Genomic DNA, 57,671 nt, shown 5'->3' on the forward strand with positions numbered 1-57,671 from the left:
CCGTACGCATACACGCGCTCGACCCAGCCCTTGAGGATGGCCGGCATGGAAAACCACCACAGCGGAAACTGCAGGATCACAGCGTCGGCCCAACGCAACCTGGCTTGCTCGGCCGCAATGTCCGGGGCCTGGAAGCCGTTTTCAAACGCGTACTTCGAATCGAGCGACGGATCAAAGCGCGGACCGACCGGCGCAACGGTACTGTCGCTGGCATCGAGCACGGCCTTCCATTGCATGGCGTACAGATCGGAGACCTGTACCGTGTGCCCGGCGGCCTCGAGACGGTGAACGGCAAAGTCCTTCAGCGCGCCGTTGAGCGACCTCGGTTCAGGATGCGCATAGACGATCAGAACATTCATGGTGGGAACTCCTCGATGAGAGGGCCACAGAATGCGCGCCGCGCAGGTATATTGGAAATGAATTGTCAGTATTCCAGGTATCACCATGAATAATCTCAGGCGACTGGACCTCAACCTGCTGGTGACGCTCGACGTGCTGCTGACCGAGCTCAACGTCACCCGGGCGGCGCAGCGGCTCAACTTCTCGCAGCCGTCGGTGAGCGTGCACCTGGCCAAGCTGCGCGAGATCCTGGGCGATCCGCTGCTGCTGCCCGGCCCGCGCGGCATGCGGCCCACCGCGCGTGCCGTGGCGCTGCGCGAACCGTTGCGGCAAGCCCTCGAAGCGCTGGAACAGGCGGTGGCCCCGGCCAGCCCGTTCGACCCGGCGCAGGCGAGCAACACCTGGCGCGTGGCCGCCACCGACTACGGCGAATCGACCATCGTCCTGCCTGCGCTCAACGCCCTGCGCGCGAGCGCACCCGGCACGCGGCTGGCCGTCCTGGAGCTGGTGCCGCCACGCATCGAAAAGCAGGCCGAGCAAGGCGACATCGACCTCGCCTTCCACACCACGGACGGCGCTCCACCGGGCTTGCGCCGGCGCGCGCTCTTTACCGAACGCTACGTGCTTGTGGGCCGCGCCGGGCACCCCCGCCTGAAGCGGCGACCGACGCTGGCGCAGTTCTGCGCGCTGGACCACGTGATCGTGTCGCCCGACGGCGGCGGGTTCTCCGGCGTCACCGATGACGTGCTCCAGGCCGCCGGCGCCGCGCGGCGCGTCGTCCTGTCGGTGCCGCACTTCCTGTTCGTGATGACGGCGGTTGCCGGCAGCGACCTCGTCGCCATGCTGCCGGAGCGGCTGGGGCGCGGGGCGAGCGCCTTGCAGGTGGTTGAACCTCCCGTGGAGGTGCCCGGGTATGAGATGTCGATGCTATGGCACGAACGCGTGCACCGCGACCCGGCGCATCAGTGGCTGCGCGACGCGATTGCTGGCGCGATGTAGCGACGCGTCACGACCTGATCGTCAGCAGCAAGGCTCGGCCGCAGCCGTGCCCGCGTCGGTTTCCGGCAACGTTCCGGCCTCACACGACGATGCCGGCACATTCTCCGTTTGCCGGGCACGCGCACCGTCGGTAGAGTCTTCGTCCAATGGGCCACGGCCCAGAGACGGTTCGGCAAAACCGGAGCGATCCGGCGACGCAAAACTACAGGGACTCCCAACGGGGGGAGTCAGCCAGCTGCCCGTTGGTGGAAACAACGGCGGGCCAATTGCAGCACGCACGCGCGGCGTGCTCACGAGGCAAACCATGAAAACGACACACTGGAAGGAACCCGCTGCCGCAGTGCAGGCGGGCCGCAAGCAGGACCGCACGCCCGGCCGGGGAAGCAGGCTCGCACGCAGGGTGTGCGCCGCGTTCGCGCTGATGGGCGGCGCACTGGCGGCTGCGCCGCATGCCAACGCCGAAGGGCTGCTCGTCCCGGCCTACATCTACCCATCGGGCCGCGGTGCAACGCAATGGAACACGCTCGCCGCCAACGCGAGCGCCGTCCCGACCACCGTGATCCTCAACCCCGACAGCGGCCCGGGCACCACGCAGGACCCGAACTACGTCGCGGCCGTCGCCAAGGTGCGTGCGGCGGGCGGCAAGGTCATCGGCTATGTCTACACCTCGTATGGGCAGCGGCCGCTGTCGGACGTGGTGCAGGACATCAATGCCTATCAGGCGCTGTACCAGGTGGACGGCTTCTTCATCGACGAGATGACGGCCGACGGCACGACCGCCAACGTGCAGTTCTATCAGTCGGTCTACAACTACATCAAGGGCCTGTCGGCCAACTACACGGTCACGGGCAACCCGGGCACCAACGTGCCCGAAATCTACGCCAGCCTGCCGGTGGCCGACCAGATCGTCGTCTTTGAAGACAACGCCAGGCACTACGCCAGCTATGCCCCGCAAGCGTGGCAGGCCAGCTACCCGACGAGCCGGTTCGCACACATCGTGTACGCGGCGTCGGCCACGCAGATGCAGAACTTCGTCCAGCACGCATCGAGCAAGGGCGCCGGCAGCGTGTACATCACCTCGAAAACGCTGCCGAATCCGTACGGCGCGCTGCCCAGCTACTGGAGCCAGGAGGTGGCCGCCGTGGCCGCCGCCAAGTAAGGCGCGGACGATGGACACGCCGGGCGCTGACGAGGCGCGCCCGGCACATGCTTTATATTGGGCCACACGCCAATCCATTCCCGCGCTGCCCGCCAGCGTCGAGGCAACAACAAGGAGAACATCGTGGCCCTCTCTTCCAACAAGCTGCCGCTGTGGACCATCGCCGCCCCGCCCATCGCGTGGGTGGTGCTGGTCGCCGGCACGTTGACCGCCGCCCCCGGCTGGCTGATCGCGCTGATGGCGCTTGCACTGGCCGGCGCCGTCTTCGCCGCCGTGCACCATGCCGAGGTGGTCGCGCACAAGGTCGGTGAGCCGTTCGGCACGTTGGTCCTGGCCATTGCGGTGACGGTGATCGAGGTGGCGCTGATCGTCTCCGTCATGCTGTCTTCCGGGCCGGAAAAGGCAGGGCTGGCGCGCGACACCGTCTTTGCCGCCGTCATGATCATCTGCAACGGCATCGTGGGCCTGTGTCTGTTCGTGGGCGGCCTGCGCCACCGCGAACAGGCCTTCCAGGCGCCGGGCGCCAATGCCGCGCTCGCCGTGCTGGCCGCGCTCGTCACGCTGACGATGGTGCTGCCCAATTACACAAGTTCCACGCCGGGCCCGGTGCTCACGCCCTCGCAGCTCGGCTTTGCCGGCGTCACGTCGCTGGTGCTGTATGGCTGCTTCGTGATCGTGCAGACCATCCGCCACCGCGACTACTTCCTGGCCGAAGGCTCCAACGAAGACGTGCACGCGCCGCCACCGCCGGCCCGCGTGGCCATGCTGAGCGGGGTGCTGCTGATGGTGTCGCTGGTGGCCGTCGTGGGGCTTGCGAAGGTACTGTCGCCGTCGGTGGAGGCCGCGCTCGTGAACGCCGGTGCGCCGCCGGCCGCGGTCGGTATCGTCATCGCCGCACTGGTGCTGCTGCCCGAAGGGTTGGCCGCCCTGCGCGCCGCCAACGCAGACCGCATCCAGACCAGCCTGAACCTGGCGTTGGGTTCGGCGCTGGCAAGCATCGGGCTGACCATTCCCACGGTCGCCGCGGTGTTCATCTGGATTGGCCGTCCGCTCGAACTGGGCCTGGGCCCCAAGGAAATGGTCCTGCTGTTCCTCACGCTCATCGTGTCGTCGCTCACCCTCGGCAAGGGACGCACGACGATCCTGCAAGGCGTGGTGCACCTGGCGATCTTCGCGGCGTACCTGTTTCTTTCGATCGTGCCCTGAGGCGCGGGCCCGCAGCCAGCATGTCGGGGTGCCCAGCGGCACCCCTTTTTGTTTGGCACGCTTTACGCTTTACTCGTGGGGCTCCATCCCCTGCAGCAAGGTGGGAATCAGCTCGCACACCGTCGGGTGGATGTGCATGGCGCGGCTGATGGTCTTGTACGGCGCCTTCGCGGCCATCACGTCGAGAATCGAATGCACGGCCTCGTCGCCGCCCACGCCGAGGATGCATGCACCGAGGATCTCGTGCGTCTGCGCATCGGCCACCACGCGCATGAAGCCCCGGCTCTCTCCCTTCTCCACGGCGCGGCCCACACGCGTCATCGGGCGGTTGCCAACCAGCAGCCTGCGCCCCGACTTCCTCGCCTCGGCGAGCGACATGCCCACGCGCGCCAGCGGCGGGTCGATGTACATGGCGTACGCCTGGATGCGGTCTGAGACCTTGCGCGGGTCGCTGTCGAGCAGGTTGGCCGCCACGATCTCGTAGTCGTTGTACGACGTGTGCGTGAACGCGCCGCGTCCGTTGCAATCGCCCATGGCCCAGATGCCCGGCACATTCGTGCGCAACTGCTCATCGACGCGGATGTTGCCGCGGTCGTCGATTTCCACGCCGGCCTTGTCCAGGCCAAGGTCATCGGTATTGGGCACGCGCCCGACCGCCATCAGCAGATGCGAGCCCGACACTTCACGCCCGCCGCCTGCGCAATCCAGCCCGACCACGACGCCGGCGCCGTTGCGCCGCACGCTCAGGCAGTTGGCGTTCACCCGCACGTCGATGCCCTCGCCCGCCAGAATCTCGTGCACGGCCTCGGAGACGTCTTCATCTTCGCGCGCGATGAGGCGCGGGCCTTTCTCGACGATCGTCACGCGCGAGCCGAAGCGGCGAAACATCTGGCCGAACTCCAGCCCGACGTAGCTTCCGCCGATCACGATCAGGTGCTCGGGCAGGAAGTCGACGTCCATCATGGTCGAGTTGGTGAGATAGGGCACCTGGTCGAGCCCCGGCATCGGCGGCACCAGCGCACGACCGCCAACGTTGATGAAGATGCGCTGGGCTTCCAGCAGCTCGCCGCCCACGCGCACCGTCTTCGGGCTTTCAAAGCGGGCGTGGCCCTGGAACACGGTGCCGTGCTCGAGGCCGCGCACCCATTGCTCGACGTTGCGGTTGGAGCGCCCGGCGATGTCGTCCTTGCGGGCCTTCACGCGCTGCATGTCCACCCTGACGTGGCCGTCGATGGCCACACCGTAGTCGGCCGCGCGCCGCGCCATGTGCGCCACGTACGCGCTGGCGACCATGGCCTTGGTGGGAATGCATCCGGTATTGACGCAGGTGCCGCCAAAGCGGCCGCGCTCGATGATGGCAACCTTCATGCCGGCCGCGGACAGCCGCGCGGCCAGCGGTGGGCCCGCCTGGCCCGTGCCGATGATGATGGCGTCAAAGCGTTGCGTCATGGCGCTCTCCTTCGTAGCGTGCCGGGGCGGCCGTCCCGATAGGATAGGTCGGCCACGCGGCTACGGTGGGTCCGACAGCCCGCCGGGCAGTCGGCGCCGCCCGTCGTCCGAAGGAGAGCAAGAAAGCGACCGGGGCGCCTCACGCTCACGCGCTGGCGCCCCGGCGTCACATCAGATCAATGACGGTGACGGTGCTTGCCGTGGCGGTGGCGGCCGTGGTCGTCGTGGTCGTGATACGAATTGCGCTGAACGTTGCCGCCCAGCGCCGCGCCGGCACCGCCGCCCAGGCCCGCGCCGACGATGCCGCCCGCGCGGCCACCCATGGCGTTGCCCGCGGCAGCACCCACGCCGCCCCCAAGTGCGCCGCCCACGATGGCGCCCTTGCGCTCCCGGCCATTGGCCGTCAGCGCGCCGCCGGCGCCGCCGCCGATGGCACCGCCGATGACGGAGCCGGTCTGGCCGCCGAGGGCGCCGCCCACTGCGGCACCACCGGCACCGCCGAGCGCCCCGCCGAGGGCGTTCGTCAGATCATCTGCGGCTGCAGGCAAGGCCGTCAGGCCGGCAAGCGCGGCCACTGCCAGGGCGGGTGCAATCTTCTTCAACATGAGGTTCTCCTGATTCGTCTATGCGGATGCGGTAGGCGCTGGCGCGCCCCGACCCGGGCTCGATGGGTTCGCGGCGCAGCATACAAGGCACACCCCCGCCGGGGTTAAACAGGCCGGTCAATCTCGTAACAGAATGTTGCAAACACGGCGTCGCGCTATCCTCGCGTCGTGGCCGCCCACAAGTGCTGACACGGCCGGCAAAGCTGCCTGCCCAAGCGCCCGCAGCGTGCGCGCACTGCGGCGAGGAGGCGCAACGTCCAGCGGGTGAGGATCGCGCTTCTAAGCCATTCAAAAGACAACCGGAACAGGAGACCCCATGCCCGCCTACATCGCCCTGCTGCGCGCCGTCAACGTGGGCGGCACCGGCAAGCTGCCCATGGCCGAACTGCGTGCGATGTGCGAATCGATCGGCCTGACCCACGTGCGCACCTACATTGCCAGCGGCAACGTGGTCTTTCAGAGCCCCCTGTCGGCGGCCTCAGTCAAAGCCAAGCTCGAGCGCTGCCTGGAGGACTACGCCGGCAAACCCGTAGGGGTGGTGGTGCGCACGGGGGACGAACTCGCCGCGGTACTGGAAGCCAATCCGTTCAAGACGACCGCGCCAAGCCGGACGGTCGCCATCTTTCTCGATGCGCCGCCGCCTGCCGACGCGCTCAACGCCGCCACCGGCCGCCAGGCAGAAGAGATGGCGCTCGGCACGCGCGAGATCTACGTGCACTACGGCAGTGGCATGGCCGATTCCAAGCTCAAGATCCCGGCCGCCAAGGCCGGCACGGCACGCAACATGAACACCATCGCCACGCTGGTGAAATGGGCGACGGAATAGCCATGCAGGCGGCCGCGCCGCGCGCCGTCACTGCGCGGCGGCCTTGTGCTGCGCCATATGGTGGAAATACGCGAGCAGATCGTTGAGCTGCGCGTTGGACAGCGTCTTCTCGTCGATGGCAGACATGCGTGCATTGGGCCACCAGCGCAGCGATTGCGGATCGCGGATGAGGTGGCGCAGCTTCTCGTCGCCGAGGTATTCGACGGGGCTGTACGGCACGTTCAGATCCGGCCCGAGCGTCGCATCGCCGGCGCGGTTGAGCGTGTGGCACGAAAAGCAGACACGCTGGAACGTGGCAAAGCCCCGCATGACGGGGCCATCGGCGGGCTGCCCGGCGGCGGGGCGGATGGCCGCGAAGCGCTCGCCCGGCAATGCGGCAATGTCGATGCGCACGATGCTGTAGGTCCACAGGCTTTCATTGACGAGCGAGGACTTGGCCGGCGGCGCCGTCCAGATCAGCCGGAACGGGCCGATGCCCTGGCCCTTGAGCGTGGGCCACGGCGCGTTGGGGTCTTCCACGGCCAGCCATGCGCGCGGGCCGTCGGCGCGGTCGGCCAGCAGCAGGCGCGTCGGCAGGTGCGAGACATAACCGTCGCTGGCGGCCGTGGTGGCGCTGGCGTCGGGGCTGATCGACTGCCCGCGGAACAGCTCGGTCACGGGCAGCGCCTTGAAGGTCAGGCGGCGCTTGAGGTTCTGGTCTTCCACGGTGACATCGCGCAGGTGCGGATCGTGCAGCAGCGCGTCGCGCGACAACGTACGCGATTGCCCGCCTACATTGAGCGTGAGCGCGGCGCCATCGTCGGCGTGTGCCGTGCCGCCAAGCATGGCGCAGGCGCCGAGCACCCATCCCGCCATCGTCATCAGCCAGTGCTTCATGGAGTCTCCTTGAGAGCGTTGCGACGCAAGTGTAGGCAAGCTCACGCCGTTTGGCATGGCCCTCATCGGTATTGCTGTTCAAGCACGCGCTGCCTCACGGTCTGCAGGGCAGCCTCCAGCCGCTGCGGGGCGACCGAGCCCAGCGCCAGCCGCAACGCATGCGGCACCGGCTTGGACGTCGCAAACGGCTCGGCGGTAGAGACCGAAATGCCGTCTTCCTGCAGGCACGCCGCCACGCGATCGGCGCGCACTTCGGGCGGCAGGGCAAGCCAGACGAAATACGACACCGGATGCGCAACCAGCGTCAGCCCCGCCAGCGCCTTGCGGGCCAGCGCCTGGCGCGCGGCGGCGTCCCGGCGCTTGTCGGCCTCGAGGCGGGCGACCGTGCCGTCTTGGAGCCAGGCGCACGCGAGGTTCGTCACGATGGCCGGCGTATTCCACGTCGTGGCCCGGATGGCCCGCTCGAGCGACGGCACCCACGCGGCCGGCGCCGCCATCCACCCCAAACGCAGCCCCGTGGCCACGCTCTTCGACAGGCCGGACACGTACACCGTCGATTCGGGCGCCAGCGCGGCCAGCGGCGCGGGCGCGTCGCCGGCAAGGAATGCGTAGGCGGCATCTTCAATCGCAATCAACCCATGCCGGCGCACGCTGGCCGCGAGGCGGCGGCGCCAGCCCAGGCCGCTCACCCAGCCGAGCGGGTTGTGCAGCGTGGGCATGACGTAGACGGCCCGCACGCGGCGACGCGCGCATAGCCGCTCCAGCGCATCGAGGTCGAGCCCCTGCTCGGCCGCAGGAAGCGGCGCGAGCTCCAGATGCAGCATCTGCGCAAGGACCTTGAAGCCGGGATACGTCAGCGCATCGACGGCGACCACGTCGCCGGGTTTGAGCAGACCCATGGCCGCGACCGCCAGGCCGTGCTGCGCGCCGTCCACGATCAGCACCTGCTCGGCCGCCACGGCGAGGCCGCGCCCGGCCAGATGCCGCGCCACGCAGGCGCGCTCATGCGCGCGTCCGCCGTGCGGCGCGTAGCGCAGCAGCGCCTCCAGATCGCCGCTGGCCGCCAGGTCGCGCAATGCGCGGCTCAGCAGCCGGGCCTGCCCGGGTACCGACGGGTAGTTGAAGTTCAGGTCGACCACGCCGGCGGCCACGGCCTGCTGGTCGATGCCCAGACCGCGCGGCAGCGTGCTCTCGCGCACGAAGGTGCCCCGTCCGACTTCGCCGCTCACCAGCCCCATCGCTTCGAGCTCGGCATACACGCGCGTGGCCGTGACCAGCGCCACGCCATGCCGCTGGGCAAGTTGCCGGTGCGTGGGCAGGCGCGTGCCCGGCGGCAGGCGGCCGCTGCGGATCTGCTCGGCGAGCCGTTCCACCAGCGGCTGATAACGGGCTTGGGTCATGGCAGTGTACTCAGGACAATTTTTTGATTGTATTGCCGGCAGCCCCTAGCATGCTCAAACGCCCAACCCTGCGCTGCTTCGCCATGCACATCGCCATCCTGACTTTCGACGGGTTCAACGAACTCGATTCGCTCATCGCCCTGGGCGTGCTCAACCGCATCCGGAAGCCGGGCTGGCACGTGAGCCTGTGCTGCCCGCAGGCGGAAGTCACGTCGATGAACGGCGTGACCGTGCGCGCGCAGTCGATGCTCGAAGAGGCGCGCACCGCCGACGCCGTGCTGGTGGGCAGCGGCGTCCGCACGCGCGAGGTGGTGGCCGATGCGGCGTTGATGGCGCGTCTGGGGCTCGATCCCGCCCGCCAGCTGATCGGCGCGCAGTGCTCGGGCACGTTGGTGCTCGCCAGGCTCGGCCTGCTGGGCAGCGTGCCGGCCTGCACCGACCTGACCACCAAGCCGTGGGTGCAGGAAGCCGGCGTGGAGGTGCTCAACCAGGCGTTCTACGCCCGCGGCAACGTTGCCACGGCGGGCGGGTGTTTGGCGTCGCCGTATCTGGCCGCGTGGGTGATCGCTCGCACGGAAGGCATGGAGGCGGCCGCCGCCGCGCTGCACTATGTCGCGCCGGTCGGCGAGAAAGAGGCGTATGTCGACAACGCCATGCGCCACCTCGGACCCCACCTGCCTGGCTGATGCCCGGCGCGGCACGACGGCGATAGACTGACCAGCCCTTCACCCTCGCAGGGCCTGCTCAGGAGTCACATCTTGAACACGCTGACGACATTGAAGACGCTGGCGCTGCCCATCGCGCTGGCGGTGCTGGCCCACAGCACCGGCGCCCTGGCGGCGGAAAGCCTGGCCAACGGCATCAAGCGCCGCGCGCCGCAAGGCATCACCACGCGGATGTACGCCTGCGTCGACAAGGCGGGCGAGAACGCCGACGCCATCGGTGCCTGCCTGTCTGCCGAGAAGGCGGCGCAGGACGAACGCCTGGCCACGGTCTACAAGGCGCTGCTCGGCAAGCTCGATGGCAGCGCCAGGGACGCGCTCGTGAACTCGCAACAGGCGTGGCAGGACTTCCATGCCAAGAGCGCCGCCCTGGAGACGAGGCTCTATGGCAAGAGCCCGTTGAACGACCTGCAGCGTCTCGAGAACGAGATCTTCCGCCTGAGCGAACGCGCGAATGCGCTGGACAAATACCTGGCCGCAAAGGGCCAATGACGCTGCGGGCCGTGCTCAGGCGGCGTGCATCGCCGAGAGCCAGTTGCGCAGGATCGCCACGCTATAGCGCGAATCGACCTGTGCGATGAACTGCGCAAAGTCCACGCTCGCCGTGTCGTCCGCGCGGTCGGAAATCGTGCGGATGGCCGCAAACGGCACGCCCCACTCGTGGCAGACCTGGGCGACGGCGGCGCCTTCCATCTCCACGGCCAGCGCGTCGGGCAACGCATGGCGCAGCACGGCGCTTTCGGCCGACGTGCAGACGAAGCGATCGCCGCTGACGATGAGGCCGGAGTGCACCTGCGGCGCCGCAATGCCAAAGGCCTGCATCACCGCGGGCCCCAGCAGCGCATGCGGATCTGCGAGCGCCGCGCATGCGCTTTGCCGCAGGGCATCGGCCAGCGCCGCGTCGGCGGCAAAGCGGGCCACGCCCATCAGCGGAATTTCCCAGCGCGGGAACAGCGGCGAGGCATCGACGTCGTGCTGCAGCAGCTCGGACGACACCACCACATCGCCCACCGCCACCCCCGGTGCCAGGGCCCCGGCCACACCGGCAAACACCACCGCCCGCACCCCGAAATGCGTGATCAGCACCGCCGCCGTGGTGGCCGCCGCCACCTTGCCGACGCGTGAGAGCACCACCACCACGGGCTGCCCCTCAAACGCACCCGTCCAGAAGTCCCGATTGCCGATGCGCACGCGCTGCGCGTCGGACAACAGCGTCAACAGCTCGCTGATCTCCTCGTGCAGGGCGGCGACGATGCCGATGGGGCCATTGGCGTGAGGCTGGGCGGAAGGCACGTTCATGCGGTGGCAGGGCCGGCGTGCGGCGATGGCGTCGAAAACCCGCCATTGTCGCCGCAATCGGCCGGCACCCGCATTGACATTGCCTGCGCCGCCTTCTGCACGGCCGCGTAGCGATCGGCGCGCAGGCGATTCAGGCGCTCCGTCACGGCGTGCAGGACCGGGGCGGCGGCATGTTCGGGGCGGCCGCAGTCGAACGGCGGTGCGGGGGCGTACTCGATGCCGAGCTGCACGGCCTGGGCGTGGTCGGTGCCGGCAATGTCGGCCATGACGGTGAGCGCCATGTCGATGCCCGCCGTCACCCCGCCGCCGGTGATGAGGTTGCCGTCGCGCACGACGCGGGCTTCGTCGACGGTCGCTTCAAACGTGGGCAGCAGGTCGCGCCAGGCCCAGTGGCATGCCGCGCGCTTGCCGCGCAGCAGCCCCGCCGCACCCAGCACGAGCGAGCCCGTGCACACCGAGGTGACATAGCGGGCGCCATCGGCCAGGCGGCGCACCTGCCGCACGAACTCAGCGTCGCCCATGGCTTCGATGACGCCGAAGCCGCCCGGCACGCAGATGAGATCGGCATGTCCGATGTCGGCCAGCCGCTGCACGTTCGAGATCGTGAGGCCGCCGTCGGCATGGATCTCTCCGCCGCGTGCCGAGGCGACGATGCATTGCGCGCCGGGCAGACGCCAGAACACTTCGTGCGGGCCGGTGAAGTCCAGCTGCGTCACGCGGTCGTACAGTGCAAAGACAACGATGAACGGGGATGCGGTCATGGTCCGGTTCTCCGGGGTTTCGGGTGGTTGACGCCTCGTAGCATCGCGCTCTATCGTGTTGGCAGCAATGTCGTGTATCCCACTTTTTCTGCCATGACCCATCGTATTGCCGTGCTGGTCTTTCCCGACTTCCAGGTGCTCGACGCCGCGGGGCCCGTGGCCGCATTCGAGGTCGCAAGCCGCTATCGGGACGACCACTACGCGGTGCGCACGGTGGCCGCCCAGCCGGGCCTGGTGCGCAGTTCTTCCGGCGCAAGCTGGGCGGCCGAGCCGCTGCCCCCGGCCAGCCAGGTCGATACGCTGCTCGTGGCCGGCGGCGACGGCGTGGATGCCGCCATGGCCGATGCACGCACGCGCCGCTTCGTGCAGCGCTGCGCGGCCCGCGGTGCGCGTGTGGCCAGCGTGTGCTCGGGCAGCCTGCTGCTGGCGGCCACCGGCTTGCTGGACGGCCGGCGCGCCACCACGCACTGGGGCCGCAGCACGCAGTTCGCACGTGAGTTTCCGCAGGTGCATCTCGAGGCCGACCACATCTACGTCAACGACGGCCGCTTCTGGACGAGCGCCGGCATCAGCGCAGGCATCGACCTGGCCCTCGCCCTCATCGCCGAAGACCTGGGCGAGCGGCTGGCGCGGGCCGTGGCGCGGCAGCTCGTGGTGTATTACCGGCGGCCCGGCGGGCAATCGCAGTTCTCCGCGCTCAACGAGATGGACTCGGCGCGCGGCCGCTTCAAGCCGCTGCTCGACCATGTCCGCCGCAACCTGGCCGATGCCCACCGCGTCGACGACCTGGCCGGCCGCGCCTGCATGAGCCCGCGCCATTTCGCCCGCGCATTCCAGGCCGAGACCGGCCTCACGCCCGCCAAGGCGGTGGAAAAACTGCGCGTGGAAGCGGCCCGGGCGGCACTCGAGAGCGGCGCGGCCTCGATGCAGCGCGTTGCCACGGAGTGCGGTTTTGGCGATACCGAGCGCATGCGGCGCAGTTTCCAGCGTCTGCTGGGCATGCCGCCGTCAGCATTGCGGGCCCGGTAACACGGCCCAAACCCGCGCCGTTGTGCGATTGGCCTGTCGCAGGCCTGAACCTTGCGTCTGCGCATGCGCGCCGCCCGACCGAGGCGGCAGACATCGAAGAGGAGACGCACATGCCAATCCGCGAATTGCTGACCATCGTGGGGGTCTCGCTGGCCGTCATCACGGCATATTCGCTCGCCCGCGACCTGACGGATGATCCGGTGGGTGCCATCACGCCGCATGACAGCATCGTCCAGACCTATGCGCGCATGAACGGGCCGCACGAGTAAGCGGATGGCGCGCAAACGCCGCCGCAACGCCACGCTGATCGACTGGCCGCCACGGCTGGTGGAAGACATCGCCCGACGCCGGGCGGTGCTCTTCTTCGGCTCGGGCATTTCGGCCAACGCGCGTTCGGCCGACGGTTCGCGGCGCCCGCCCACGTGGGCCGAACTGCTGTGCGAGGCCGCCAACACCATCGCGGCGGATAGCCCGCAACTGGCCGAGGAAGTGCGCGCGTTCGTCGGGCGCGGCGACGTGCTCACCGCCGCCGAGATCGTGCGCCGCACGCTCGGCCAGCGGCGGCTGACCACCCTGCTGCGCCGCCAGCTCGTTGCGCCGGACTTTGCGCCCGCGCCCGTGCACGAAGCGTTGCTGGCGCTGGACTTCCGCATCACGCTCACGCCCAACTTCGATACGCTGTATGAAACGCTGGCCACGGCGCGCGGCATGCCGCCCGTGGCCGTGTGCGACTACAGCGACCCGACCGTCGCCGCGCGCGTGCGCGAAGACCGCAACCTCATCATCAAGACGCATGGCTCGATGACGCAGCCGGCCTCGCTGATCTTCTCGCGCTGCGATTACGTCCGTGCACGGGCACGCTACCGCGCCTTCTACGACCTGGTGGAGGCGCTGCTGCGTACGCATACCTTCCTGTTTGTGGGCTGCGGCATCGACGATTCCGACATGCGCGCGCTGCTCGAGACATACGGCGCCGAGCACCCCGAGGCGGAACGCCACTACTTCGTCGCGGCGGCCGACACGTTCTCCGACCTGACGGCCAGCGTGCTGGAAGACGCGCTGAACCTGCACGTGCTGCGCTATCAGGCACCCGCGGCCGACCACGCCGCGCTGTTGAACGCGCTGCAGGCGCTGGGCGCCGCCGTGGAGGCTGCGCGTGCCGCCATGCGGCCCGGCCGGCGGCGCGCGCCATGACGATCCGCATCGGCATCTCGGGGTGGCGCTATGCCGGCTGGCGCGGCGTGTTCTATCCGGAAGACCTGGCGCAGCGGCGCGAGCTCGAATACGCCTCGCGGCAGTTCAGCACCATCGAGATCAACGGATCGCACTACTCGCTGCAATCCATCGGCAGCTGGCGCGCCTGGTACGACACCGTGCCCGACGACTTCGTCTTTGCCGTCAAGGGCCCGCGCTACCTCACGCACATGCTGCGCTTTCGCGACGAGACGGCGGTGCCGGCCATCGCCAACTTCTTTGCCTCCGGCGTGCTGGCGCTTCGACACAAGCTCGGGCCGTTCCTGTGGCAGTTTCCGCCCAACTATCGCTTTGATTCGCAGCGGTTCGAGCGCTTTCTGTCGCTGCTGCCGCACGACACCGCCGCGGCGCGCGCCCTGGCCCGGCAGCACGATGCGCGCGTCAAGGCGCCCTGGTTTGCCGCACGCGGGCAACAAGCGCTGCGCCATGCCGTGGAAGTCCGCCATGCAAGCTTCTGCACGCCCGAGTTCGTCGCGCTGCTGCGCCGGCACGGTGCTGCGTTGGTGGTCTCGCACGCCATCGCGGAGTGGCCATATCTCGAAGATGTGACGAGCGATTTCGTCTACCTGCGCCTGCACGGCGCCGATGCGCTGTACACCGGCGCCTATTCCGATGCGGCGCTCGACCGCTGGGCCGAACGCATCGACCTGTGGGCGAGCGGACGCGAACCGGCCGATGCACAACGCGCAGGCAGTGCGGCGCGGCCGCGGCGCGCGGGCCGGGACGTGTACTGCTATTTCGATAACGACGTGAAAGTGCAGGCGCCCGCGGATGCGCGGCGGTTGCGGGAGCGCCTGGCCCTGGCAACGTGAGGCGGACGCTGCCCTACCGCCCGTGGCGTTATCCGAGCCGCACGGCTGCGACCAGGCCGCCGCCCTCGCGGTTGGACAGCTTGAGCACACCGCCCGCCGCCTCCGCCAATTGCTGCGCAATCGCCAACCCGAGCCCCGTACCGCCAGACTCCCGGCTGCGTGAATTCTCCAGCCGCACGAACGGCTGCAGCCCCGCACCCAGCTTGTCTTCGGGGATGCCCGGCCCGCGGTCGCCGACCTCCATCACCCGGCCTCGCCGTCGCGGCGCACGCAACACTCGCAAGCCGCAGCGACCGGCATGACACGCGACGAGCGCGCCCGCCCTCACGACTTCCAACGGGCGGGCCGCTTCTGGAGGAAGGCGTCGATGCCCTCGGCGGCGTCTTCTTCCATCATGTTGCGGGCCATGACGTCACCGGCGTACGCATAGGCGTCGGCCAGCGGCATCTGGCGCTGGCGGTAGAACATCGCCTTGCCGTAGCGGATGGCCGCCGGGCTCTTCGAGACGATCTCCGCCACCTTGCGGGCCACGGCATCGTCCAGCTCCGCATCGGGCACAGCCTCGTTGACGAGGCCCCAGTCCGCCGCCGTGGCGGCATCAATGAAGCGACCCGTCACCAGCATGTCGAACGCGCGCTTGGGCAGCACGTTGCGCGACAGCGCCACCGCAGGCGTCGAGCAGAACAGCCCCACGTTGATGCCCGACACCGCAAACCGCGCCGCCTCGGAAGCGATGGCCAGGTCGCAGCTGCCGACCAGCTGGCACCCCGCCGCCGTCGCAATGCCATGCACGCGCGCAATGACGGGCACCGGCAGGGCCTGGATCGCCTGCATCACCACGCTGCAGCGGGCAAACAGCGCCTGGTAGTACGCCAGTTCAGGCGTGCCGCGCATCTCGCGCAGGTCATGGCCCGCGCAGAAGGCCCTGCCCTCGCCGCCGAGTACCACGCAGCGCACGCGGGCATCGGCGGCAATGTCGGCAAGCGCCTCATGCAGCGCATCGAGCATCGCCTCGGACAGGGCATTGAACTGCTGCGGCCGGTTCAGCCGCAGCGTGACGACGCCGTCGCGGTCGTCGCGCAGGACGGGCGGCTCGGTGGTGGTGGCAGCGGCGGAGGCGGTGGGGTGGCGTTCCATGTGCGGTCCTTGTGGCGATGACCTGCGGGAAGAGCAGTCTATCGCCACCACGGGCGCCCCGCACTTGGGCATTGCCCGTGGCCGCCATGAAAGGTTCGCTCACTTCGCGTTGACATCGGCGGCGCGGGTGACTATCACCGGTTCTATAAGACATCGGCAGCGGCGCCGTGCCGCGCCGCACAAACCGGACGGGTGACACGGTCACCGCAAAAAGGGGGTCCATCTTGGTATCGGAAACGGTACACATGCCGCGCGGCCTGCTGCTGAGCCTGTCGCCCGGGCGGCGCACGTACTGGATGGCCCAGGCCGTGGCGCTGCTGTCGCTGGTCGTGCTGGTGTCGGCCTTGCCGTTCGCCAAGGTGCAGCTGCCGCGGCTTCCGCTGTTCGTGCCGATTTACGAATCGGCGCTCATCCTCAATGACCTCATCACCGCTGCGCTGCTGTTCGGCCAGTTCGCCATCACGCGATCGCGCGCCATGCTGGCACTCGCCTGCGGCTACCTGTTCACGGCCGCCACGGCGGTGGGGCATCTGCTGTCGTTCCCGGGCCTGTTTTCCGCGAGCGGCCTGCTCGGCGCAGGGCCGCAAAGCACGGCGTGGATCTACATGTTCTGGCATGCCGGCTTCCCGCTGTTCGTCATGGCGTATGCGGTGCTCAAAACGCGCGAAGAGCGCGAACCCGACCGCTTTGCCGGCCATGTCCTGACGCGCAGAACGGCGCTCGGCACCGTCGCTGCCGTGCTGGGCGCATCGGCCGCCTGCGTGGCGCTTGCCACCGCCGGCGAGCCAGTGCTGCCCGCCATCATGGCCGCCAACCGCTACACCCCCACCATGGCCATCGTGTCGGGCGCCACCTGGTGCTGCTGCATGCTGGCGCTGGCCGTGCTCTGGCGCAGCCGCCCGCACCTCACGCTCGACGTCTGGCTGATGGTGGTGCTGTGCGTGTGGATCTGCGACGTGGCGCTCAGCACCGTCTTCAACGGCGGGCGGTATGACCTGGGCTTCTACGCCGGCCGCGTGTTCGGCCTGATGGGTGCGAGCTTCGTGCTCTTGCTGCTGCTGATTGAGAACACCGTGTTGTATTCCCGCCTGACGGCTGCCCGGACGGAACTGAAGCGGCTGGCGGCGGATGATCGGCAAGACGGGCGCGGCTGAGGCGCTGTTCAGGGCGCCGGCCCAGCGTCCTGCCGGAGGCGCATCAGCTTCTTCGCCCAAGCGGGCACGCAACTGGCACGACGCCGCGACGGCGCACCAGAGAGCTACCCCTCCCTCGGGCGTCTTGTCCGCGCGACAACCCTTCTCTTAGTATCGAGCGCCGCATGCTTTCCGAGCATGCGCCGCACCCAGGGGGGATGCGGATGCCCCAACTGAACGGGATTCAGCGCGGGCAAATGCGCAGACAACACATCCGACAAAACACATGCAGAAAAAGATCGAAAGGACCGCGTTGGCGCTCGGCTTAAGCGCCATGGTGGCTGCTTGCGGAGGTGGCGATGGCGCCGTCAGCAGCGGCGATTTGCATGTCGCCTATGGATGCAGCATGCCGGGCGGCACGATCCCCATGACTTTCACTGACTACAGCGCCAAGGCCACGGTGCAGGGCCTCAACGGCAACACCCCGCATTTCTCGATCGTTTCTGGCCAATTGCCGGCGGGCCTGACACTCAACGGCGATACGGGGGACATCAGCGGCACCGTCACGGCATCTGCCGGCATGTACAACGTGACGATCCGCCTGACGGTCTCTGGCTACTCGGGCTCTCTGGACACGACCTGCCCCATCCAAGTCGCCAACTACACGCTCCGGTACTTCGGCGACAACTACACCAGCGTCGGAAAGTCCTCGACCCTTGCACCGTCGCGGCCATCCACCAGCAAGCCGTTCGGCGAGGCGTACACCATCAGCAACGCCGCAGCCCTGCCGCCGGGCATGTCGTTCGACAGCGCCACGGGAAGAATCACCGGCACGCCCACGACCGCCGGGAACTATGGGTACACCACGGTCACGCAGTACATCACGTTCCAGGGCGTGGTCTACACCTTTTCGGACCCGTATGTCGGGGTCAACGTATCGATGTAACAGCTCGCTGTGCCGCAATCGGACGGCACAACGTCTCATCCCTGCCATCACTCCCGTCTTCCCGGCCCGGCGCGTCGCCGGCAGGTGGCACCAACGCAGCGTCACCACAACGGCCTCAACCAACGAACGGTTGCATAGATGCTTATGCAGACCGTTTGCCTATGGATAGAAAAAACGCGTCGTTCATTCGGCTGCTGCGCCACGGTATCGTTTGATCACCGTCTTTCGCTCTTCGCATCTGCGCAACAGCGAAAGTGCCATCGCATTTCGGGAGCCGAGTCGTGTCCACCCCCCTGAAGATCGTTGCCGTCAATGGCAGCACACAACAGCCGTCGCGCACATTCGCGCTGGTACGCGCGCTGATCGCCGAGCTCGAGGCACGGCTTCACGTCGACGCGCACATCGTCAACCTCGTCGACATTGCGCGCCCGCTGGGCTCCGCGCTCTGGCGCACGGAACTGCCGCCGGAAATCGAAGCCGAGCTGCAGGCCGTGGAAGGTGCGGACCTGCTGATTGCGGCGTCGCCGGTGTATCGCGGGGCGTATCCGGGGCACTTCAAGCACGTGTTCGACCTGGTGGGCCAGGAGGCACTCGTCGACAAGCCCGTGCTGCTCGCCGCCACCGGCGGCAGCGACCGCCATGCGCTCGTGCTCGAACATCACCTGCGGCCGCTGTTCAGTTTCCTGCAGGCACTGACGCTGCCGATCGGCGTGTATGCGGCCACCGCAGACTTTGACGGCTACGCCGTGCGCAGCCCCGCGCTGCAAGACCGCATCCGGCTCGCGGCAGACCGCGCTGCATCGCACTTTGCCGCGCACCGCCGCGTGACCCTGAAAGCCGCCTAGCGGCGCATCGCATCGCCTTGGCAACGGGTGCGGGCCGATTCCGCCTGCGCCCATCCGGACGGCAGCCGGCATCCCGGCGTGCCGGCGGGCCGATGCGTTTCCGGCGCGTGCGGCGCGCACGCCGCGCGCCCCGCCCACCTTGCTGACTTGCCATGACCAACCTATCTGACGTGCAAGCCTTGCGCCCGCCGACCCACGTGCCGGCACGCGAGCCCGCACTGCCCGACCCCACCAAGGTGCGCCGCCTGCGCGACGCCGCCGAGGCCATCGATGCAGCCCATGCGCTCGCCGGCGAATTCCGCCAGGGCGCTTCCGCCCGCGACCGGGAGCGCCGGCTGCCCTGGGACGAACTGGACCGCTGGTCAGCCAGCGGCCTGGGCGGCATCACGGTGCCGAAGGCCTACGGCGGCGCCGAGGTCTCGTACGCGACGCTGGCCGAGGTGTTCGCCATTCTGAGCGCGGCCGATGCGTCGCTGGGCCAGATCCCGCAGAACCACTTCGGCCTGCTGGGCGTGCTGCGTGAAGCCGGCTCGGAGGACCAGAAGCGTCGTTTTTACGCCGAAGTCCTGGCCGGGCAGCGCCTCGGCAACGCCGGCCCCGAGCGGCGTTCCGCTGCCAGCCGCACCATCCTCGAGGGCACCACGCGCCTGCGCCGCACGCCGCAAGGGCTGCGGCTGAGCGGCACGCGGTATTATTCGACCGGCGCGTTGTTTGCGCACCGCGTGCCCACGCGCGCGCTCGACGACGAAGGCCGCGCCGTGCAGGTGTGGGTGCCGCGCAATGCCGCCGGCCTGACGGTGGTGGACGACTGGTCTTCGTTCGGCCAGCGGACCACCGCCAGCGGCACCGTCATCTTCGACAACGTGGCCGTCTCCGAAGACGACGTGCTGCCCATCTGGAAACTCGCCGCGCGGCCCAGCCTGTACGGTCCGAATTCGCAGCTGATCCAGGCCGCCATCGACCTTGGCATTGCACAGGCCGCGTTTGACGACACGCTGGCGTTCGTGCGCGAACATGCGCGGCCATGGACAGACGCCAAGGTCGAACGCGCCGCCGACGACCCGTACATCATTGCCGACGTCGGCCGTCTGGCCATCGACATCGAAGCCGCGCGCGCCGTCCTGCAGGAAGCCGCGCAAACGCTCGATGCCATCGCCGCGCAGCCCATCACCGATGCCGGCAGCGCCCGCGCCTCCGTTGCCGTGGCCGAAGCCAAGGTGCTGACCACCGAGGTGGCGCTGCAGGCCAGCGAAAAGCTGTTCGAACTCGCGGGCTCCTCCGCCACGCGCGCCCGGCACAACCTCGACCGCCACTGGCGCAACGCACGCACCCACACGCTGCACGACCCCGTGCGCTGGAAGCTGCACCTGATCGGCAACTACCAGCTCAACCAGGCCTTCCCGCCCCGGCACTCCTGGAACTGACATGTCACTGCTTTTCACCCCGCCACCCGAGGACGGCCGCGTGCCGCCGGCCCCTGCCCCGCAGCAAACCCCGCACGTAGTGCGCGACGATGCCGAGGCCATCGAGATCGCCCACCGGCTCGCGGCCGTTTTCGCACCCGACGCCGCGTTGCGCGACCGCGAGCGCCGCCTGCCATGGGCCGAACTGGAAGCGTTCAGCGCCAGCGGCCTGTGGGGCATCACCGTGCCGCGCGAGTACGGCGGCGCCGGCGTGTCCAACACCACGCTGGCCGAGGTGATCGCCATCATCGCCGCGGCCGACGGCTCGCTGGGGCAGATTCCGCAGAACCACTTCTACGCGCTGGAAGTGCTGCGCGTGGGCGGCACCGCGGCGCAGAAGGCGTTCTTCTATGCGCGGGCGCTGGCCGGTGAGCGCTTCGGCAATGCGCTGGCCGAGATCGGCCACAAGGATTTCCGCCGGCGCACGCGCCTCACCCAGGACGGCGACGGCTTTCGCATCGACGGCAAGAAGTTCTACTGCACCGGCGCGCTGTATGCGCACTGGATCCCCACCCTGGTGGTGGCCGAGGATGCGGGCCGGGAGGTCACGTGGCTGGCCTTCGTGCCACGAGCGGCCGCCGGCGTGACCGTGACCGACGACTGGGACGGCTTCGGCCAGCGCGTCACCGGCAGCGGTTCGGTCAGCTTCGACAACGTGCGGGTGGAGGCGGAATGGGTCGTCCCCTTCCTCGCCTCGTTCGAGCGGCCGACGACCATCGGGCCGGTCGCGCAGCTCATGCACGCGGCCATCGACCTCGGTATCGGGCGCGGTGCGCTGGCCGCGACGCTGCCGTTCCTGCGCGACCATGCGCGGCCCTGGATCGACGCCCGCGTGGAGCGCGCCACCGACGACCCGCTGACGCTGCATCACCTCGGCGAAGTGCACGTGCGCCTGCGGGCCGCCGAGGCCCTCGTGCGCCGCGCCGGCCGCATCACCGATGCCGCGCAGCAGGCGCCCGATGAACGCACGGTGGCCGAGGCGTCGGTCGCGGTGGCGGCCGCCCGGGCGCTGACCACCACGGCATCGCTGCTGGCGGGCACGCGCCTGTTCGAACTCGGCGGCACGTCGGCCACGCTTGACCACCGCGGGCTGGACCGCTTCTGGCGCAACGCGCGCACGCACACGCTGCACGACCCCGTGCGATGGAAGTACCACGCGGTCGGCAACTTCCACCTCAACCACACGCTGCCGCCGCGGCACGGAGCAATCTGATGGCGGGCAAGCGCATCCTGCTCAACGCGTTCAACATGAACTGCGTCGGGCACATCAACCACGGCCTGTGGACGCACCCGCGCGACCGCTCGGCCGACTACAACACGCTGGAATACTGGACCGACCAGGCCCGCACGCTCGAACGCGGCCTGTTCGACGGGCTGTTCATCGCCGACATCGTGGGCGTGTATGACGTCTATCGCGGCAATGTCGATGTCACGCTGCAGGAATCGATCCAGTTGCCGGTCAACGATCCGCTGCTGCTGGTATCGGCCATGGCGGCCGTGACGCAGCATCTGGGCTTTGGCGTCACTGTCAACCTGACGTACGAGCCGCCTTACCTGCTTGCCCGGCGTTTCTCGACGCTGGACCACCTCACGCGCGGGCGCATCGGCTGGAACATCGTCACCGGCTACCTGGACAGCGCAGCCCGCGCCATGGGCCTCGACAAACAGTTTGCCCACGACGAACGCTACGACCGCGCCGACGAATACCTCGAGGTGCTCTACAAGCTCTGGGAAGGCAGCTGGGAAGACGACGCCGTGCGGCGGGACAAGGCCGCCCGCGTGTTTGCCGATCCGGCCAGGGTGCGCAAGGTCCAGCACAGCGGCCGCTACTACAAGGTGGACGGCTATCACCTCGCTGAGCCGTCGCCGCAGCGCACGCCGGTGCTGTTCCAGGCAGGCAGCTCTGGCCGCGGGCAGCGGTTTGCCGCGCGCCATGCCGAGTGCGTGTTCATCTCACCGCCGAACAAGGAAGCCGCGCGCCAGACCGTGGCCGCGCTGCGCGAGCAGCTCTTGGCGGCCGGCCGGCGCCCCGACGACATCAAGGTCTTCATGGGCGCCGCCGTGGTCACCGGACGCACCGAGGCCGAAGCCCATGCCAAGCATGCGGACTACCGCGCCTACGCCAGCCGTGAAGCCGGCCTTGCGCACTTTGCCGCCAGCACCGGTGTCGATTTCTCGCGCCACGGCCTGGACGACCCCATCGACTACGGCGGCGGCAACGCCATCGAATCGGCCACCACCACCGCCGCCCGGCATGGCTGGACGCGCCGCAAGCTGCTCGAGCTGTTCGAGCTCGGCGGACGCTACCCCGCCATCGTCGGCGACCCGGGGCAGGTGGCCGACACGCTCATCGAATGGATCGACGAGACGGGCATCGACGGCTTCAACCTGAGCCGCACCGTGGTGCCCGAGAGTTATGAGGATTTCGTCGACCTCGTGGTGCCGGTGCTGCAGGAGCGGGGCCGCTACAAGACCGCGTATGGCGAAGGAACGCTGCGCCACAAGCTCTTTGCCGAAGGAGACCGCCTGCCCGCACGCCACGCCGCCGCCGGATTCCGCCACCTCTGACCGCCTTCTTCCGACACATCCCAACCGACCATGAAGCTCTCGCGCCTGCTCCCTACCCTGTTTGCCGCCCTCGTTCCGGTGCTGATGTCTGCCGCGCATGCCGCGCCGCTGCGCATCGGGGTCACGCCCGGGGCGCTTGCCGATTCCGTTGAAGTGGCCGCCGCCGAGGCGCGCAAGCAGGGGCTCGATGTGAAGGTCGTCGAACTGACCGACTGGACCACGCCCAACGTCGCACTCGCCTCCGGCGATCTCGATCTCAATTACTTCCAGCACCAGGCCTTCCTGGACAACGCCATCAAGGAACGCGGCTATGCGTTCAAGAGCGTGGGCATTGGCGTGCTCGGCAACATCGGCCTGTATTCGAGCAAGATCAAGCGCCTGTCCGACCTGAAGGACGGGGCGCGCGTGGCCGTCGCCAACGACCCCGTCAATCAGGGCCGCGGGCTGCTGTTGCTGCAGAAGGCCGGCCTCATCAAGCTGCGCGACGGCGTCGGGGCGCGCGGCACGCTCAACGACGTGATCGCCAACCCGAAGAAGCTGAAGTTCGTCGAGATCGAAGGGCCGCAGCTCGTGCGCGCGCTGGACGACGTGGATCTCGCCCAGGGCTATCCCGCGCACTTCGTCAACGCCGGCAAGCCGGACGTGGCGAGCGCCGGCCTGCTGTATTCCGGCATCGACGACGAGTACTTCGCCATCCGCTTCGTCGCGCGCAACGACAACGCCAACGACCCGCGCATTGCGCGCTTCATCAAGCTGTACCAGGACTCGCCCGCGGTACGCCAGCAGGTGCGCACGTCCTACGCCAACGACGACAAGCTCTTCACCCTGCCCTGGGTCAAACGGTGATGCCATGACCACGCTCGCTTCCAACCCCGCACACGCCTGGCCGGGCGCCCCGGCCGACCCCGCGGCGCACGCGCGGCACGCCGACGCAGCCATCGCTGCGCCGGGTGCCGGCACGATCCGCTTTCGCAACGTCGGCAAAACGTACCGCGCAGCCGCCGGTGACGTGCATGCGCTGCAAGGCATCGACCTCGACATTCCGGCCGGGGGCATCTTCGGCATCATCGGCCGCAGCGGCGCCGGCAAGTCGAGCCTGCTGCGCACCATCAACGGGCTGGAGAAGCCGACCAGCGGCCAGGTGCTGGTCGACGGCGTGGACGTCGGGACGCTCGGCACCGCCGCGCTGGTGGCGCTGCGCCGGCGCATCGGCATGATCTTCCAGCACTTCAACCTGCTCTCGGCCAAGACCGTGTGGGAAAACGTCGCGCTGCCGCTGAGGGTGGCGGGCGTGCCGCCAGCGGAAATCGCCGAGCGCGTGGACACCCTGCTGACGCTCGTGGGGCTGGAGGGCAAGCAGCATGTGTATCCGGGGCGCCTGTCGGGCGGGCAGAAGCAGCGTGTGGGCATCGCCCGTGCGCTCGTGCATCGGCCGGAGATCCTGCTGTGCGACGAGGCGACCTCCGCGCTCGATCCGGAAACCACCGACGCCATCCTTGCCCTGCTGCGCGACATCAACCGGCGCCTGGGCCTGACCATCGTGCTCATCACGCACGAGATGGGCGTGATCCGCGATATCTGCGACAACGTGCTGGTGCTCGAAGCGGGCCGCATTGCCGAGCAGGGCCCCGTGTGGCGCGTGTTCGGCGATCCGCAGCACGACGCCACGCGCGCCCTGCTCGCACCGCTGCGCGGCGGCCTGCCCGAAGACGTGGCCTTGCGCCTGGAGCCCGCGCCGCCTGCCCGCGCGCCGTTCGAGCAGCTGATCGAACTCGCCTACACCGGCGTGGCGCCCGTGCCGGACCTCGCGCACATCGCCCAGGCGCTGCGCCATCCCACCCGCCTGCTGCGGGCGGATCTCGACCGCATCCAGGGCCGCACGCAGGGGCGCCTGCTCGTCGCCGCAGCGGGCAGCACGCTGTCGCACGACGCGCTCGTCGCGTTGCAGCTGTCCCAACACACCCGGAGCCTTGGCTATGTCGCCGCTCACGATTGACCGCATCTGGCAGGGCCTGCTCGACACGTTGACGATGGTGTCGGCGTCTGCACTGATCGCCGTGCTGGCGGGCATCCCGCTGGCGCTGATCCTGGTACTCACGGCGCCGGGCAGCGCGCTGGAATCACCGCGCGTGCACCGCGTGCTGGGTGCCGTCATCAACGGCTTCCGGGCCACGCCGTTCATCATCCTGCTCGTCGCGCTGCTGCCGTTCACGCGGCTCGTGGTCGGCGCCACCATCGGCGTGTGGGCAGCGGTGGTGCCGCTGTCGATCAGCGCCACGCCGTTCTTCGCGCGCATTGCCGAGATCAGCCTGCGCGAGGTGGACCGCGGGCTGGTGGAAGCCGCGCAGGCCATGGGCTGCACGCGCCGCCACATCGTCTGGCACGTGCTGCTGCCCGAGGCGCTGCCCGGCATCATCGGCGGCTTCACGCTGACCATCGTCTCGCTGATCGGGGCGTCGGCCATGGCGGGTGCCGTGGGCGCCGGCGGCCTGGGCGACATCGCCATCCGCTACGGCTACCAGCGGTTCGACACGACCGTCATGGCGGTGGTCATCGTGCTGCTCATCGGGCTGGTCAGCCTCGTGCAGTGGGTCGGCGACCGGTCGGTGCGGCGGCTGAAGGCCCGATGACGGCAACGCGGCTCAGGGCACGATCACGACCGGCTCGTCAGGGTGGATCAGCCCGACATTGCGATGCGCGAACTGCGGGTTGAGCTGCAGCAGCTGCGCCAGGGCGGCCTCGACCTGCTGCTCGTGCGACATCGCCTGGCGCTGCGCATCGGAGACGTGTGCCTCGTGCAGCAGCGGCGTGCGATACCGGTCTGCAATGCCGTTGAGTGTGTCACCCGGCTGCACCACGTATTCGGAATGCGTGGGCTGCGGGGTGGCCGATGTGCCGGGCGGCTGGCTGGTTGAGGGCGCACTCGCGCTGGCCGATGGCGAAGGCGAGCTGGACGGCGAGACGGTTGGCGACGGCGACACCGAAGGCGATGCCGATGCACTCGGTGTTGCGCTCGGTGCCGCGCCAGGCGACTGCGTGACAGCCGGTGTGCCGGGCGGACGCTTGTTCTTGTCGTCCTGCATGAACAGCGGCTTGATCAGGTTGAATGCATACGCCGAGAGCGGCAGCAGCGCGATGGCGATCTTGTGCTTGCTCACAAACTCCGACGCGTTCGGGAAGTGCGAGCTGAAGCGCGAGAGGCCGAGCGCGCCCGACGACAGCAGCATCGGCACGCCCTTGAGGTAGTCGCCACCCATCATCTGCGCGGCGCCGAGCAGCATGCCGCCGGTGGCGGCCAGCGTGTCCGCCGAGATATCGAGCCCGCGCACCGTGCGGCTGCGCTGCTCAATGTCGATGTTGCGGCCGCGCCCGAGCAGCACGCCGGTGGTATACGCGATCGACGCCACCGTGCCGCCCGTGGGCAGCACGTACCAGATGGCCGAATCGTGGGCCAGTGTCCAGGCCTTGGTGGCCATGGCGTGTGCATACGAGGCCAGCCCCGCGCTGTAACCGCCGATGGCGAGCTGCCGGCCCCAATAGCCGAGCTTGGTGCGCGGGTGGCCCAGGTGCACCTGCTGCAGCCCGGTGCCGCTGAAGATGGCCTGGATCTGTTTGACCAGGTCGGCCGACACGGCCTGGGTAGCCTCGGTGGCCTGCGTGCGCGTGATTTCGCGATTGCCCAGGCGCTGGTAGATGTTGTGCACGCTCCAGTTGGCTTCGGCCACGAAGGTGCGCAGCCGCGTTTCGATGTCGGCCAAGTCGGCCGGCACGGTCTTCTCCGACGTGTGGTCCGGCAGTGCCTTGACGAGCCGGTCGACCATCGTCTGCGTGGCTTCGCTGAAGACGCGCGGATCGGCCCGCTCGATGGTCGCCATCGTCGCCTGATGCAGCACCTGCGCCGAGCGTCCGACCCGCAGCAGCAGCATGGAGGGGTTGCTGGCCAGCGAAACCGTGTTGGCCCCGGTGCCCGGGATGCCGATCAGCACCGCACCGGCGCCCCCTGCCAAGGAGGCACCCACGGTCATCACTTCGCGCGCACGCGTGCCGAGCTTGGGCTTGGCGCCTTCCACGCCCAGCGCATTGAGTTCCGCGGATGCCTGTTCCGGCTTGAGCAGCACCTTGCGCGCGGTCTGCGTGGTCTGGACACGCCCCGCGCTCTGCGGCTCGCCGGACGCGTCCACCGACAGGGCCTTCTCGTTTTCCACCATCTGCCTCCAGGTGGGCAGCGGTGTGGCCGGGTCGCGGGCCGATGCCGGCAGCGCCTTGGCGCCCGCGGGGCGCGCAGCCACGCCCATCTCGTCCGTCCATTGCTTGGCAAACTGACTGGCGAGTTCCTCCTTCGGACTCAGGCGCCCCTTGGCGTCCCACAGCGGTTTGGCAAAGGCGATCTCGGTGGCGCGGGCACGATTGACGAGTGCGGTCGTGTTGCCGTTGAAGACGCGGTCGATGATCGCGTTGACCTGGCTGTCCGAGAGGTTGTACTTCTGCCTGCCAAGCCGCGCGATCTCGGCCAGCAGCACCTGGTTCTGCGCGTCGTACTGGCTCTTGGACGGGCGTTCGAACACACGCGTGAGGGCATCGTCGCCATGCAGCCGGCCCTGGGTGGGCGCGCCGTCCTGCTCGAAGCGCAGCACCATGTCGGCGACGGCGGTGTTCAGCCGTTCGTTGGCGATGGCATCAGCACCATTGGTGGCGTACGACACGCCCATGTGCACCCAGGGCAGCGTGGGCCGCTCCAGCACCTGTTCGACGAGCTTGGCATTGCCGCCGCCTGGCACCGGCTCGAGCACCGTATCCCAGCCGTGGAAGCTGACCATCACGTGGGGCGCCGGCGCATCGGCATGGGTGGCGCCCCACTTCTCCAGCATCGAGAACAGCCGCACGTGGTTGTCGTACGCGTCATTGGTGCGTGCGGTGAAGTGGTTGTTGGTGCCGATCAGCGGCCGCGACGGCGCGAACTCCAGCCGGATGACCACGCCGGTCTGCGACGACAGGTCGAGCCATTTGTCGAGATGCGACTGATGCAGATCGTCGAGGAACAGCTTCTTCTGGTCGGCGCCGCTGCCGGACTTGATCTGCGCGTTGGCATGGTCGATCGTCGCGTTGTTCACGTCGATCTGCTTGGCGGCCTGCACAAAGCTCGGGTCCTGGCGCTTGCCCACGGCAGCGCGCAGCGAATACGGGTCCACCACGAGCGAGATCACCGGCATGGCGCCGCCGGTTTTCTTGATGAACGCCAGCGCCTTGGCGGGATCGTCGCGCAGTCGGTATGCCCGGCCCATCGGCGCCAGCCGCGCCTGGAGCGGGAATTCCGAGCGCAAAAACGTGTTGACCATGTGCCGGTCTGCCGTGGCCGCCGCCGAGAACCGCTGTGCCATGCGCTTGCCCGCAAACGGCACGCGGCGCGACACGGTGTTGGCAGCAACGTCGCGCGCCACGCGCAGCTTGAGCTTGAGCTTGCGCCACAGCTGCGCATCGGCCATCACCACTTCGGGCGCATGGTCCTTGACGGGCTTGAATTCGACATTGCTGGCGTAGGGATCGTCCTTCTTGCCGGCCAGCAGTTCAACCTCGTCCAGAGGCCGCGTCAGGTTGCCCAGCTTGGGCGCGTCGGGCGGCAGCGCCACCGTGGTGGTGCTGGAGAGCACCGGCTGGTACACGCCAATCTCCAGACCGCTGCCGCTGCGCTGCCATGCCTCGAACTGGTCGGGCGGCAGGCGCGTGAGCAGGAAGTGGGTATCCGCACCAAAGCTGTCGTGCCCGATCGCCAATTCCTTGGCCGGGGTGCCGTTGTGCGGCGTGGCCGGCTTGTTCCAGGCGGCATACCACGTGAGCGAGTTGCCGGTATCGCCGTCCGGCTCCAGGCGGCCCGTGGGCGTATGGCGGGCCAGCTTGCCCGCGTGGTCGGCCGTCTCGTAGACGTAGATGTAGTGCGTGCCGGCTTCGAGCCAGCCTTGCTTCGCCAGGTCGCGCAGGTGGGCGATGTTCGGCCCGCTGTAGTCGAGCGCATGGGCGTCGGACTCGGGCAGCATGCGCGCGTCGGCGTAGCCGAGAGCCGAGCCTTCCAGCGGCGTGCCGGTCGTGACGGGCGCCTCCAGCGTGCGCTGCCGCCATTGCAGAAGCTGCGCCGCGCGCCCACGCAGGAAGCCGCCGTTGGCCCGCCGGTTCAATGTGGTGGCGGCCTGTGCAATCTCGCCCGGCTTGAAGGCCGGCATGCCGTATTCGGCCTGCTTCCACAGCGTGCGCGGCTTGAGGAAGCCGCCCAGCTCCTTGACCGTCTCGGGCTGCATCGAGCTGACCACGAAGCGCACGCTGCGCGGCGCGCTGCGCAGCGTGCGCGCGCCGTGCGTCTGCTGCCGGGCAAAGGCGGCTTCGAGGCTGCGCCCGGGCACGGTGGCGCCGTCCATCGGCGCATCCACGTGGTACGTCCATGTGCCGTCGGTGCCGCGCCTGGCATAGCCTTTGGGCGCACCGCCCTTCCTGTCGATCACGTAGATGATGTCGCTGTCCTTCGCGGCGTCGGTGGCGTCTTTCACGCTCTTGTAGCGCTTGGCGTGCCCAAGCTGCTGTATATCGGCCACGACCTTCGCGTCGATCTTGTCGGCCGCCGGTGACAGCACGTGCGAGCCGTCATCGCCATTGATGCGCGATGGCCCGCCAAACGCCTGCAACCGCTCGTACGACACGGGGCTGATGTAGAAGTCGACGTCCTTGCGTGCGCTGCGCATTGCCGAGTTGTCGCCGCGCACGGCGCGCTTGACGATCTTCGGCACGTTGCTGCCACGCACCGCCGTGGGCGGCGCGAAGGTGCCGTCGTCACGCACTTGCGTGGTGGCGACGATGACCGGCGTGCCGTCCGGCTGGCGGGTGTCCTTGAGTGCGATCAGGACGGTCTTGCTGCCGGCCTTGGTGGCCAGCTGGCTCAGCTTGGGCACCTCGGCGCCGGGCACGTGCCGCAGCGTGCGCAGGTCTTTCACGTCGAGCCATTCGGCGGCCTTCGCGGCGGCCTTCTGAGCGTTCGATGCCGCCGCCGAGGCCGGTGCCGGCATGTGCGGTGTGCCGGGCGCCGCGCCGTTCCAGCGCGAGGCGTAGTACTGCGCGTAAGTCTGGTCCGGCGCCGTGGACGTGCGCATGCTGCCCATGGTCTGCGCCAGGCGCAGGTAGGCCTCGGGGTTGTTGGCATCCCATTGGGCATAGGCCTGTTCCAAGGGCTGCGGCATCTGCGCGCGGGCGCCGATGTCCACGCCCGTTGCGGCCAGCACCTCGTCGCGCACGTTGAACGCGTTGCCCTGCGCGCTGGCCTCGGCGGCGAGCGCGGTCTGCACGTAGCTGCCCTCGCTTTGGCCTTGCAGGCCCAGCAGATCGAGCTCGACCTTCACGGCGTGATCGGTCTCATGGCCCAGCGTGTAGACGAGCGCCCCGGCGTCGGGCGCGTTGGCATCGAGCGTGATGGTCTTGCGCTCGGCATCGACCGCAGAGCCGCGGTTGCTGGGCCCGAAGCGCACCGCCCAGCCGGCGTCGTGCAGCAGGCGCAACTGGCGCGTGAGCGTGTCGGAGGCGCCAATCAGGGCATGGGCCGCGGGCGGCAGCGGCGCGCCGCCAAACGCCATCGTCACGCGATCGCCCGGCGTGGTCTGGTAGGTGGCATCCTGCGGGCGGTACTGCGTGCCGGTGCCGCTGTAGTCGGGCGAGCCGGCCCGCCGGTCCACGGGGCCGCCGAGGTTTCGCGCCGGGTTGGCGGGGTCGACGCCGATCTCGGCAAAGCGCCGGCTGGTGGCCTTCTGCAGCGCGGCGCTGTAGTCGAACGGTACGCCGTATTGCGCGGCGGCCTGCTGCGCCAGCACCGTGTCGTGCTGCGCCAGGGAGATCGCATAGGCGCGGATGCTGCCAAAACTCTGTTCCGGGCCCGGCGTGCGGCCGATGTTGGAGGCGCCAAACTGCGTGTTGCCGGCGGCAAACCGGTCGATGGCACTGAGCAGCCGGTCCACCATCGCGGGCGTGGGCTCCGCCGCGGTGGACACGCCGCGCAACTGCGCCTGCGTCATCGACGGCACGGTGTCGTGGAAGTGGTCCGGATGCTGCTGCTGGTAGTGCCGCAACGCCTCCACCACGCGATCGACAGCCGCGCGGTCGGTGGCATACACGACGATGTTGTCGGCGCGCGGGCCGGCGGCGTCGGGGCCGGCCGCCTTGGCTGCATAGACGCCCGGGAAGCGGCCGGGCTGATCCACCACGCCGCGCACCAGGAAGTCGAGCACGTCCAGCACGTGCGGCGTCTTGGCGTTGACATAGACGCGCTCGGTGACGGCGTTCGGGTCGACGAGGCCGTCCTCGCGCATGAAGTGATAGAACGTGGTGCGCGCGCGGCCTTCCGTCGGCATCGTGCTGTCAACGAAGGCGCCGTCGGCTTGCGACACGGTGTAGGCGCCTTCGGGGCGCTGCTCTGCCAGGGCGATCAGGCGCGGGAAATAGAACTCGCCCGGCATGGTGTCTTCCGGCCCCGTGACGCCGCCCGTGCGGGCGTACAGGCGGTACACGTCCTTGTTGCTCAACGCACCGTTGGCTGCGTCTGCGCCTTCCGCCTGCACGCGGGCCAGCAGCGCCTGCTGCGACTCGAGTGCCGATTCGGCGCCACGCGGGCCCCGCTCCGGCAGCACGCGCTGCGCCGGCGAGCTGCCCGGGGCGGGCGCCACGCCCGGCATGCGCACGCCCGATGCGGCCAGGTCGGCCACCGCGGCCGCGTAGGCGCGCCGTTGCGACGCGCCATGCTGGCGCGCCACGCCCATGCCGGCACCCATGAGCCCGGCCGAGGTGAAGAACTGCACCCAGTCTTCACCCGTCGCCTGCCCGTTGGATGCCGCCAGCGACTGCCCCTGGTGCAGCATCGCGGCAAGGTTGGTGTTGAGCGCGCCGGTGCCCATCAGCCGATACGCCAGCGCGCCGCCGCCCAGGAACTGCAGCCCCGCCAGCCGGCGCAGGCGTGCCGGCAGCCTGGCGAGCACGTCGGCCCGGTTGAGCAGCGGGATGGCCTCGTTCAAGCGCTGCAGGCGCATCGTGCCCAGCGTGAGATCGGCAGCGACACCCGGGTTGCGCGTGACGCCAAACACGGCATTCAGCCGTCGCGCCGCGTTGGCGGTGGCCGCGGGCGAGCCGTACAGCGCGCGGCTGAGCACGGCGTTGGTGAGGTTGTTCTGGAACGGCCGCAATGCCCAGCGATTGTCATTGAGCAGGCTGATGCGCGCGGCTTCTTCGGCGCTCGCGCCACGCGAGATGCGCACCGCGTTGATCGCCTCCATGAGATCGGCGTTGTAGGCGCCCACGCGCGCTCCAGCCACGGCCGTGCGGTTGATGAGCCCGCCGACACCGGCGGCGCCGCCCAGCACGTTGGCACCCAGGCCCACCCAGTTCCACGGGTCTTCACGGCCCTTGGCGGTGGAGAGCGCATTGATCGAGTGTGCCGCGCCTGCCACGGCCGTCACCGCAAAGTACGCATCGGCCAGGTTCGACAGCACCACGGCCCATAGCGCAGCGGTCTCGGGCTGCACGACGGTGGTGATGATCCCGGCCGCCACCGTCAGGCCGATCTCCAGGTCGGTCTTCAGGTGCTCCCAGTTGTACCAGTGATCGTCGGGCTTGTAGGTCTTCCAGTAACCGTCGCCGGTCATCAGGTTGCCGTTGGCATCGACCACCCAGTGCGGCTGCGCGATCAGCAGGCCGCGATCCAGCCCGCTGTGCGATTCCCACTCGCCATAGCCGTTGCGCACGGTGGTATCGGCCGGGCCCACGTCGATATAGCGCCCGTCGGTGCCGATGCCCTCCATGATGGCCAGGCGCTTGGCGTCGCCCTTGCCCTCGCGGTTGTCCCACCACTGCATCGACAGCGAGGTGAGCACCACGGGCGTGGTGCCGCTGGGCGTGGTCACGCCTTCGCCGCGCATGAGCTGGCCGGCCACCTGTGCCAGCGTGGTCTTGTGGCCCTTGTGGTCGTAGACGACTTCGTTCCCGCTGTATTCCGCGAACTGGCCGTCGGCCATGGCTTGCTGCTCGCCGAGCGTGCGCGCCGTGTAGGTCGGGTCCAGCCCGTATGCCTGACCCACGGCGTTGTACACCTGGGCCTGGCTGGTGGTCGTGTGCATGCCGTCCTGCCAGGGCAGGCCGACGGTGTTGCCGCTGGCCGTGACACCGGCGGTGGTGCCTGAGCTCACGCCTGCGGTGTCGGGGGTCCAGTTCAGATCGTTCTGCAGCCGAGGGCTCGCATTGGTGGCGTGGGGCGCGGTGCTGACGGGCGCCGGCGGCCTGGAGGCCTCCTTGATGCCGGTCTCGCGCCGGATCTCCTTGCTGACCTCGTCGTCGATGTTGTCCCCGAGGATGTCTTGCGTGAGCTGCATCGGGACGTTGTCGTCCTTCACATCCGCCAGCCCGAAATCCTGCCCGGTGACCACGGCCATGCCACCGCCGCCGACGAAGTACGTGGTGTTCAGCCGCGAATCGACCGATTCCGTGCCCAGCCCGCCCTTGTCGATGGGCTTGAGCATCAGGCCTTCGATCTGCTTGCGCAGGTCGGTCATGTCCTGGTTGCGTGCACCGCCGGCGGCCGCGTAGATGCGCGACATGGCCTTCAGGTCGGTCACGTCCAGCTTGCCGCGGAACTGGCTGTGGTACAGCGCAGCGGCCAGGTCCGGCGCGACGCCGTTCATCTGGTCCGCTGCTGCGTTGGCCTGGTCTTTCTTGTCCTTGCCGAAGACCTGGGCGCCGCTCTGCTGAAACAGCGACTGCGTCTGCGGTGCCTGGATCGTGTCGTCCAGCAGTTGCGCGTAGAAGATCGTGCCCTTGTAGACATCGAGCGCCGTGCCCATGGCAGTGAGCCGGCCCTGCGGCGAATCCTTGCCGTCGTTGGCGGCCGTGCACATCATCGGCGCGTGGTCGAGGATGGATTGCAGCGCGCGCTGCTGCAGGCCCGAGACGCTCGCGTCGCCCATGACCTGGTCGAACAGCGGGTCGCCGGACTGCATGCCCGCGAGCAGACCGGTGAGCCGCTTGGCCGCCGCCGCGTCGCCCTTGCCTGGGCCGCCGTTGGTTTGCAGGGCGTGCGCGGCAATGTGCAGCGCCTGCTGCGCGCCCAGCGCCGTCTGCCATTGCTGGAAGCTCGTCAGCAACTGCTTGAACTCGGGCGAGTTCTTGCCGGTGCCGCGCGCCGCGTCCATCTCGGGCGCGATGCCGGCCATGGTGACGGCGTTCTGCGCCTTCCACAGGGTATCGACGTTGTCGGGGCTGAGCTGCCAGTCGCCATCCTCGGGCTTGCGGCCGGCGGCAACGTTCAGCGCCTTGTCGAGATCGTCGTGATACGCCTGCAGGGCGCGTGCGGCAGCGGCCTTGAGCTCTGCGTTGTCGGGCGCCTTGTCAGACTTGGCCTTGGCGTCCTGCCACGCCGCGTAATCGGTTCGGGCCTGCGTGACCGCGCCGTCGAGCGCCTTCTGGTCGGGCTGGATGTCCTGCTTCATGATGCCGGCCGTCACGCGCAGCACGTCCGGGTCCAGCACGTTCAGCTTGGCAAGGTCCTTGGCCCCGGCCTCCACTGGGTCCTGCGTCGGGTCCTTGTAGTAGTCCTCCAGGTGCTGCTGCGCCGCCACGGTCAGTGCGGATTGCGTCAGCATCGCCTCGTTCTGTTCGTTGCCGCCGAGCCAGGCCCGCGTGGCGGCAATCGCCTCGGGCAGCGTCATGCCGCTGGCCACCAGCTGGCTCAGATGGGCGGTGGTGTCGGGCTGGGCGCCGTCGCGCTGCGTGTCCGGCGTCTTGGCATCGGGCGTCGCCGCCAAGTTGCCCTTGCGCAGGGCGTTCACGCCGTCCTGCAGATCCTGTTCGGTAAACAGCTGGGCGGCATCGACATCCTTGGTGGCCTGGTCGATCGGGTCGCTGGGGGGCTGCGCGGTCTTGTCGCCTGACTTGTCGCCGGTCTTGTCCTGCTGCCGCGCCACGGTCACGGCCTGGGCACGTGCCAGCACCGCTGCCTGCGCCCACGTGCGGTTGCTGATGTCGGCGTTGGCCTTGTCGTTGCGGGCGGCATCGAGCGCCTTCTGCAGGCCGGCCGCATCGGCCGTGCCGCCGCCCAGCGCCTTGTTCAGCGCCGCCTGGGCCTTGGACAGGTGGGCCGCATCGTCCGGCCCCACCTGCACCGTCGTCGGCGACGGCTTCAGGCCGGTGTGCTTCTGCAGCGTTTTTGACAGCGCACCGTTCGGGTCTTCATCGATGATCGCCTGGTACGGCGCCATCGACGCATTGTTGGCCTTGGCCAGCCCCAGCGTGTCGAACGGTGTGTTGGGCGGCGTGTAGCCGTTTTCCTTGTAGCGGTCCAGGTCGGCCTGCGCATTGGAGAGGAAGGACCGCAGGCTGCCCATGACATGCGCCGCACCGTCGCTCTTGGGGCCGCCCAGTGCGTTGACGATGCGGCTGATGGGGCCGTAGTAGTCGTCGCGCTCGTCCAGCGTCTTCATGCTGGGGGCGTAGATCTCGGGGTCGCCCGCCTTGATCTTGCTGTCGATCTTGCCCTGCAGGTTTTGCGTGTAGAGCGCCTGTGCCAGCTCCGGCGAGGCGCGCTGCACGTCTTCGAGCAGTGCCGCGATGTCGCGCAGCTCACCCGGCGTGCCCACCTTGGCGATGTTGTCGTGCGTGATGCCGGCGTTCAGCACCGAGTGGACGAGGCCCTTGTACAGCGCCGTGTCCTTGTAGCGCGACAGCGCGTTGCCTTCGGCCACCAATGTGTCGTGCGGGTCCTTGCCGCTGGCGTGGGTGATGTCCTGCAGCGCGCCAGCCTGGATGTCCTGCGTGCGTGCGTCGTCCATGACGCTCGTATAGAGCGGGTCGGTGTCGGCCACGCCGCGCAAGTGTTGCGTAAGCGCCTGCGCTGCCTTGAGGTTGCCGCCGGCGCCGCCCGAGGCACGCGCGGCCTGTGCGGCATCGACGATCTGGGCGGCTTGCAGGTCGTTCAGCACGCTGGCCGCCGAAGGTACGCCTTGCGCGCCGCTTGCGGCGCTATTGCGTTGCGCGACCAGGCGCTCGGCAAGCAGGCGCCGGTCGGTCTGCAGCGGATCGGCACGCCACTGGCTGTCGGGCTGCCCCGCAGCGGCGTTCAGTTCGTCGGAAAGCGCGGTGTGGTAGGCCTGCTTGTCGCGCGCCAGCGTGGCCGCGTCGGCATTGGCGGCCTTGTCCTTCTGCCAGGTCTCGAAGGCGGTCTGGGTCGCCCTGACGGTGTCGTCGAGGTTGGCGGCCGGCTTGAGCTCGACGTGCAGCGTCTTCACGACGTTGTCGATGGTCGGCTTGGAGAAAATGCCGAGCCAGACGTCCTGCTTGGCGGCATCCTGGATCGGGTCGGCGTCGGCCGGGACCTTGCCGTCTGCCACGGCTTTCTCGGCCGCGATAGTCAGGGCGGCTTCGCTCAGCACCGTCTCGTTCTGCTCGCTGCCGCCGAACTGGGCGCGCGCCGCGTTGACGGCTTCGGCCTCGGTCATGCCGCGGTCGAGCCCGGTCTGGATGGCGGTCCGCGCGTCTTGCAGCGTCACGGCCTGCGGGGGCGGCGCCTTGTCGGTGGTCAGCGGCTTGTCCGACAGCGCATGCGTGGCGCCATCCAGCGTGGTGTTGTCGAACACGTGCGTGAGGCCGACCTGGCTGGCGGCCTGCTCAAGCGCGTCCACCTTCGGTTGCGCTGTCGCATGCGCGGGGCCGTTGTGCGCGGCTTGCAGCAGGATGGCGGCCCGCGCAAGGGCCTCCCGGTTGATGCCGGGCTGCGTCTGCTGGATTTTCTCGACGGCGGCCTTCAGCGCCGCCGTGTCGTCGCAAGCCTTGCCCTGGAGCGCATTGCGCAGCGCCGTCTCCGCATCGGACACATCGCGCGCACTGGGCGCCGGCGGCGGTTGGATGGGCTTGGGCGGCGTCGGGATGCCGCCACCGCCGTCGATGGCTCTGAGCATTACGGTTCTCCTGGGCAGACTACGAGCACTCGCCCATGATTGCCGCGCTTGCCAAGTCCGCCTATCCGGAAAATTCGTAGAAAAACGCGCGATCCGCCCGGCTCCGTGCGGCGGACTACGGGATCCAGTAGCGATTTTTCCCGAAGTCGCGCCGACGCCGCTCGGCACCGCGCGTGGCTGACGCGGACTCATGCAGTTGCGCAAACCGTCCGTCTGCCGCGCGCGGGTCTGGGCGACAGGACGCTGCAGGCCCTGTCCCACCCGGCCAACGCATGTCATGCCGATGGCGCGGTGGTGATGTCGCTGGTGTCACACACCATCGTCTTCAGCAGGTGGCGCGCATGCCGGATCGTCCATCTGCTCCCGCCGGTGAGGTCGCCCGTCGCTGCCCGCGAGCGTGCGGACGGCACAACGCCGCTGCCGGAAGCGTTGCGGATACGATCACGCGGCGGCCAGCGCAATCAACGGCGGACGCAATGCCGCCACGCCCCGAGCCTGGCGGCCCGCATCGGCGTGGCGCGCAGCAAACGCGAACCACCAGCGCGCCTGGCGAAGCGCTTGATGCCCGCCTGGCCTGCGCTTAGCATGCACGGCACTACAACAGATGTTTCAAGGGGCAGGAGTTGTCGCAGAAGATCATCTCTCTGGTCTTGGCCGGCGTTTGCAGCCTGAGCCAAGCGGCATTCGGGCAGACGGAACCGGAGGCGCTTCAGCTGGAAGTCGTCCAGATCGGGGCGCTCCAGGCGCCCGCACCTCAGGCCGAAGCCGTGCCAGCCGGAACGCAGCAGGCAGAAGGCCCCCAACGGGAAGCGCCCGCACCCGCGCCCGCGCCAACGGCGGCACCCGTCGTGAAGGTCGAACAAAGCTATTGGGCGGCCGAAGGCCTGAGCGCGCGCATGCGCAAGGCGCGTGCGATCACGCTGTACCTGATGGACCCCGCCGTGGTGTCGCTCAGGGCCGTGGATGAAGCCCAGCTCAAAGACGCGGGCTGCGAATACCGCACCGAAGACGCCGCGCTCATCGCCAGTTTTGCCGATGCGGTGGAAGCCACGAGCGTGCGCAGCAACTCGTTCACGCTGCAGTTCGAGCCGCGCGAAGCCGTCTACCTGGCGCTCGGCGACAGCGGGCTGAAGCTGCTGTTCGAGAAGCCCTACCCGAACCAGGCGGAACTGCTCGGGCAGATCAATGGTCAACCCGTCACGGCGAGCAAGGGCCTGGTGGAAGCGCTCTACCGATGGGCGGCCAGGCTCCCCCGCGTGCGCAAGTGCGAGGCGTTTGTCGGCCGGTATCGCTAGTCAGGCGGGCTGCACGAACGGCCGCAGGTTGGCACCGAGCACAAACTGCTCGCACACGTGCGCCGCCAGCGGCCGGCTGAAGAAGTACCCCTGAAACCGGTCGCAGCCGAGCGCAAACAGGCGCGTGAGCTGCCGCTCGGTCTCCACACCCTCCACCACCGTCGAGATGTTGAGCGTGCGGCTCAGGCCGGCAATGCTGCGCACGATGTGTTCGTTGACGCTGCCGGCCGTCACATCGGCCAATGAGCGGTCGATCTTCACGGTGTCCAGCGGCAGCTCGCGCAAGTAGTGCAGCGACGTGTGGCCCATCCCGAAATCATCGAGCGCCACCTTCACGCCGGCTTCGCGCAGCCGCTTCAGGTTGTCGATGGCATTGGCGCCGGGCAGCAGCACCGTCGATTCGGTGATCTCCAGTTCGAGCACGGCGGGCCGCAAACCCTCGCCGCGCAGCAGGTCGATCACGCGGTGATGGAAGTCATGGTCTTCCAGCTGGCGGGGGGACAGGTTCACGGCGACCACGAAATCGTCGGGCAACACGTTGCGCCACGCGGCGCGCTGCCGGCACGCGAGCGACAGGATGCGCAGGCCCAGGGCATCCATGCGGCCGATCTCGTCGGCCAGCGCCACGACCAGCGGCGGCGCCACGCGGCCCAGCACCGGGTGCTGCCAGCGCAGCAGCGCCTCGGCGCCGAACACGCGGCCCGTGCGGCAATCCAACTGCGGCTGGAACTCCAGGAAGATCTGCCCGGGCTTGCGGATCGCGTCTTCCAGGTCGCTCGCCAGCGCCACGGCCATGCGGCCCTCGTCGCCCGGGAGGTCGAGGCACCGCTTGCCCTTCAGGCTCACCTCGGGCGATTCCGCAATCTGCTGCAGCGACGCCAGCACAGCCTGCCGCCGCCGGCTCGACACCGCATCGGCCATGCGAACGAACGGCATGTAGATGAGCGTGCCCGCCGCCAGGCAGACGAGCTGGACCACCGCCCCCGCCCACGAACCCGTGACCGCGTAACCGCTGAAGAGCGCCGGCGTGGTCCACACAACGCTGTAGCCGGTCTTGGGCATCAGGTCGGCGACGATGGCCGCATAGGCGATCAGGATCTGCACCAGCGGCGTGAGGATGAACGGAATCGCATACACCGGGTTCAGCACGAGCGGCAGCCCGAAGAGCAGCGGCTCGTTCACGTTGAACAACGCCGGCAGCATGACGAGCAGCGCCATCTTGCGCCCGCGCAGCGTGCTGCTCGACAGCAGCAGCGCCACGATCAGGCTGAGCGTGCCGCCCGAGCCACCCATGCGCGCAAACACCGAGAAGAAGTCGTACGTGAAGATGAACCGGGCAGGCTCGCCCAGCGCCACCGCCGCCACGTTGGCATGTGCGGCCGGCTCCAGCACGTGCTGCTGCACCGCGTACAGCGCGTTGGGCCCATGCACACCCAACAGCCACAGCGCCTGCGCGGCGGTCTCGTAGCCGAGGCCAAACAGCAGGCGGTTGGCCACCCCGGAAACCGGTGCCGCCAGCAGCGAGTTCCAGATCGCCATGAGGCTCGGCCACCACGCCCACGTCAGCGCGACCTTCAGCGCCGCAAACGTGAGGATCGTCAGCATGCCGGCCGGCAAGACCGCCAGCACATCGCCCACCAGCAGATCGTTGCCGAGATGCGCCGATGGAATGCGCAGCCACCGCACGCTGCACAGCTTCAGAAACAGGCTCCCGCCCAGAGACGCCACCACCAGCGCCGCAAACAGCCCCTGCCCCAGCGACAGCGAGGCCATGACGCTGGCATTCGCAGCCGGCACGACGAGCGTAAAGAAGCACGACACCACCACGACCGCCGCCACGGCGGGGCTGACCACGCGATGCCCAACGCGCTGGTTGTGCATCTGCGCCAGGACATCGGCAAAGCCGTACAGCGCGACGAGCGAGCCAATGCCGAACGTGCCGGCCAGCACGCTGTTGCAGAAGACATCGAGCCGCGCACCGAACACGTCCACCAGGAACCCGCGCACGCCGGCCACCGGCGGATCGCGCAGCAGCAGCGTAAGGGCGCCCGCCATGATGAGCGGCAACGACAACGCCAGCCCGCGCCGGATGGCAATGAAATACGGCATGCGTTCCACCCGCTGTGCAGCGCTCAGCAACCGGAGCCAGGGCGATGGCGCATGCGTCGTCATACGGTCGGACCTTGTTTGTAGTGGATCGGGTCGATGCCACGAGCCGAAGGCGTGACGATCGGGCTACGCATCATAAACGGCAACGCCCGGGGCCGGCTGAAGCGCCTGCCCGCCAGAAATGCTCCCCCACGTGGCAAGGTTCGTGCAATGCCCAGGGGCAACCCCGATGGTTTCCGGCCCTTGCGCACCGCACCGGAACATCGGCACCAAGATGGCGCGCACACACTGCGCGGCGCGCCCTAGAATCTACAAGCCTTGCTCTCATGTCGATTTCCCTTCGTGCGCCACGCACCTTGAAACTCCCGGCCCCGCTTCTCTCCCTGCTCCGGCTGCTGCGCGACCCGCATCGGCGCTATCGCCATGCGCGGCACATCCACGCCACGCGCGTCGGGCTCGGGGTGCTGCTGTCCATCGCCATCACGGCGGGCTTCGGCTGGCGGCATGGCGAATGGGCGACCATCTCGCTGCTCATCGTCATCGCGGGCCTGCAGCACCACGGCAACATCCGCAAGCGCGCGGCCGAGCGCGCCTGGGGCACGCTCATCGGCGCGGTGGCCGGGCTGTTGATCATCGTCCAGCAGACGTGGCTCGGGCATCTGCCGCTCACGTATGCGCTGGTGGCCGCCGCGTGCGGCATCTGCGCGTATCACGCCATCGGCAAGGGCGGGTACATCGCCTTGCTGGCGGCCATCACGCTCGTCATCGTGGTCGGCCATGGCGACAACAACCTGCTCGACGGCGCCTGGCGCACGCTCAACGTGCTGGTGGGGATTGCGATTGCGCTGCTGTTCTCGTTTGCGCTGCCGCTGTATGCCACGTATTCGTGGCGCTACCGGCTGGCCGATGCGCTGCGCGAATGCGCCCGCGTGTATGCCAGCCTCGGCCAGCCGGAAGGCGCGAAGGGAGAACGCAGCAAGCAGCTCGGCAAGCTCAACACGCTGCTGGTGCAGCTGCGCTCGCTCATGCCGTCGGTATCGAAAGAAATTGATGTGCCCCTTGAGCGCCTGGAGAACATCCAGCGCAGCCTGCGCATCTGCATCAGCACGCTGGAACTGCTCAACGCCACGCGCGGCGCGCCGGGCCAACCGAGCCCAGCCGCACTGCCCGCCGCCGGTGCCGGCGCCCGCCGCATTCGCGACACGCTGATCGGCATGTCGCGCGCGCTGCGGTTTGGCACGCTGGCGCGGGCGGCACGCCCCCGCGCCGCCGACTCCGCCGACGTCAGCCACACCCTCGGCACGCCCACCGTGGAGAGCACGCTGGCCGACGGTTTTGCCAACGAGATCGAGAACCTGCGGCGGCAACTGCTGGCGATTGCGCCGCAGTGGAATATCGGGTGAAGCGCGGGCCCGGCTCGGCCCCCCCCCGCAACATGCCTTGGCGGCGGCCGCGACCATGGGCCACGACGCCCCCGCCCGCTGCGCATCCTTGAAGGTCGCGCCGAAGATCGAGAAACGCAGCGTGCCGCAACCGGTCTGCGGTGCGATGCACATGGCTGCGTTCGCCTCCAGCCCCGCATAGACAAGTGCGCCATGAGACCGACTGCAGCAGCGCCCCGAGCTTTTGGGCCAGTTCGGTGCGTTCCACAAAAGGCTGTGCCCCCAAAAAAAACGCTCGCAACGTTGGCGAGCGCAAAGTCCGCACCGGTGGGGCCGATGGAACCGCGGGAATGTGTTACCGGGGGCCGAGGGGGAATATCAGGCCCGGACATCCAGTGCGACACCGAGCGTCGCCTGGCAATGCAGCGCCATCACCGTGTGCTCGGACAGCCCGAGCTGCAGTAAGGGCGGCGGCGGGCTGCAGTCGAGATCCAGTGCTTCGGCCACGCCAAGAAACTGCCCGAGCACGCCATCGCGGGCGGCAATCGCCTTGCGTATCGCTTCGGGCACAGAAGTCTGGGCCATGAATTCGTCCTGCGTCTGCCCTGCCAGCACATGCAGAAGCGAATACACGCCGGTTTGATAGGCCGCGTCTGCCAACGCATCGTTGCCCAGCGAGACGGCCTTCGCCAAAAGCTCCATGAACCGCGCCCTGACCGCCACCATCCGAAAGAGCGGGTTGGTGGCGAGGTCCGTCTCTGCCGCGCCGACAAACAGCAGCAACTCCGCCCAACGGCCCAGCGTTTTCGTGCCGACCCGCATGATGGCGTCGCGAATCGTGATGGTGGTGCCGCGCCTGTCTCCGTAGGCGGCGGACTGCGCAAGCTTCATCAGCCGCGTCAGCAGGAGCGGGCTTTTCTTGACCAGGCTTTCAAGCTGCGCAACCGATGGCGCCTGCGTCAACAGCTGCAGCAGCGTAAAGAGGCTGTTCGTCGATTCCGGCAACCGCCGCTGGGCCAAGACTTCCGGGCGTGCAAAGAAATAGCCCTGAAACAGGTCAAAGCCGAGCTCGCGCAACAACAGATGTTGCGCCGCTGTTTCCACCTTCTCCGCCAGCACCTTGAACTGGTAGCAACGTGCGGCGGCAAGAATGTCGTCAATGGCAGCCGGCGTTGCCGCCCCCACGTCCACCTTCACGACGTCAGCCAGTTCAAGCATCTGGCGCGGCACCAATGCGATGTCCGTCACGTCATCCAGAGCGAGGCGATAACCGTGCTTCTTCAGCACTCTGCACTCGGCAATCGTCGCCTCGTCAAACTGCACGGTCTCCAGCAGTTCGAGGGTAAAGCGCTGCGGAGGCAGCATCTCGAGCAGCGCGAGATGGATGCCTTGCTGGCCGATATTCACGTACCCGCACAGATCACCCAGAACCCGGTCGACGCCAAACTCGCTCACCGTGTTGAGAATGACGTTGCTTGTGGCCAGCGTTCCGTCGGAGAACTCCGCACCCGTATCGTGTGTGCCCCCCCGGAAAAGCAGTTCATAGGCCACCAATGCGCCCGCCCGGTCCACGATCGCTTGCCGCCCGATCAACGCCTGGCTGCCCGCTCTCTCAGATTGATCCTCCACTGGCGCGCTCACTACGCCGCCATGGCCGACGCGCTGGCGTCCGCATCCGACGTGATGATGTGCGAGCAGAAGTGGGCGAGGTCTTGAAGGACAGCAATCTGTGCGGCATCGATGCGCCGGGGCACGACATCGAGCACACACAACGTGCCCAGCGCGTAGCCGGATCGATCGAACAACGGTGCGCCCGCATAGAAGCGGATGAACGGGTGGCCCGTCACCAATGGGTTGTCCGCAAACAGCGGATCAGCCGCCGCGTCTTCCACGATGAACGGCTCTGTACCCTGGATGGCATAGGTGCAGAACGCCCATTCGCGGGGTGTCTCCCGTGCGTCCAATCCGTGGCGGGATTTGAACCACTGGCGTCGGTCGTCAACAATCGAAACCAGCGCCATCGGTACGCCCAACGCATGGCAGGCAAGCCGCGTGAGCCGGTCGAATTTGGGGTCGTCCGCGGTGTCGAGAATGCCGCAGGCCAACACCGCTTCTGCGCGCGCTTTCACGTGCGTCTGCTGAATGGTCGGTCATTCGTGTCTCCTGGGGAGGCGGTCTCTTATGCGACCTGGAAGCTCTGCACCGACTGGGCGAGCGCCTTACCCTGTTCTTCAAGCGCTTGCGACGCGGCCGCAGCCTCCTCAACAAGCGCGGCATTGCGCTGTGTCATTTCGTCCATCTCTGACACGGCAATGTGAACCTGTGCGATGCCCTGGCTTTGCTCCGTGCACGCCGCTGCAATTTCTTCGATCAGCGTCGTCACGGTAGCGACGGAAGTCGTGACCGATTCCATCGTCTTGCCGGCGCGGTCGGCCACGATGGCGCCTTCCTTGACGTGCGCGCGCGACGATTCAATGAGTTCCTTGATTTCCTTGGCGGCCGTGGACGAGCGCTGCGCCAACGCGCGCACCTCGCTCGCCACCACGGCAAAGCCGCGCCCCTGCTCGCCAGCGCGCGCTGCTTCCACCGCTGCGTTCAAGGCGAGGATGTTGGTCTGGAAGGCAATGCCCTCGATGAGGCCCGTGATCTCGCCAATGCGCGCAGAGCCGTCGCTGATCTTGTTGATGACGCTGACCACATCGCCCACGTCTGCGCTGCCCTGTTGCGCGATGCTCGACGCGTTGGTTGCCAGCGCTGCCGCCTGCTGCGCGTGGGCCGCATTCTGTTGCACGGTGGTGGTCAGTTCTTCCATGCTGGAAGCCATCTCTTCAAGCGCGGAGGCCTGCTCTTCCGTTCGGCCTGACAGATCGACGTTGCCGCTTGCAATCTGCGTGGAGCCTGCGGAAACGGAGTGCGCCGCTTCGCCAATCTGGCCGATGAGCGTGCCCAGCCCATCGCAGATCGTCTTCATGGAGGCCAGCACACTGCCCGGATGCGCATCTTCAAAGCCCGCCTTTGCGCGGAAATCACCGCCCGCGATGCGCGTTGCAGCGTCCGCCAGCGCCACCGGTTCTGCGCCGAGCTGGCGGAGCAGGCTGCGCGCAATGGCGAACCCGAGCACACTGGCCAACACCAGGCCAAACAGCCCCGCGCCAATGCCGACCCGCACGCCAGCCACCGCATAGGACCGCGCGTTCTCCACGGCTTCGCTTGAGCGCTTGACGACGAACTCGTCGTATGCGCGAACGGCCTCGACAAGCGCGGCGAGCAGCGGCACGCAATCGCGATTGATCTTGTCGATAGCGGCGTCGCGCTGCCCGGCACGGCCGAGTTTTACGATGTCAACGGCAACCGGGCCGTACTTGTTTTCCACCGCGCGGATGCTATCGACAAAGCGCCGGGTCTCATCCGTGGAGCTGGCGCTGGTCTTGGCTTCGTACTCCAGTTGCGCGAGCCGTTGCTGAACGTCGGCATGCGCTTTTTCAGCGGCGTCAGCTTCCTTCAATCGATCTTGTTCGTTGGACGCCAAGACCAAGTTGCGCACCGCAACGGCACGGGCCTCCACCGCCGCCCTGACCGAATGCGCCAGCATTGTTCTGCGGTACACACCGCTTTCAAAATCTCCGAACTGCCCGCCAAGGGCATTCAGTTGATAACAACTGATGCCGGCCACCACGGCCACCAGGAATGCCAGCGCACCGAATGCGCTGATGAGTTTTGCCTTTACCGTCATGGAGCCCCCCGCTCAAAAGTGCTTCTGTATGAAGCTTGTTTTGCTGGAGCGTAAAGGGCTTCTGTGATGGTTGTTCGGGCAAAGTTGTCTACTCCGAAATAGTTAATCCTTGCGAAAAGCGAGCACAACCAAAACGCGTACGCGCGTTTTGTTGCGCTCTATAACGATCTGCGGTGGCCGCTACGGCCGGGCCATCGTTTCCTGCACCCCTCTGGCGCGGGGGCCCAGTGCGGTTTTTTTGGCACAAAACCGGTGCAACGAGCAGCGGCGAGGGACTCTACCTACTCCATTTAAGGTAGCGCGCCAGCGATGAATTTTCCGTATCGGGCCCATAGAGAACGTTTTCGAGGCGCAACGTTGGGCTGCCTGGCGCACTTTCGGGCCGTCATGACAAATAGCGCGCGATATAACATTACGCGACGCTTACACGACGGCCGCGGCTGTGTCTTCCCGGGAACAATGCCGACCGCTGTTGGCGCGGGGGCTTGCGGCGGCTCTTTCAGGGTTCGGAACGCGACTCCGGGTTCTGGACTCCACCGTTGGAGTTCTGAGCCGCACCTTCGGCCCTCAAAGCTCCGATTTGTCGGACCTAACACCTCGGCGGTTGGCCTGCTGACTGCGGCGCTCGCCTGTTTGAGATCGGCACGCGGGTGTCTGCGCTCGGTGCGCGCGTGTTTGCGGTCGAAATTTTGAATGTCTGCGAGCGGCGCTTGGACGTTGGCGCTCGGCGATTGGGCCACAGACGTCTGCGGTCGGGCCGTTGAGCATCGTGCGTGGGCCGTTGGGCTCGGCACGTCAAGGACTGGGTAGGTCCCCCGGTATAGCGTGCCCCGCCCGTCTCGGGGTCGCCTTTCCTGCTGTTCTCTTATTTCTTGCGGTTTGCGCTTTCCAGCACGCGCAGCACTTCCCACCCGTACAGATCGACCAACACCCCCTCCAGCGTGATCAACATGTAGGCGCCAATCGCGTCCAGAAAGCCGGCCTGATATTCAGGGGACTTGTCCTGGACGTAGAGCTGATATTCCCAGCGGAACGTCTTGGGCTCGAACTGCCGATGCAGTTGCAGACTCGCTTGCGTGCGCCGCAGAAACTCTCGCCCGCCGATGGCGCCCTGCAGATACTGGCGGTTGGTTTGCAGGCTCATCGGGCACCTCCGGACGGAGGACGTTGCGCGATGCGGTGGGAGTGACAGATTGCGGGGTGATGCCCGCGTGGGATGGGTACGGCTTGGGTCGGTTGATCCATTGTCTTGCCCTCTGGTTGAGTGAGGAGCCACCCACCTGTGAGGGTGGGCGGGCACACGACAAGGTCTGCAATACCGACAAGTGTTTCCAAGAACCGGCAGGGCCGAGGCCCTCCCTGCCGAGGCCCGCCCGTAGGGGCGAACGACGACACGCGAGGGCTGTATCGGCACTCACGGGAAATACTTGTTCGGGATTGCAGTCCCGGCTGCGGTTGTTGCCGCAGCGGGGGGGAGTTTAGCGGTTGGTAAAGAAGCTGCGCAAGCGAAGTGCTGGCCATAGACGTCCGGCGTGCATAAGCGACCTTATGCGGACATTTGCCGGGCTTCCATCATGAGCGGATCATTGGAGGCTGACGGATTTGCAAGCAGCTTACGAATGTAGTCCAATCGGCGACGTACCGGCATCCAAACCGCACCATCACCACGGTTCATAAGCGTAATAAGTTCGTGTTGTTGAAGCAATTTAATAATCGGATCAACTAGTTGCCGCTCCGCTGTATCAAGCCCTCTATACAGAGCCGGCTCAGATCTCCCTCCTAAACTCTGCACAAACAGTTTTCGCAATACTGTTAAGAGGACTTTTTCCCCTGGAGCTAGCCTTGCGACTGCTCGAATTGAGGCATTCGTGTTCGCCACTGCCTCGAATTCCGTCACCTCGGTATTAACAAATTTGGCAGGCGGAAGATCGCCCATGGAAGCTTTCCCAAGAACACGGTGTATCACGCAGCCTTTAAAAATCGGCATGAAATCAGGCACCATATTATCGATCTGAACCTCCTCAAAATAGCAATCCTGGAAAACAACCCCATGGATATCAGGGAGATCTTCATCGATCTCAAACGTATCAGGCTGAAAGAAAATACCCTCGACCAAGACAGGAAAAGGTATAGCTACTTTTTTATATATTGCAAGCGAAATAATATCTGCCCGCAAAGCATTAAGGAGAGTATTATCTGATATTGAGGTAAGCAGAGAATTCAGCGAATTCGTATCAAATTTGTATTGCAGTTTTCTTGCTGCAACGGCAATCGCATGATGCCCAATTATCTTCCCGCACTGCGATATAGCATCAACAAAATCAAGGCTCGACAACGTTCCCATAGGATCATTTGCAAAGTCGACAAGATCACTTGCTCGATAAACCGCAACCATCTCACTATCGATGAATTTTCGAGAGTCCTCTTCGACTTCGTAAATTACCAACCCAGGCAGCCTCTGCAGGATGAGCCATGCTTGATCATCGGGCTCAAAACCGCATACCTCGCTATACGCCCTCTTTAGGTGCTCAGGGCGTAGTGGACCAAGACCATCGTCGGAAGCCCGCGCGTATGTTGCAAGGCGACCCAGTATTTTCCGTATTGTTGCCCCATCTAGGTATCGAGAATCTATTCTGGCCTCCCGCTCGCAGACTTGGTCGACCAAATAATCCCAGCCCGTCGCCGCATCAGGAAACTTCTCGCTGTCGGCAACCGCGTTTATTAGACCACTGGAAGCCAGATAGCTGACGAATAGCGGCTTGGTCGGAAGCCACGGGGGAAACTGATCTGGATTCTTTCCAGGTTGCTGACGCAAAAATTGGACGACCTGCTCCTCGGTAAATTCGGACGTTGTTAGATGCGTAACACGATTTCCTAAACCAAGACTATCCTCTGCCTCTGCGTTGTCCGCGAAGAAATGATCTCGTCCAGCAACGATAACGCCCACACCAGCAGGCGTTTCAGTCACCAGTTGCCGAACGGCCTCCAAAGCACGTTTTCGAATTGTCCGAAGCTTGCCGAATGTGGCTCGCTGGACTCCTAGCGCAGTTAGTTCATCAAACCCATCCAATAGCAAGATACAAAACTTCGCACGCCAAGCTCTCACGAGGCTGGGGGGCGACTCAAATCCTATCTTCCGCGCGTGTCGCTCCAGCACCTCAACTGCATCAATCTGCCCAGTATGCTCCCGAAGATTTACATATACAGGAAATAAAGCGGTGCGACCCCGAAGATAATCATCACGCAACTCACGAAATACTTGACGTAGAGTCATACTTTTCCCCGCGCCAAATTGCCCTGTCAGTATTAATCGATCGCCACGCTGCAAAGCAGAGCAAATCTGGCGCACGCTCCACCGTTCTGAGTTTGCGCTGTTTTCCAAGTTGATTGGTATATATTCCGTCGTCGGATTCGGCTGCCTAGTTTCTGGATCCAAGACACTACCGAATACGTGATTGAGGCGCGCCGCCAAGTAGGCACCAACATCAATAACGGACTGTTGAAATTGTGCAAAAGAGACCGCTACCACCTGCCCCTTTCCAATTCGTTCAATTTCCTTCCGCTGATCTGCTGTGGGTTCTTCTGCCGTGACAAACCATCCCCTGGCTCCTTTCAACGGAGTCAGCTTGGTTTGTTGTGCTACTGCCTGATGGAGTTTTCTTGCATCGTTTCTGGCTTTGTCTTGTGACCGGGACGTCGTAGCTTCAATAAAGTGCACGCTCTCTTCCGTCTCGAAAATCCCGTCCCGCTCGCGACCATCTAGCATTGCCGCACCGGCCATGGCGCTCGCCGGCCACTTAGCCCTCGCAATACGCAAAACCTCTGCCTCAAACGCCTTGTCATCAGTCCAACCCATCTGTTCTCCTATGTGATCAAGCCCGGCTAGCGCTCTCAAACCGTTTCACAATCACCAGCCTCAGTCATAGTTCTTGTCGTCTCGCGAACCGACTACTTGTTGTCAACTTCGCATTTGACTCTCAAGTGCCCCGCCAAGAAGACACGTGCGGGAAACGCGTCATATCCGGCCCCATCTGCAACGTATACCGACACCCCTTCCAGTAATTACTGCACCCCCAAAACGCCCCACTCTTCCCCTTCCGCGCCACCAGCTTCACCCCACAAGCCGGGCACGAAGGCGTCCGGTAATCCCCCTCAAACACCTTCGCCAGCAGCGCAGCCTGCTTGTCTTCGGCCAGCGCGCGGATGCGCTCAAGCACCGCCGGCCCGTCCAATAGCTGAATACCGGCAACCTCGGAATACTCCTGCACCGGGTTGCCGACATAACCGGACAAAGACCAGAACACGCCCCGCTTGACCTTGTGCGCCAGCATGGAGCCGCCCAGCGCCCGCACCTGTTCCACCTTCACGGGCTTGGACCACGCCTTGCACTGGACCACCGCCACGGGCGCGTCCTGGCCGGCCATGTACAGCGTGGCGTCAATGCCGCCGTCCGGGCCGTGCGGCACGGTCTTCACGGTGAACCCCATGTGTTCGTAGTACTGGACGCACAGCAGCTCGAACCGCTTCCACTCGAGCGACTGGATGGCTTCCAGCGTCCAGCGCTGCGGCGTGGCGGGTTCTATGGGGGTGGGTGTTTGGGTTGGGGTGGCAGTGGCGCCTGCCGGGCTGCGCGCTTGGTGGTCTGCCGCGTTGTGGGCAGTGCGCAGCGGCGCGTGGGATGACCGGCCGCGCGTGGGAGGCTCAGCCCGCACGGGGCCGAGCCGGGCATCGGCCTGATGGCTGCGCTCGCGCAGGTACGACAACAGGGCAAAGAACGCCAGCAATACGGCGGGCATCCACGCCAGCCCGCGAACGAGCATCGCGAGCGGCGCCAGGATCGGGTTGCCGCGGAATATTGCCGGCGCAAGGCTCAACACCACGTAACTCGCCAGCGAACCGATCGCCAGCATCCACCACGGCAACGCCAGAAGCAGATCGCTCGTGGACGGTTGTTGTTTTCTCCTACGCCCCATTCATCATCCCCCGGCCCGCTGTTTTAGAGATTTTGGATTAGGCGCTTTCTCTGATAATCCCAACGCAAATCAGGGCGCCGTTTTTTGCCGGGAAACAGCATAGACGATGGGTTGCGATTTCGCTGCCCCCATTGGTGGGGTTTTATGGGGGTTTTTTGCTTTCTGCTAATGAAAATCCAAGCTCTGCCTCTGATTTATATTTAGTTGATATCTGAATTCAATAACAAGCATCACTGGCACCTTCTTTTGGGGGATGCGACTGGGTATGCCGCCTCCTAAGATCGTGGGCACTTTCCGTGGCCGCCACAAGCGGCGTCCGGCAACACTTACCGTCTCCCAAAAGGAAGTCATGACACTGCTCTCCCGCCCTGCTGCAGTGGTGCCCGCGGGCGCCCTCGCGAGTGGGCCGCTGCGCTCGGCACAGGCAGACATCCACGCGTTCCGACAAGCTTCATACGCGCCTCAACGATGCAATCCGGCAGTGGTGGATTGCGCTGCCATCACTGGCATCGCTCTATCGCTACCGGAGCACGCACGGGTTACTTTGCGGGCGAACAGCCTGCCGTGAACTGCTGGATCAAACGCGGCTACCACCATGAATAAGCGTTCTCTGCGCCCTTGGAATGTGGCGATCCTGCTGGTGTCGGCCAGCTACGGTATCGGTTTTGTATTCGGCACCGGTGAACTGGCGCGAACTGTGGGCATGGCCTCCAGCCTCTACGCCGCAGCCACCGGTATCGGCATGCTGTTCCTGGCCGTGGCGGCCGGCACGTTCTGGCGGCTGGGCACGCCCATTTGGGGCCTTTTCAGAGGCAAGAACGCAGCGCTTGAGAGCGGTGTCGCGCTGTTGTCTTCGGTGTGGTTGCTTGGAATTTTCTCTGTACAACTGCAGGGCGCTGCTGCGGTACTCGGGCTCAATTTCGGCCTGACGCCAGTGTGGCAATACGCCATTGCCGGGTTGCTGGTGTGGGGGCTGGGGCGGCTGCGGCCGGGGCGGCTGGGGGCTGTGTTTTCAGTATTCCTCGCCGCCGCCTCGGCATCGCTGGTGGTGGTGATTGTGCTGAACAACGGCATTGGCTTATATGGCCGCTCACTGGCCTTGCTCGCCACGGATGCGGCGCGCTACCTGTCGGTGTCGGACATCGGGGTCACGATGTTGAGCACGATTGCGCTGGTGGTACTGGGGGCGGACTACCAGCAGTTCGTCATCCTCGCGCGTTCCCAGCGGGCGGCCGTGTTGGGCTGTGTGCTGGCCGGTGTGCTCGTCATGTTGATCAGCACGTTGCCTTCCACGGCGGTATTGGCTGCCATGCAGGCTGGCCATCTGCCCGACGGCTTGGCCGCCAAGGAGACAATTCCGTTCCTGGTGGTAGAGCCGTTCGGCGGCAGCCATACCGGCGTTGGCAAGGGCATTCTGTGTGCGCTGCTGCTGGCGGCGCTCGGTTCCGGCGCCGCCGTTGCCATGGCGGCAGCACACGCCATGCGGCAAGCGCTGTCGTGGCACCGTGCGCCAGACGGCGTTGTTTCGCTGGCCGTCGTGCTCGGCGGCATCGGTATCGCTCAGATCGGCACAAGCATGGTTGGGTTGATTGTGTCGATCAACACGCTGTTTCTAGCCACGGTGGCAGTGCCCTTGGTGGCCACGCTCCTTGGCTATGGCGGCGGGCGCAGTACCGCATGGGCTATGGGTGCGAGCTTTGTGAGTGCGCTGACGATGCTGTGCGAATCACCGCTATTGGGGTGGCACGCCAGCGCTTGGGTGAGCGCGCTGGTGGGCATTGCGTGGGGGGCACTGGTGCTGGTGGGCGTTGCGCTGTACGAGGCGCGGGCAGACGTGGCGTCGGCCGCCTGATTGCCACCGGTAGGATAGGCGCTTTGCCAACATCGCCCCGCCATGAGAATCGCCGCCCTCTCTGATATTCACGGCAACCTGGCCGCGCTGGACGCCGTGTTGGAAGACATTCAAGCGCAAAGTGTCGATCTGATCGTGAACCTCGGCGATATTGCGTCGGGCCCGCTGCAACCGCGCGAAACGGTCGATCGCTTGATGGCGCTGAACCTGCCGACCATTCGCGGCAACCATGAAAGGCAGGTTCTTGCCGGCGACCCGTCACGCATGGGCCCGTCGGACCAGTACGCGTTTGCGCAGTTGAGGCGGGACCAGCTCGCGTGGCTTGCCCGCCTGCCCGTGCTTCGGTACATCGAAGACGAGGTGCTCCTCGTTCACGGGTCTGTGCACTACGACCAGACCTACTTTCTGGAATCGCTTTGCGAGCAAGGATGTCGCGCGGCGACCCACGATGAAGTGCTCTACCGCGCAGAGGATGCCGACGCGAGGCTCGTGCTTTGTGGGCACACCCATATGCCACGCGCGATGCGACTGTTGGATGGCCGCTTTATCGTCAACCCCGGCAGTGTCGGCCTGCAGGCTTACAGCGACGCCTATCCTTTCCCCCATACGATTGAAACCGGCAGCCCGCATGCACGCTACGCCATCCTGACTGAACAGGAAGGAGAGTGGACCGCAGAATTCCGTGCGGTTGGCTACGCGTGGGACGATGCAGCGGCGCTTGCGGAGGAACGGGGCCGCCCGGATTGGGCGTTTGCGCTGCGCACTGGCAAGGTGCGCTCGCGGGGTTATGCGGCTGCCGAAGGCTGTCCGCGCCACCCAACAAACTTATAATGTCGCCCGGCCACACCAGCCCACGCGCCACGTGCCCGGGCCGCGCACAAAACTTGCGCCGCCCACGCAGTGGCACCGCCGGGCGGCTGCCTGATGACGCATCGGGCACATCGTCCGGCCGAGCCCTTTTGCCCAACACCATGCCCATCCGCCTCCGTCTGTCGTCTGCTTCGTGCGCCCTTGCCGTTGCCGTGTCTGCCCTGTCGGCGTGCAGCTCTTCTCCCACGCCGCTCTACCAGCAAGAACAGTTCGATGCGGACAAGAGCCCCTACGCCCGCACGTTCCACGCACGGTCCGACGCCACGTGCGAGGCCGCGCGCCGGGCGCTGCTGAGCCAGGGCTATGTCGCGAGCTCACCGCGCGCAGACACGATTGACGGCAGCAAGAACTTCCAGCCGAGCAACGATTCGCACGTGGTGATCTCGTTCCACGTGGTGTGCGCCGATGCCACGTCAGACGGCACGTCGAGCACGGCCTACGTGAACGCGGTGCAAGACCGCTACGCGCTCAAGAAGACAAGCACGTCGGCAAGCGTGGGGCTGAGCGTGCTGGGCTCGCTGTCGCTGCCGATCGGCTCGGGCGACGATTCGATGGTGAAGGTGGCAAGCGAGACGATTCCGGCCGGCGTGTTCTACGAGCGCTACTTCAACCTGGTCGACCACTTCCTGAAGATCGACCCGGCGCGCCACGACCGCAAGGTGGCCAAGGCCGCAGAAAAGGAACCCGTGGCTCCGCTGCCCGAACCCGCGCCCACGCCGCAGGGCGAGCCGATGAAGATGACGACACCGGTGGTGCCGACGCCGCCCGCGCCGCCTGTGCCGGTGGCGGCGCCCGCGTCGGCGCCGGCTGCTGCGCCGGCACCGAAGGCACCGGCGGAAGCGGCACCGGCATCGGCCCCTGCGGTGACCACGCCGCCCGCACCGGCTGCGGAGCCGGCACCTGCGTCCAAGCCTGCCAGCTCGACGACGGGCGGCGCGAGCTGAGTGCCTCCGCTAAAAAGCGGTGCCGGCCCCTTCAGGAGACAGCCATGACAAGCAAGTGCCGGGACAAATGGGGCCTGTCGTGGCAGATCACGCCGCGCGCGCTGATCGCCGCCGTGATGGACTCTGACCGCGCAGCCGCCAAGCGCGCGTTTGACGCGATGATGACGATGGGCAAGATCGACATCGCCAAGATCGAGGCCGCGCGGCGCGGTTGAACCGCGCGCGGGGCGGCACGGGCACAAACCGTGCTGAAGTGACATCACCGTCGCACGCCGTCGGCGGTGACGGCGCGTGTGGCCGCCTTCCATGCGCCGGGGCGCGGCCCTCGCGGCGCATGGAGCCAACACAGCATGCCCCCAACAGCCGATCTGATCGTCACCACGCCCAGCGGGCTGTACTGCCCCGCGGGCGATTTCTATGTAGACCCATGGCGGCCGGTGGACCGCGCCGTCATCACGCACGCGCATAGCGACCACGCCCGCGTGGGGCACCACCACTACCTGGCGGCCGCGCCGGGCGCGGGTGTGTTGCGCGCGCGGCTCGGCAGCGACATTCCGCTGCAGACGCTCGCGTATGGCGAATCGGTCGTCCACCACGGGGTGCGGCTGAGTTTCCATCCGGCGGGGCATGTGCTGGGCTCCGCGCAGGTGCGGCTGGAATACGGCGGCGAGGTCTGGGTGGTCTCGGGTGACTACAAGGTCGAGGCCGACCGCACGTGTGCCCCGTTCGAGCCCGTGCGCTGCGACACGTTCATCACCGAATCCACCTTTGGGCTGCCGATCTACCGCTGGCGGCCGCAAGCCGAGATCTTTGCGCAGCTCAATGCGTGGTGGCGCGCCAATGCGGAGGCGGGCCGCGCGAGCGTCGTGTTCTGTTATTCGTTCGGCAAGGCGCAGCGCATCCTGTCCGGGCTGGATGCCGGCATCGGGCCCATCGTTTCGCACGGCGCCATGCTGCAGATGGACGCGGCGTATCGCGCGGCAGGCGTGGCGCTGCCGATGACGCAACTGGTGACCGACCTGCCTCGTGCGGCGTTGCGGCGCGCCATGGTGCTGGCGCCGCCATCGGCGCAACGCACGCCGTGGATGCGCCGCTTTGGCGACTATGCCGATGCGTTTGCCAGCGGCTGGATGCAGTTGCGTGGCGCGCGGCGGCGGCGCGGCGTCGATCGCGGTATCGTGCTGTCGGACCATGCCGACTGGCCGGGCCTGCTGCAGGCAATCGAGGCCACGGGCGCCACGCGCGTCTACGTCACGCACGGGCAGGTGCCTCCGATGGTGCGCTGGCTGTGCGAGCAAGGCTTGGACGCGCGCGCCTTCGCCACCGAGTACGGCGACGAAGATGAAGCGGCCGCGGCGCAGAGCGCGCCGGTTGCAACGGAGCCGTCCGCCCCATGAAAGCCTTTGCCGACCTGTACGCGCAGCTGGACGCCACCACGTCGAGCAACGCCAAGCTGGCCGCGCTGGTGGCGTATCTGCGCGCCGCGCCCGACGCCGATGCGGCGTGGGCCGTGTACTTCCTGGCCGGCGGCAAGCCGAGGCAGCTCGTGCCCGTGCGCGTGCTGGCCAGCTTCGCGCAGTCAGCCTCCGGCCTGCCCGAATGGCTGTTCGACGAGTGCTACCAGGCCGTGGGCGACCTGGCCGAGACCATCGCGCTGATCCTGCCCGATGCCGACCACACGGACGACGCCAGCCTGGCCGAGTGGATGGAAGCGCGGCTGCTGCCGCTGCGCGGCCTGCCGCCCGAGGTGGTGCTGCCGCGCCTGGCGGAGTTGTGCCGAGGCCTGCCGCTGCACGCGCGGCTGGTACTGATGAAGCTGATGACGGGTGCGTTTCGTGTGGGCGTGTCGAAACTGCTTGTCACGCGCGCGCTGGCCGAGGTGGGCGGCACCGACCCGAAGCATGTGGCGCAGCGGCTGATGGGCTATACGGATATTGCCCAGGCGCCTACGGCCGAGCGCTATCGCGCGCTGCTGGCCGATGCGAGCGCCGACGGCCACGCGCTGGACGCAGGCCACCCGTATCCGTTCTTCCTGGCGCATCCGCTGCAGGCCGACGTGGAGGTCTTCGACACGCTGCTGGGCCCGCCGGCCGATTGGCAGATCGAATGGAAGTGGGATGGCATTCGCGCGCAACTCGTGCGCCGGGCCGATGGCGCGTGGCTGTGGTCGCGCGGGGAGGAGCTCATCACCGAGCGCTTTCCTGAACTTGACGACATGGCGCGCGTGCTGCCGGCCGGCACGGTGCTCGACGGCGAAATCGTGGTCTGGCGCGAAGGCCGCGTCCAGCCGTTCGCACTGCTGCAGCAACGCATCGGCCGCAAGACGCTGAATGCGCGCGTGCTGCGCGATGCGCCCGCCGTGCTGCTGGCGTATGACCTGCTCGAATGGCAGGGCGAGGATTGGCGCGGCCGCACGCAAGCCGAGCGGCGCGCCCAGCTTGAACGCGTGATTGCCGAATGCGTGCACCCGGCGCTGGAGCTGTCGCCGCTGCTTCAGGGCGACGACTGGCCGCACCTTGCGCACCAGCGCGAGGCCTCGCGCGAGCTCGGTGTGGAGGGGCTGATGCTCAAGCGGCGCGATGCGCATTACGGCGTGGGCCGTACCAAGGACGTGGGCGTGTGGTGGAAGTGGAAGATCGATCCGTACTCGGTCGATGCGGTGCTGATCTACGCGCAGCGTGGCCACGGGCGCCGCGCGAGCCTGTACACCGACTACACCTTCGCCGTGTGGGATGCCCCGCCCGACGTGCCCGAGCGCAAGCTGGTGCCGTTTGCCAAGGCGTATTCCGGCTTGAGCGATGCGGAGATCCGCCAGGTGGATGCGCTCATCCGCAAGACCACGGTGGAGACCTTCGGGCCCGTGCGCAGCGTGACCCCGACGATGGTGTTCGAGCTCGGCTTTGAGGGCATCGCCCGCAGCGCGCGCCACAAGAGCGGCATTGCGGTGCGGTTTCCGCGCATGCTGCGCTGGCGGCACGACAAGCCCGTCGCCGAGGCCGATACGCTGCAGACCCTCGAAAGCCTGCTGCCCGTGCCATGAGCGAAGCCGCGCTGCCCACCGTCGATGCATGGTTTGCCGCGCGCGGCTGGACGCCGATGCCGTTTCAGCGCGCGGTATGGGACGCCATGGCGCGCGGCGAATCGGGCCTGCTGCATGCCACCACGGGCGCGGGCAAGACGTATGCCGTGTGGCTGGGTGCGCTGCAGCGCCTGGCCGACGTACGCGGGCGCGGCGGTGCGCCGCCGCTGTCGGTGCTCTGGCTCACGCCCATGCGTGCGCTGGCCGCCGACACCACGCGTGCGATCTCGGAAGCGGCACAGGCGCTGGCACCGCACTGGACGCTGGGCCTGCGCACCGGCGACACGGGCAGCGCCGAACGCGCTGCGCAATCGCGCCGCTTGCCCACGGCACTGGTCACCACGCCGGAGAGCCTGTCGCTCATGCTGGCGCGTGCCGATGCGCGCGAAGCGCTGGGCTCCGTGCGCGTGGTGGTGGTGGACGAATGGCACGAGCTGGTCGGCAACAAGCGCGGCGTGCAGGTGCAGCTGGCGCTGGCACGGCTGCGGGCGTGGTCGCCGGGGCTGATCGTGTGGGGGCTCTCGGCCACGCTTGGCAACCTGACGGAAGCCATGCAAGCCCTGGGCGACGCCGGCACGCCCGCCGCCGGGACGCTGGTGCAGGGCCACCTGCCCAAGCGCATGGAGATCGACACGCTGCTGC

General features: G+C 67.3%; 43 protein-coding genes, 2 pseudogenes and 1 riboswitch (2 of these 46 cut by a window edge). Of the genes and pseudogenes, 28 read left to right on the forward strand and 17 right to left on the reverse strand.

Going from position 1 to position 57,671, the window contains the following annotated elements; genetic code table 11:
• Positions 1–359: the 5' portion of an NAD(P)H-dependent oxidoreductase gene (locus tag A6M56_RS16510; protein ID WP_102079123.1), read on the reverse strand. 418 nt of this gene lie to the left of the window's left edge; the window shows 359 of its 777 coding nt (coding positions 1–359); it begins with the start codon at positions 357–359; its stop codon lies beyond the left edge, outside the window.
• An 85-nt stretch (positions 360–444) separates the two neighbouring features.
• Here A6M56_RS16510 and A6M56_RS16515 point away from each other — a divergent pair, with 85 nt between their 5' ends.
• The 3 genes from A6M56_RS16515 (at position 445) to A6M56_RS16525 (ending at position 3,703) form a co-directional block, all read left to right on the forward strand.
• Positions 445–1,338, forward strand: a complete 894-nt coding sequence (locus A6M56_RS16515) for a LysR family transcriptional regulator (protein ID WP_286758246.1) — start codon at positions 445–447, stop codon at positions 1,336–1,338.
• A gap of 161 nt (positions 1,339–1,499) precedes the next feature.
• A riboswitch (cyclic di-GMP riboswitch) is annotated at positions 1,500–1,581 on the forward strand.
• A 178-nt stretch (positions 1,582–1,759) separates the two neighbouring features.
• Positions 1,760–2,497, forward strand: a complete 738-nt coding sequence (locus tag A6M56_RS16520) for a spherulation-specific family 4 protein (protein ID WP_233902566.1) — start codon at positions 1,760–1,762, stop codon at positions 2,495–2,497.
• 123 nt (positions 2,498–2,620) lie between these two features.
• The gene (locus A6M56_RS16525) at positions 2,621–3,703 is read left to right on the forward strand and encodes a calcium:cation antiporter (protein ID WP_062738740.1); all 1,083 of its coding nucleotides are present in this window, start codon (positions 2,621–2,623) and stop codon (positions 3,701–3,703) included.
• A 69-nt stretch (positions 3,704–3,772) separates the two neighbouring features.
• On the opposite strand, the gene A6M56_RS16530 is transcribed toward A6M56_RS16525, so the two are convergent.
• Together A6M56_RS16530 and A6M56_RS16535 are read right to left on the reverse strand one after the other, a co-directional pair.
• Positions 3,773–5,152 (reverse strand): FAD-containing oxidoreductase, encoded by a 1,380-nt coding sequence (locus A6M56_RS16530; protein WP_286758247.1) that lies wholly within the window; start codon positions 5,150–5,152, stop codon positions 3,773–3,775.
• Positions 5,153–5,328: 176 nt separating this feature from the next.
• Positions 5,329–5,757, reverse strand: a complete 429-nt coding sequence (locus A6M56_RS16535; protein WP_045219360.1) for a hypothetical protein — start codon at positions 5,755–5,757, stop codon at positions 5,329–5,331.
• A 316-nt stretch (positions 5,758–6,073) separates the two neighbouring features.
• Here A6M56_RS16535 and A6M56_RS16540 point away from each other — a divergent pair, with 316 nt between their 5' ends.
• Positions 6,074–6,583: a DUF1697 domain-containing protein gene (locus A6M56_RS16540; RefSeq protein WP_102079125.1), complete on the forward strand. Its 510-nt coding sequence runs from the start codon at positions 6,074–6,076 to the stop codon at positions 6,581–6,583.
• 27 nt (positions 6,584–6,610) lie between these two features.
• On the opposite strand, the gene A6M56_RS16545 is transcribed toward A6M56_RS16540, so the two are convergent.
• The gene (locus A6M56_RS16545; protein WP_102079126.1) at positions 6,611–7,459 is read right to left on the reverse strand and encodes a c-type cytochrome; all 849 of its coding nucleotides are present in this window, start codon (positions 7,457–7,459) and stop codon (positions 6,611–6,613) included.
• A 62-nt stretch (positions 7,460–7,521) separates the two neighbouring features.
• Positions 7,522–8,859, reverse strand: a complete 1,338-nt coding sequence (locus tag A6M56_RS16550) for an aminotransferase-like domain-containing protein (RefSeq protein ID WP_102079127.1) — start codon at positions 8,857–8,859, stop codon at positions 7,522–7,524.
• 83 nt (positions 8,860–8,942) lie between these two features.
• Here A6M56_RS16550 and A6M56_RS16555 point away from each other — a divergent pair, with 83 nt between their 5' ends.
• Together A6M56_RS16555 and A6M56_RS16560 are read left to right on the forward strand one after the other, a co-directional pair.
• Positions 8,943–9,545 (forward strand): DJ-1/PfpI family protein, encoded by a 603-nt coding sequence (locus A6M56_RS16555; RefSeq protein WP_062738735.1) that lies wholly within the window; start codon positions 8,943–8,945, stop codon positions 9,543–9,545.
• A gap of 72 nt (positions 9,546–9,617) precedes the next feature.
• Positions 9,618–10,073: a lysozyme inhibitor LprI family protein gene (locus A6M56_RS16560; RefSeq protein ID WP_102079128.1), complete on the forward strand. Its 456-nt coding sequence runs from the start codon at positions 9,618–9,620 to the stop codon at positions 10,071–10,073.
• Positions 10,074–10,088: 15 nt separating this feature from the next.
• On the opposite strand, the gene A6M56_RS16565 is transcribed toward A6M56_RS16560, so the two are convergent.
• On the reverse strand, positions 10,089–10,880 hold the full coding sequence (locus tag A6M56_RS16565) for a 5'-methylthioadenosine/adenosylhomocysteine nucleosidase (RefSeq protein ID WP_102079129.1): 792 nt from the start codon (positions 10,878–10,880) through the stop codon (positions 10,089–10,091).
• On the reverse strand, positions 10,877–11,641 hold the full coding sequence (locus A6M56_RS16570) for a DJ-1/PfpI family protein (protein WP_102079130.1): 765 nt from the start codon (positions 11,639–11,641) through the stop codon (positions 10,877–10,879). Before A6M56_RS16570 ends, A6M56_RS16565 begins: the two co-directional genes overlap by 4 nt.
• 93 nt (positions 11,642–11,734) lie before the next feature.
• On the opposite strand from A6M56_RS16570, the gene A6M56_RS16575 reads away from it, so the two are divergent.
• The 4 genes from A6M56_RS16575 to A6M56_RS16590 all read left to right on the forward strand — a co-directional run bounded on the left by A6M56_RS16575 (position 11,735) and on the right by A6M56_RS16590 (position 14,736).
• Complete coding sequence (locus A6M56_RS16575) at positions 11,735–12,670, forward strand: GlxA family transcriptional regulator (RefSeq protein WP_045219346.1); 936 nt, start codon at positions 11,735–11,737, stop codon at positions 12,668–12,670.
• Between the two features lie 110 nt (positions 12,671–12,780).
• Positions 12,781–12,939, forward strand: coding sequence for a hypothetical protein (locus tag A6M56_RS16580; protein ID WP_157774023.1), 159 nt, complete (start codon positions 12,781–12,783; stop codon positions 12,937–12,939).
• Between the two features lie 4 nt (positions 12,940–12,943).
• Positions 12,944–13,864: an SIR2 family protein gene (locus tag A6M56_RS16585; RefSeq protein ID WP_062738733.1), complete on the forward strand. Its 921-nt coding sequence runs from the start codon at positions 12,944–12,946 to the stop codon at positions 13,862–13,864.
• Entirely contained in the window at positions 13,861–14,736 is an 876-nt protein-coding gene (locus tag A6M56_RS16590) for a DUF72 domain-containing protein (RefSeq protein ID WP_062738732.1), read from the forward strand. The genes A6M56_RS16585 and A6M56_RS16590 overlap by 4 nt, the downstream gene beginning before the upstream one ends.
• Before the next feature lie 28 nt (positions 14,737–14,764).
• Here A6M56_RS16590 and A6M56_RS16595 read toward each other — a convergent pair.
• Positions 14,765–14,980 (reverse strand): annotated as a pseudogene (locus tag A6M56_RS16595) (ATP-binding protein); the annotation flags it as partial.
• Between the two features lie 80 nt (positions 14,981–15,060).
• Positions 15,061–15,873 (reverse strand): enoyl-CoA hydratase, encoded by an 813-nt coding sequence (locus tag A6M56_RS16600; RefSeq protein WP_045219338.1) that lies wholly within the window; start codon positions 15,871–15,873, stop codon positions 15,061–15,063.
• A gap of 245 nt (positions 15,874–16,118) precedes the next feature.
• Between A6M56_RS16600 and A6M56_RS16605 the strand changes: the two genes are divergently transcribed.
• From A6M56_RS16605 to A6M56_RS16645, 9 genes are all read left to right on the forward strand, one after another.
• Complete coding sequence (locus A6M56_RS16605; RefSeq protein WP_102079131.1) at positions 16,119–17,027, forward strand: MASE4 domain-containing protein; 909 nt, start codon at positions 16,119–16,121, stop codon at positions 17,025–17,027.
• 406 nt (positions 17,028–17,433) lie between these two features.
• Positions 17,434–17,952, forward strand: coding sequence for a putative Ig domain-containing protein (locus A6M56_RS16610; RefSeq protein ID WP_158656335.1), 519 nt, complete (start codon positions 17,434–17,436; stop codon positions 17,950–17,952).
• Between the two features lie 281 nt (positions 17,953–18,233).
• Positions 18,234–18,797 carry an FMN reductase gene (gene msuE / locus A6M56_RS16615; protein ID WP_062738730.1) on the forward strand — a complete coding sequence of 188 codons (564 nt, stop codon included), beginning with the start codon at positions 18,234–18,236 and terminating at the stop codon, positions 18,795–18,797.
• A 152-nt stretch (positions 18,798–18,949) separates the two neighbouring features.
• Entirely contained in the window at positions 18,950–20,221 is a 1,272-nt protein-coding gene (locus A6M56_RS16620) for an SfnB family sulfur acquisition oxidoreductase (RefSeq protein ID WP_102079133.1), read from the forward strand.
• A gap of 1 nt (position 20,222) precedes the next feature.
• Positions 20,223–21,473 (forward strand): SfnB family sulfur acquisition oxidoreductase, encoded by a 1,251-nt coding sequence (locus A6M56_RS16625; RefSeq protein ID WP_062738728.1) that lies wholly within the window; start codon positions 20,223–20,225, stop codon positions 21,471–21,473.
• Positions 21,473–22,828, forward strand: coding sequence for an LLM class flavin-dependent oxidoreductase (locus tag A6M56_RS16630; RefSeq protein WP_102079134.1), 1,356 nt, complete (start codon positions 21,473–21,475; stop codon positions 22,826–22,828). Before A6M56_RS16625 ends, A6M56_RS16630 begins: the two co-directional genes overlap by 1 nt.
• A gap of 30 nt (positions 22,829–22,858) precedes the next feature.
• Positions 22,859–23,674 (forward strand): MetQ/NlpA family ABC transporter substrate-binding protein, encoded by an 816-nt coding sequence (locus tag A6M56_RS16635; RefSeq protein WP_045219324.1) that lies wholly within the window; start codon positions 22,859–22,861, stop codon positions 23,672–23,674.
• 4 nt (positions 23,675–23,678) lie between these two features.
• Complete coding sequence (locus tag A6M56_RS16640; RefSeq protein WP_045219321.1) at positions 23,679–24,824, forward strand: methionine ABC transporter ATP-binding protein; 1,146 nt, start codon at positions 23,679–23,681, stop codon at positions 24,822–24,824.
• Entirely contained in the window at positions 24,805–25,458 is a 654-nt protein-coding gene (locus A6M56_RS16645) for a methionine ABC transporter permease (RefSeq protein ID WP_045219319.1), read from the forward strand. Before A6M56_RS16640 ends, A6M56_RS16645 begins: the two co-directional genes overlap by 20 nt.
• A gap of 12 nt (positions 25,459–25,470) precedes the next feature.
• On the opposite strand, the gene A6M56_RS16650 is transcribed toward A6M56_RS16645, so the two are convergent.
• Positions 25,471–36,792: an LWXIA domain-containing protein gene (locus A6M56_RS16650; RefSeq protein ID WP_102079135.1), complete on the reverse strand. Its 11,322-nt coding sequence runs from the start codon at positions 36,790–36,792 to the stop codon at positions 25,471–25,473.
• A gap of 623 nt (positions 36,793–37,415) precedes the next feature.
• On the opposite strand from A6M56_RS16650, the gene A6M56_RS16655 reads away from it, so the two are divergent.
• Positions 37,416–38,087, forward strand: a complete 672-nt coding sequence (locus A6M56_RS16655) for a hypothetical protein (protein WP_257983934.1) — start codon at positions 37,416–37,418, stop codon at positions 38,085–38,087.
• Here the strand turns inward: A6M56_RS16655 and A6M56_RS16660 are convergent, their stop codons facing one another.
• The gene (locus A6M56_RS16660) at positions 38,088–40,259 is read right to left on the reverse strand and encodes a PTS sugar transporter subunit IIC/EAL domain-containing protein (protein ID WP_102079136.1); all 2,172 of its coding nucleotides are present in this window, start codon (positions 40,257–40,259) and stop codon (positions 38,088–38,090) included.
• 263 nt (positions 40,260–40,522) lie between these two features.
• Between A6M56_RS16660 and A6M56_RS16665 the strand changes: the two genes are divergently transcribed.
• Positions 40,523–41,599 carry an FUSC family protein gene (locus A6M56_RS16665; protein ID WP_102079137.1) on the forward strand — a complete coding sequence of 359 codons (1,077 nt, stop codon included), beginning with the start codon at positions 40,523–40,525 and terminating at the stop codon, positions 41,597–41,599.
• 357 nt (positions 41,600–41,956) lie between these two features.
• Here A6M56_RS16665 and A6M56_RS16670 read toward each other — a convergent pair whose 3' ends face one another.
• From A6M56_RS16670 to A6M56_RS16695, 6 genes are all read right to left on the reverse strand, one after another.
• Positions 41,957–43,207, reverse strand: a complete 1,251-nt coding sequence (locus A6M56_RS16670) for an EAL and HDOD domain-containing protein (RefSeq protein WP_286758248.1) — start codon at positions 43,205–43,207, stop codon at positions 41,957–41,959.
• A gap of 11 nt (positions 43,208–43,218) precedes the next feature.
• The gene (locus A6M56_RS16675) at positions 43,219–43,707 is read right to left on the reverse strand and encodes a GAF domain-containing protein (RefSeq protein WP_257983935.1); all 489 of its coding nucleotides are present in this window, start codon (positions 43,705–43,707) and stop codon (positions 43,219–43,221) included.
• 50 nt (positions 43,708–43,757) lie between these two features.
• A complete protein-coding gene (locus A6M56_RS16680; RefSeq protein WP_062738720.1) occupies positions 43,758–45,311 on the reverse strand; it encodes a methyl-accepting chemotaxis protein in 1,554 nt (517 codons plus the stop codon).
• An 865-nt stretch (positions 45,312–46,176) separates the two neighbouring features.
• Positions 46,177–46,455 (reverse strand): hypothetical protein, encoded by a 279-nt coding sequence (locus A6M56_RS16685; protein WP_045219308.1) that lies wholly within the window; start codon positions 46,453–46,455, stop codon positions 46,177–46,179.
• A gap of 402 nt (positions 46,456–46,857) precedes the next feature.
• On the reverse strand, positions 46,858–49,167 hold the full coding sequence (locus A6M56_RS16690; protein ID WP_286758249.1) for an NACHT domain-containing protein: 2,310 nt from the start codon (positions 49,165–49,167) through the stop codon (positions 46,858–46,860).
• Between the two features lie 121 nt (positions 49,168–49,288).
• On the reverse strand, positions 49,289–50,221 hold the full coding sequence (locus A6M56_RS16695; protein WP_444518273.1) for a restriction endonuclease: 933 nt from the start codon (positions 50,219–50,221) through the stop codon (positions 49,289–49,291).
• A 658-nt stretch (positions 50,222–50,879) separates the two neighbouring features.
• On the opposite strand from A6M56_RS16695, the gene A6M56_RS16700 reads away from it, so the two are divergent.
• From A6M56_RS16700 to A6M56_RS16730, 7 genes and pseudogenes are all read left to right on the forward strand, one after another.
• The gene (locus A6M56_RS16700) at positions 50,880–52,136 is read left to right on the forward strand and encodes an SLC5/6 family protein (protein WP_286758250.1); all 1,257 of its coding nucleotides are present in this window, start codon (positions 50,880–50,882) and stop codon (positions 52,134–52,136) included.
• A 42-nt stretch (positions 52,137–52,178) separates the two neighbouring features.
• Positions 52,179–52,967: a metallophosphoesterase family protein gene (locus A6M56_RS16705; protein ID WP_102079142.1), complete on the forward strand. Its 789-nt coding sequence runs from the start codon at positions 52,179–52,181 to the stop codon at positions 52,965–52,967.
• A 140-nt stretch (positions 52,968–53,107) separates the two neighbouring features.
• Positions 53,108–53,950, forward strand: a complete 843-nt coding sequence (locus A6M56_RS16710) for a DUF2242 domain-containing protein (RefSeq protein ID WP_045220376.1) — start codon at positions 53,108–53,110, stop codon at positions 53,948–53,950.
• A 56-nt stretch (positions 53,951–54,006) separates the two neighbouring features.
• Positions 54,007–54,165 (forward strand): annotated as a pseudogene (locus A6M56_RS16715) (VOC family protein); the annotation flags it as partial.
• A gap of 135 nt (positions 54,166–54,300) precedes the next feature.
• Positions 54,301–55,347, forward strand: a complete 1,047-nt coding sequence (locus A6M56_RS16720; protein ID WP_045219295.1) for a ligase-associated DNA damage response exonuclease — start codon at positions 54,301–54,303, stop codon at positions 55,345–55,347.
• Positions 55,344–56,990, forward strand: coding sequence for an ATP-dependent DNA ligase (locus tag A6M56_RS16725; protein ID WP_102079143.1), 1,647 nt, complete (start codon positions 55,344–55,346; stop codon positions 56,988–56,990). The genes A6M56_RS16720 and A6M56_RS16725 overlap by 4 nt, the downstream gene beginning before the upstream one ends.
• Positions 56,987–57,671 carry the 5' portion of a ligase-associated DNA damage response DEXH box helicase gene (locus A6M56_RS16730; RefSeq protein WP_102079144.1) on the forward strand. Its footprint extends 1,931 nt past the window's final position, so the window shows 685 of its 2,616 coding nt (coding positions 1–685); the start codon lies at positions 56,987–56,989; its stop codon lies beyond the right edge, outside the window. Before A6M56_RS16725 ends, A6M56_RS16730 begins: the two co-directional genes overlap by 4 nt.

It is taken from the genome of Ralstonia sp. RL, from assembly GCF_001683835.1.
Lineage (GTDB): Bacteria > Pseudomonadota > Gammaproteobacteria > Burkholderiales > Burkholderiaceae > Ralstonia > Ralstonia mannitolilytica.

Coding starts and splice junctions, on each gene's coding strand:
- A6M56_RS16580 (WP_157774023.1), top strand. CDS start 12,781: ATGCCAATCCGCGAATTGCTGACCATCGTGGGGGTCTCGCTGGCCGTC.
- A6M56_RS16610 (WP_158656335.1), top strand. CDS start 17,434: ATGACTTTCACTGACTACAGCGCCAAGGCCACGGTGCAGGGCCTCAAC.
- A6M56_RS16535 (WP_045219360.1), bottom strand. CDS start 5,757: ATGTTGAAGAAGATTGCACCCGCCCTGGCAGTGGCCGCGCTTGCCGGC.
- A6M56_RS16690 (WP_286758249.1), bottom strand. CDS start 49,167: ATGGGTTGGACTGATGACAAGGCGTTTGAGGCAGAGGTTTTGCGTATT.
- A6M56_RS16685 (WP_045219308.1), bottom strand. CDS start 46,455: ATGAGCCTGCAAACCAACCGCCAGTATCTGCAGGGCGCCATCGGCGGG.
- A6M56_RS16555 (WP_062738735.1), top strand. CDS start 8,943: ATGCACATCGCCATCCTGACTTTCGACGGGTTCAACGAACTCGATTCG.
- A6M56_RS16545 (WP_102079126.1), bottom strand. CDS start 7,459: ATGAAGCACTGGCTGATGACGATGGCGGGATGGGTGCTCGGCGCCTGC.
- A6M56_RS16515 (WP_286758246.1), top strand. CDS start 445: ATGAATAATCTCAGGCGACTGGACCTCAACCTGCTGGTGACGCTCGAC.
- A6M56_RS16520 (WP_233902566.1), top strand. CDS start 1,760: ATGGGCGGCGCACTGGCGGCTGCGCCGCATGCCAACGCCGAAGGGCTG.
- A6M56_RS16650 (WP_102079135.1), bottom strand. CDS start 36,792: ATGCTCAGAGCCATCGACGGCGGTGGCGGCATCCCGACGCCGCCCAAG.
- A6M56_RS16600 (WP_045219338.1), bottom strand. CDS start 15,873: ATGGAACGCCACCCCACCGCCTCCGCCGCTGCCACCACCACCGAGCCG.
- A6M56_RS16565 (WP_102079129.1), bottom strand. CDS start 10,880: ATGAACGTGCCTTCCGCCCAGCCTCACGCCAATGGCCCCATCGGCATC.
- A6M56_RS16695 (WP_444518273.1), bottom strand. CDS start 50,221: ATGCTGGCGATCGGTTCGCTGGCGAGTTACGTGGTGTTGAGCCTTGCG.
- A6M56_RS16680 (WP_062738720.1), bottom strand. CDS start 45,311: ATGACGGTAAAGGCAAAACTCATCAGCGCATTCGGTGCGCTGGCATTC.
- A6M56_RS16550 (WP_102079127.1), bottom strand. CDS start 8,859: ATGACCCAAGCCCGTTATCAGCCGCTGGTGGAACGGCTCGCCGAGCAG.
- A6M56_RS16605 (WP_102079131.1), top strand. CDS start 16,119: ATGCCGCGCGGCCTGCTGCTGAGCCTGTCGCCCGGGCGGCGCACGTAC.
- A6M56_RS16620 (WP_102079133.1), top strand. CDS start 18,950: ATGACCAACCTATCTGACGTGCAAGCCTTGCGCCCGCCGACCCACGTG.
- A6M56_RS16540 (WP_102079125.1), top strand. CDS start 6,074: ATGCCCGCCTACATCGCCCTGCTGCGCGCCGTCAACGTGGGCGGCACC.
- A6M56_RS16720 (WP_045219295.1), top strand. CDS start 54,301: ATGCCCCCAACAGCCGATCTGATCGTCACCACGCCCAGCGGGCTGTAC.
- A6M56_RS16660 (WP_102079136.1), bottom strand. CDS start 40,259: ATGACGACGCATGCGCCATCGCCCTGGCTCCGGTTGCTGAGCGCTGCA.
- A6M56_RS16590 (WP_062738732.1), top strand. CDS start 13,861: ATGACGATCCGCATCGGCATCTCGGGGTGGCGCTATGCCGGCTGGCGC.
- A6M56_RS16700 (WP_286758250.1), top strand. CDS start 50,880: ATGAATAAGCGTTCTCTGCGCCCTTGGAATGTGGCGATCCTGCTGGTG.
- A6M56_RS16705 (WP_102079142.1), top strand. CDS start 52,179: ATGAGAATCGCCGCCCTCTCTGATATTCACGGCAACCTGGCCGCGCTG.
- A6M56_RS16640 (WP_045219321.1), top strand. CDS start 23,679: ATGACCACGCTCGCTTCCAACCCCGCACACGCCTGGCCGGGCGCCCCG.
- A6M56_RS16570 (WP_102079130.1), bottom strand. CDS start 11,641: ATGACCGCATCCCCGTTCATCGTTGTCTTTGCACTGTACGACCGCGTG.
- A6M56_RS16645 (WP_045219319.1), top strand. CDS start 24,805: ATGTCGCCGCTCACGATTGACCGCATCTGGCAGGGCCTGCTCGACACG.
- A6M56_RS16725 (WP_102079143.1), top strand. CDS start 55,344: ATGAAAGCCTTTGCCGACCTGTACGCGCAGCTGGACGCCACCACGTCG.
- A6M56_RS16635 (WP_045219324.1), top strand. CDS start 22,859: ATGAAGCTCTCGCGCCTGCTCCCTACCCTGTTTGCCGCCCTCGTTCCG.
- A6M56_RS16530 (WP_286758247.1), bottom strand. CDS start 5,152: ATGACGCAACGCTTTGACGCCATCATCATCGGCACGGGCCAGGCGGGC.
- A6M56_RS16710 (WP_045220376.1), top strand. CDS start 53,108: ATGCCCATCCGCCTCCGTCTGTCGTCTGCTTCGTGCGCCCTTGCCGTT.
- A6M56_RS16630 (WP_102079134.1), top strand. CDS start 21,473: ATGGCGGGCAAGCGCATCCTGCTCAACGCGTTCAACATGAACTGCGTC.
- A6M56_RS16625 (WP_062738728.1), top strand. CDS start 20,223: ATGTCACTGCTTTTCACCCCGCCACCCGAGGACGGCCGCGTGCCGCCG.
- A6M56_RS16575 (WP_045219346.1), top strand. CDS start 11,735: ATGACCCATCGTATTGCCGTGCTGGTCTTTCCCGACTTCCAGGTGCTC.
- A6M56_RS16585 (WP_062738733.1), top strand. CDS start 12,944: ATGGCGCGCAAACGCCGCCGCAACGCCACGCTGATCGACTGGCCGCCA.
- A6M56_RS16665 (WP_102079137.1), top strand. CDS start 40,523: ATGTCGATTTCCCTTCGTGCGCCACGCACCTTGAAACTCCCGGCCCCG.